Raw genomic sequence first — 57,671 nt, 5'->3', positions numbered from 1 at the left:
GATTAATTACGGTGTATTTATCGGTGCGGCAGCTATGCTGAATACGCTATGCCTTATTTTGTCTCCGGTTGCCATAGTCCTTATTACATCCTATTCCTATACCAAGCGTTTTACATGGCTCAGTCACCTGTACCTGGGTTTTGTCATTGCTTCCGCCCCTATCGGTGCATGGTTTGCCGTAACCGGTCAGTTTGCTATAACCCCTTTTGTATTGGGGACAATCGTTATGCTGTGGATAGCAGGATTTGATATTATTTACGCCACGCAGGACATTGATTTTGACCGGCAACAAGGTTTATGGTCCATTCCCAGCACATTTGGCATGAAGCAGTCGCTTTGGATTTCGCGACTTCTGCATGGAGTCATGCTGCTCCTTCTGGCGGGGCTCGGATTTATCCGAGAGGCTGGCTGGTTCTACGCTGCCGGTCTAGGATTGACGCTGATTCTTCTGCTGGTGGAGCATGGGCTTGTCAAACCCGGAAGCCCACGGCTGATGAAGATTGCATCCTATAACCTGAATCAAGTGATCAGCATCATTATTTTGACCGCAACGATGTTGGACTTCTTTCTATAATAAGTTCAACTAAATAATTTTGGCAGGGGGCTAGGCCGCCGTGAGGAAGGTTCTTCCGATCGCAGTTGTTTCCAGATATCTTGATTGTATGGATGTAATGTAGAAAGCCGGAAACACAAGCGAACGCTTGAAACGTTCTGGAAGAACGTCGCATCGTAAGCCTATGCTTTACTCCAGAACCATCCTCACCTTGGCCTGCTACTGCCGGTTTTTAGTTGAACTTATATATAACAATATTGAACTTTTTGAATAACCCCGTAAATGAAATAAAACATCTATGTTAAAGAGAGCGTTTCGTTCTGATTTCTTCAACCTCGGCATGGGTTAACCCGCTTGCCTTAACAATCATAGTAATGTCGATGCCAAGCTCCAGCATGTTTCCGGCAATTTCGGCTGCTTTTTTATACTGCCCCTCAAGTCTTCCTTGTTCAATGCTTTGTTCAATGCCTTTTTTCATGCCATTATCCGTTGCCCAATCAAGCATCGAAGCTTGATCATGCAAATATTTTTGCCGTTGCTCATACAAACGCCGCGCTTCTTTATCCTGGCTCAAAAACTGAAGCGTGTCCATTGCTTTGTCCAATTTAGGTTCATTCAACCTCAACGCCTCCCAATCATAAGAATCATCATTTTTTAAAAACAGGAGCCAATTCAGCAGCCCGCTTCCCGCCGGCATATCGCAATGATTCAGCTTGGACAGCTCCATCATATGCACTTCGATATCTTTACATAATATAATGTGGCTATTTCTCTCCTGCAAGTGAAACACATTATGATACAGATCGTTCGGGATTATTGAAAAGTTAAGCAGATTAATCGTAATACATCTTTTTAGCCCTTTATACGTCTCGCCTTCATGCAACTGGCTGCTATACCGTTTACTCCAATAGTATAAAGTCCTCTTTTCTATATCATACTTGTTAAACAACTGCATCTCAACATCAACTAAACTTCCGTCAGATGCTTTTGCCCAAATATCAAAAATGGACTGCTTGTCAGACGGCGAATCCTTCTCTGTATACGGATTTTGCACCTCAACCTCCGTTAAAAGCGGGCCATCCCCCTCCGCCAGCACAGCATTTAGGAAAGCCAATAGCACATCCCGGTTATCCTCGCTTCCGAATATACGCTTGAATACAAAATCATTACGGGGATCAAGCCGCTCCTCCATCCTGTCGTTCACCCTGTCATTCATCCTTTCAATCACTCCTTTTTCACAACAAAAAAACGCCCTTCCCATAAATGGAAAGGACGTGCTTCGTCGCATATCTGTTTGGTTTGAAAACATTTATAGCCTTATCATAACGAAAGCAAAGGCAAAAGTACAAAAGGTCTCGGCCCACAGCTACATAGCAGTTGACCTAATTAGCCTGAATCTCCAGCAGTTCGTATTCGATAATGCCTACGGGAGCGCTCACTTGGATTTTGTCGCCTTTCTTTTTGCCCATCAGTTCTTTGCCAAGCGGGCTTTCATACGAAATTTTCCCGTTGGACACATCCGCTTCTGCAGGACCAACGAGCTGGTATTCGATTTTTTCGTCGAACTCCACATCATGCAAAATAACTACGGAACCAACTCCAACTTCATCGGCTTTAATACTGCTGGCATCCACTACGCGTGCGATTTTGAGCATGCGCTCCAACTGCAATATTCTTGTTTCCATATGCGCCTGATCATCTTTTGCGGAATGATATTCGCTATTTTCCTTCAGGTCTCCGTAGCTAATAGCGACTTTTAGCCGTTCCGCCAGCTCCTTGCGCTTGACTGTTTTCAGTTCCATTAGCTCGTCTTCAATTTTATTCAGGCCTTCCTGCGTCAGCAACAACTCTTCTTTTGCCACAATGCCAGCTCCTCTATTGGTATTGTGTAACATTGTACCCTAATTCCGCCCGGAGAAAAAGCTTGGCGTCCTCCTGTCGGAAAAGTACAGTACGGCCGAGTCTCTGGAATAATACATGAAGACTGAACCTTTGCTCGCAAAATAAGAAGGACACGGGCTGACGCAGGAAACTTGGCGGGAATGCCATACTTGACGTCATCCACCTTGGAGCCTTCCAGCAAGGCGAGTTCAACCGGCTGTTCATTCGAGCCGCCGTTATCGGCGTTATTGCCGCTTCCAGGAGTGGCGGACGGATTTGTGCCGCTGCTTCCTCCGTTTCCGCCTCCGCCGCTTGAGCACGCGCCCAAGTCGAACGCCAATGTCAGCAAAGCTGATAACATCGTTGCAATCCCCGGCCGGTCTCATATGATTGGCTTAGAAATGTTGTTTTCGGCCCTCAGCATCTTTACGGATCTGATAGTGGTCGAACAACCGGCCTTCGTCGTCCATAACTCTGAATTCAAGCCTTTCGGTCGTTGCAACGGCTTGAATGAAATGCGGAACCGCCAGGGATTGAGCGGTATGCCATTCCCGCTTGGGCAGCAGCCATTCCGGCATGGCTCCAGCGCCGCCGGCAACGATGTAGACAACGCCGTCATCATAATCCACTTTGTTTTCTTTTAGCGGGAAGCTTCTTTCATAAACGATTGTATGAGAATTCAACACTACATCAACGCCGAATTTCTCCAGTACGGGACAAAGGGCGCGCATGGCCTCCACCTGATAACGTCCCGAGACATAAGGCGGATAGTGAAAAAAGACAATTTTCCACCTGGCCGCCGAAGACGCCAAATCCCGCTCAAGGAAGTCATATTGCGGATGGCCCGGTCCAATCGGCGCGCTGCTATTGGGATAGTCCTTCCATTGGACAAAATCGGTGCAATCCAGGCATGTAAAATGAACGTCGCCATAATCAAAGGCATAGTAGTTCCTTGGCTCAGGATAAGCAAAAAAACGGTAAAACCAAGAGCCGTTATCCTCATGATTGCCAAGGCAGCTGTAAAAAGGCGTTGTGCTTAACAGCTCTTTTCCCGGTTCAAAAAAATAGGTATCCCAATCCTCATAACGGTTGCCATCATCCACAATATCGCCGATAAACAGGGCCAGATCGGGCCGAAGCCGGCTCATTTGGCCAAAAATTCGTCGGTTGATCGCTCCTCCCGACTTGTCCATCCAGCTATAGCCCCCCGTTTCGCTCGTTACGGCAAACGAAAACGGCTGCCCCTCTCCCGGCGATGTCTTTAACGGGTGCAAGTCGGACTCTGCCGATACCCCGTTATGCTCCGAGAAGACTCGGTAAAAGTATACCGTCCCGGGCTCTAGTCCCGTAAAAGTCACAGAGTGAATGACTGAACTTACAGCGCCGTCTTCGCGTATTGCCATTGGATTTGATTCAGCAGCCACATCTTGCATCGGCTGCTTTTCCGCTTCCAATGGACCTGAATGCGTTCGCGACGCCGCATACAGAAATCCCTTCCCGGAAGCTGGTGCCGATGTCTCCCACATCACGGTCATAGAGTTCTGCCCCGGATTTTGCAAATAAGGCCCTTTTATAACCTCGACCATTGTCCTATCCACTCCATTCCTTTATTCCAAAAATGTTAACCCAAACGCAATAAATCCCTCTTTTATCCAGTATATCCGCTATTCGACCTGTTGTCTGTATCCTATGGCATAGTTTGGAAGAGTCCGGGAGAATCTAGAGAGGAGCAGCAAAAAAAACGAAGAACGGAGTGAGGCTATGAGTCAAGAAAACAAATCGTATCGCCCCGGCGATGTCGTATACGTGCTTTATCGCAATCCCCATGCTCAGGATGTAGCTAACGTACAGGCCGCCGCGGTCGTCAGCAGCCCCCAAAGCCCGGACGAGCTTGCATTGTTCCTGCATGATACCTTTTACGAAATGTCCGACGAGCTTGCCGTGTTCCCTTCCGAACGGGATGCGGAGCAAGCTTACCGCGAAAGCTTCGGAGGTTGGGAAGAAGAGGACGACTTCCCCGTTGCCGACGACTCCGAACCCGCTTCGGCTTTGGAGTACGATGAGCCATGAGAGGCCCCTTCATGCCCCGGCTTGTCTATTTTGAACCGGATGCCTTGAACTACCCGTTAGGCGAAGAACTGCTCAAAAAATTTACGGACATGGGGCTGGAAATCCGCTATACGACTTCCCATAACCAAATACGAAACTTGCCCGGTGAAACGACGGGACAGCAATATCGGACCGCCAAAGCCACACTCGTCGTCGGCATCCGCAAAACACTTAAATTCGACACCTCCAAGCCGTCCGCGGAGTATGCGATTCCGTTTGCTACGGGCTGTATGGGCCATTGCCATTACTGTTATCTGCAAACGACGATGGGCAGCAAGCCTTACATTCGAACTTATGTCAACGTCGAGGAAATCTTGGACGCAGCCGATCAATATATGAAGGAACGGTCGCCTGAAACAACGCGATTCGAAGCATCTTGCACCTCCGATATCGTAGGCATCGACCATCTGACGCATACGCTTAAAAAGGCCATTGAGCATTTTGGGCAAAGCGAGCATGGGAAACTCCGGTTCGTAACCAAATTTCATCATGTCGATCATCTGCTGGATGCGCGCCACAACGGCAAAACACGCTTTCGCTTCAGCGTCAACGCCGATTACGTCATCAAGCATTTTGAGCCGGGAACCTCCTCCCTCGAGCAGCGGATTCAGGCGGCAGGCAAGGTTGCCAGGGCCGGATATCCTCTTGGTTTTATCGTGGCCCCGATATACAGACATGAAGGATGGGAACGCGGATACAAGGAGCTGTTTCAGCGGCTGGACGCGGAGCTTGACCCTGAAGCCAGGGAGGACATTACGTTCGAATTTATTCAGCATCGTTTTACCAAGCCGGCCAAACGGGTCATCCAGCAAAATTACCCCATGACGAAGCTGGAATTGGACGAAGCCAAACGAAGGTACAAATGGGGGAAATACGGCATCGGCAAATACATTTACCAAAAGGAAGAGGAAGACGAATTGAAGGAAGTTTTGCATGAAAGCATGTTGACCTATTTCCCTCAAGCAAAGCTGGAATACTTTACATAGTCGGAAGCCTGGGCGGAGTACCCATTATTCAAATCAAAGAGGCCCTTGCCCGGCAAGAGCCTCCGATTCCGATTAGCGCTTTCAACCTAACAAGAGAGGATTATTCCAGCTCTTCGTTTTCAACGGCTTTGCTCGTATTAATGCTGATCGTTTTGGTGTTTCCATCCCAATCAACGCCAATATCCAATGCATCAGCTACATCTCTCAGCTTGAAATAGTTATTACCGCCAATTTTGTATGCGACAAACTCTATTTTTTCACCGTCCAAATAGATCGCTGAGGAAGCAGCAACATATTCCTTCCGAGAAGGCTTGTCCGACGCCGCCAACTCGCCGCCTACCGGCGTATATTCCGAAGAGGATGTAATTTTAATTGCATTTTTGCTGCTATCCCAATCTACAGCAAAGCTTTTTTCAGACGCGCTTAACGCCATGGCCAAATCTCGCAGCTTGAAGTAGTTATTGTCCTCAATTTTGTAAGCCTCAAACGCTACTTCCTTGCCATCAATCAGCACTTTGGAGGCCGTTGGTTGAGCTGCCGGCTTAGGTGCCTCGACTACCGGCTTTACGGAACTTCCTTTGCCATCAACGACGAGCAACAAGATGGGATCATTGTCCGACCGGTTTTCACCAACGAACGCTGGAAAAATACCATATTCCACCGGGTCAGTCAACGTCACCTTGTTGTCGACAATCTCCACATACTCCAAGCTTTCCTCGTCCTCCCATTTCGCAAACCAGGTTTCCTCCTCTTGCAGGTCGCCTTTAAACGTAACCGTAACCGGTGCTTGAGCTACATACATCGTTGTACCATAACCTACATCTTTAATTTGCCGGGTTTCAATAATGTTGCTCACCGTAACGGTAGCGCCGCTCTTCGTTTTGAACGTTTTGCTTCCGGCGGCAGATGCTGTGAGCGACACGCTCAGCGTCACCAGCAAAGCCATAATCAGTACTGAGGTCAAAAACTTACCCTTGGTTGGCATAGTTACTCTCCTTTTCAGAAATAAGACTACCTTATGAAGAACCTCTTTTATAAGGATTATTTCCCATTATAATGTAATATCCGTCCCAAATCTATCAAAAAATCATAACTTTAGAATCAGGTCAAAAGACTCGTCATCTTTGAATTCTCGCTTTTTTATTCCACTAATTTCAATGATATCCACTCCCTCATCTGGTATACTATTCCTTCTGGGGTCTGACGAGTCCGGCGTCTCCTATCGTACATACATCCAGGCACTCTCTTAATCAAAGGAGCTTGTCCGCTATGAAAAAGATGCTTTTGTCCTGCATGGCCTTTGTTTTGTTATCTGTCCTTTGGGCCACACCCGCTTTTGCCAGCTTTAAAGATGTCGATGGGAACGCCCGTTACGCCTGGGCCAAAGCATCAATTGACGAAATGAACGCACGCGGCGTTTTGACGGGATATCCCGACGGAACGTTTAAACCAGCAGATGCCGTCACAAAGGCTCAGTTTACTGTTATGATTTACCGTCTCTTCCCGCTGCTGCGACATCCTGATCCTGTAGCCATCCCGGGCGTACCCGCCAATCACTGGGCAAGCAAAGAGTTTGCCGAATTGTACAGCACCATTTGGCCGATTTATGCCGCGGACGAGCAAGACTTCAACGATGAATCCGACTATTCGTATAAACCCGACAAAAAAATGACGCGTTGGGAGGTCATGATGACACTGGACGCCCTGTTCGCCGACGTAGATGCGCCTGAGCTTTACGATCTGTCCACGCAGGATTTGATGAAGGAGCTGTCTCGCATTAAAGATGTAGCTTTTGTGAAGCATGCCAGCTATGATGCTTTCGAAGCTCAAGTGAAGGCCATTTCCCTTATGCATCCCAAACTGGAATTGGCTTACGCAGACGGGGAACTCGAATATGCCACTGATTTGGACTACGTAAAGGGCGCTGCGCTCTACCGCTATACCAAGCTTGGCATTATGACGCCTGACGCATCCGGCAAATTTTATCCCGACAGAACCGTGACGCGGGCGGAAACCGTGACTATTTTGAATCGTCTGCTGGCGATTGCCGGAGAGGATTACGCCTATGAAGAAGAGGAAGAACAACTATCCGGTTATTTTCTGACTGGAACAGGCGGGGAATTGGGCTTTGGCGGCACGCTGCAATCCGGCAATGTTTATTCAAACATCGTTCTGCAGGAGGCGCCTGAATGGTACGATAATGTTGGAGCCGTGCTAGAGCAAGTGTCCATGCGGATTAAATCTGACTATGCGATGGATGTTTACGTAACTATCAATGATCAAACAACTAAATATAATTATGAGCAATTCAGCAACAACAATCGCGTTATCATTGATGTTGCAGGCGTTAAAACCTTCTTTGTGGAAGGAAAACCTCGTTTTCCAGAGCAGCTTGACGAAGACGGCTATTATCCGGTAATGATTTATGTCGGAGATCCTGAAGCGCCCGTTTATGAAGACGATGATGAATGGTATGCGAACGAATTTTAATTATTGTCCCTCTAAATAGGAAAGGGGGCGTCCGAAAAGACAAGTGGAGCGAATAAATATTCAACAGAGAGGACCGGACGGGACCGATTTTGCTGAATATTTATTGATCGTATCAGACTTTTCGGACAACCCTTTTTTTCGATATTTCTTTATTTTGGCCCCAACAGCTCCAGTAAAGCCTCCACAACAAGCTCGGGCTGATCATTCATGACCATATGCCCGCTTTTTTCCGCAATAACCAAGCTGCTGTCTGTTGATAAGTTTAGCATTTCTTCCTGCCCCGCGCGCCAGATTCCTTCTATTCTCTTGCCTCCTGCTTCCGATATGCCAGAACCAGCATAGTCAGGGGCTACACCCCTCGCAATAATACGCACCGGCAAATCTCCAAAGTCTTGTCCGCGAATGGAATCCTCTGTTAATGGAGACAGCTTCCCTTCATTGTTCATTGCTTCGAAATAGTCTTTGGTTAAAATCACATTAAGGAAATACCCTCTATCCTCCTTGGCGACCCTTCCCTCCATCAAATCATCCTGGAATAGTCTTAACACCCCGGAGTTCTTCAACAGCAGGATATCACTGGACGACGCGTTTTCCACATCGTTTTCTTCAGCCTTCAATAGCTCTAGCTGTTCCCGTTCAAAATTTTCAGGCCGGGCATCCACTAATACTAGGCCCGCAACTTCATCACGATAGGTTTCAGCAAACAATCTCGCGTACATGCCGCCCAGTGAGCTGCCTACCATAATATAAGGTCCTTCAAGACCTTCCGCTTTCAATGCAGTGTGCAGTTCCTTCACAATGTTTTCCCCTGTGCGCTCGGTATCCGCCTTATCGCTCCAGGCATAACCCGCCCGATCATAAGAGACGACCGTCGCATGAGCTGCAAGCTGGTCCGGGATCCCCCTCCAGGTTAGATGTGTTTCCCCGCTGCCTGCCTCAAACACAATCGTTGGCGAGCCGCTGCCCTTCTTAACCATATGAAGCGAATATCCTCCCGCATCCACCAGCTCTCCCGGCGGTGGATAGTTTTTGGCAGCTACGCGGGATGCAATAGCTTCATATAGAAATCCAGAGCCGATTAATCCAACAATAAGCGCCAACAACATCAACGAAACGCGCTTCCACTTCTTCTTTCTTGATGTCCCTTTCATTTCGCCAATTTTCATGTAATGTTCTGCTCCCTCGTTTTATTTAATACAGTGAACTAAATAAAATTTAGCACATTGTGTCAAAAAAGAAAAGGGATTATAATTAATTCATGCCAAAAATCGTAAATCATGAGGAACAACGACGTCTTGTCGCGGAAGCGGCGCTGCGGGTCATCAAGCATTCAGGACTCGAGGAAGCGACCGTACGCAAAGTAGCCAAAGAAGCCGGCTTATCGGTTGGCTCCATGCGCCATTACTTCTCCACTCAGGCGGAGCTCTATATTTTTTGCATGAATCTGATTGCGGAACGGGTCGAAGAGAGACTCGGCACTTTACCTTATGGGGATAATTTGCTGTCGGATTTAAGGGGATTGTTATTGCAATTTCTGCCTATCGACGAGGAACGGGTAATGGAAATGGAGGTCTGGTTTGTTTTTCAATCCAAAATGCTTGCTTATCCGGAATTGAAAACGGTCAGCTCATCCGTTCAAAACGGCATTTATAAAGCCTCTCTTTTTGTGCTTGACGAGCTTGAGAAAAACAAGCTGCTCCGGCCGGAACTGAATATCGAACTTGAAGCGGAGAAGCTTTATGCCCTAATCGACGGGTTGGCTATCCATCGCGTGCTACATCCAAACCAGCTATCCGTCGAACAGATGGACAAACTTTTGGAGTCGCATTTATTGTCGCTTTGTTCCTGAAAGGAGATTTATTATGCGTATATCTTCATCGATTGCCCCAGGCTCGGCTGCTGCTTCTCCGGAACGAGCAAAACATGGAAGCGCTCTAGAGCGGCAAATTTCCTTTTTGCAAAAGCAAGTACAGGCGTTAAAGGAAAACAAGCAAAGCAGTTTGGATTCCGCCGAAGCAATCAAGGAGTTGGAGAAACAAATTAGCGGGCTGCAGCAGCAGCTTAACCTGGAAAAGCTGCAGGAGAACAAGCGAAAACTGGAAGAAGCGAAACAGAAGACGGTAGAGCAAACGGAACGAGAAGCTGCCAAGCAACAAGAGCCCGATCAAGCTATCATTTCACAGCAAGCACGGCATTTGTTCAGCGCAATGAGCGGCAAGGAGGAGCTAAACACGCTTCAAAGGACACAGTCCTTGCTTCCTACCCAAGAAGAACGAGATAAGTTCGCCGGAACTATAACGAATAAAGCGTTCAGAATTCAAGGGGAACTGGTGCGTAATTCCGAGATGCAAGCAGAACTGGCGAGAACTCTGATTCAAGACAAGAGTACTAACACCTTTCAGGATCCCGTCTTGCTCGCAGCAGAACTGGGAAGTATTGAGATGGAATCTATGGAACGTGTAGACAGCCCCGCCGTGATGCTTGAGAAAGCGTTAAACAACCTGCCTAGCGAAGCGTCGGAAGCGGTTCACTCTATATTGAACATTAACTTTAACCCTTCCAATTTTTCCGATTTTTCTCGGGAACAACTGTTTGACTTGCGTCAAACGGGAATGGTACAAGCCAAATATATTGCCGACAATTACATAACTGACGAAAACCAAAAAGAACAATTTATGTACTCCATGTATCAATTTTCTTTCCAGGCCAGCGTTAAAAAAGCTTTTGCCGAGGTAGAGGAGCTTGCAATTGCGGCTAGAAACGGCATACCTGCCAATCTTGCAATGCATGAAGAACAAAAGCTGGAAAACGATCGTATCGATGCAAAAAACCTGTTCAAGGGGCTTAACACTTCTACATTATCCCATTTTGTCAAAGATATGATGAGTCGCTTGGATCAACCAGAACCAACCGTTGCATCTCAATTCAATGACAATCTGCAAGACTTTGTACGCAAGTTTGGCTTGTCGTCGCCGTCACCTTCGCAGCCTTCATAGACATAGAGCTTATAGGGCTAACGGTCTCACAATTGATCGTTAGCCAATTCCATCCATACAACATAGTCGTTTAAAGCGGGCCTTCTCTGTGCAAGCGGTCTTTCCCTATCGGAGCACCAAGGCAGCGTTTCAAATTGGGTTGATGTTCTGCTTAACTGGTTGCCAAATTGCAGTATGTCCGGTCAAAACGTCTTTGTATCAAATCATCCTTATGGATTAAAAACTCAAGAAAACCGGCATCCCACCAGCACATCCCGACCTCATTCAACGATGATATCGAAAAAAGCAGACGCCACTTAGCCGCTTCCTTGATATGCTCTTCTTCATGCTCCTTATAGGACTTCAATAATGGCAATACGATATGTTCCAAACGATCACCATACGTCTCCTGACCATTACTCCTTGCATCGCTTGCTTTTTTAAGCAACTGTTGTTCCGTCTTGTGTGTTGAAAAAATCAGCTCTTCCATGCCATTAAGACACAAATAAGCATCCAATGCAGTGTTGCCGTTCCAGCTTTGAAGTCCCCCGGCCAAAGCATCGCTTTGATCGCAAACCTCCGAATATAATCTTTCATGTTGGTCTAATAATACATCTCCGTCTTCTCCCAAGTCAGGTAATGAAAGGTGGGGAAGAAGCTTAACCCGGTAAGCATCAAATTCACGGTCCTCGCCATATACTTCTTCCATTTCTTCCGGTGGATCTGCCAGTCGTAAAGAAGCCGGATCGCCATCATAATAATAAACAACATGATCCACATTATAAGCTGGCTCGTCCGCTCCCAGAAAAAAATAAAAAATACCTTGATTCGGCCATTCGTCACCGATCGCAAAGGGCATCTCCTGCACATTCACTTGAGCCAAAAACGTATAATACTCTCCATCCTCCGTGCAAGGCCACTGGATCGAAGGCGGCAGGTCCGGTCTGCCTGCGATACGGCTGTTGCCGATTGCTCGATAATCCTCCTCCCCGTCCAAATGCAGCTTCATCGCCACCTCTGCATGTTCATACAATAGCTCCACCGCTTCATCACCTTCAGAAATACGATGGTTAGCCAACAACCTCCGAATTTCCTCTTTCCTCCACTGCTCCATCAATGTCGCCCACTCCTCTTGTCATCTGTTATATCCAGTAAAAAATGCTCGACGATTAGTCAATTTCAAAATTATACCATAGGTCAATAAGCCGTAAAACAAGATTAGGGCAGCAATCGGACAGAGTTAAAATCTCATTTTAACGATCGATCGAGGATACCCCAATCCGCATGGGATGCATCAAACAGCATCAAACCATCGGTGTTTCGCAAAGCCGCCTCAAAGACCTCTTTTTGCCGTTCCTCGGTTTTCATCCCATTCAGAGCGATCCCTGCATACATGGGTATCTCCCCTCTTGTCGCGATATTGCCTATCGTCATATATTTCTCAACCTCGGCAAGCGTGTCCTGATACGTTCCGATCATAAGGAAATCCAGATGGCGAATATAACCGGTGCTTACATAGTCGTTCGTGTATATGGAGCCCTCCTGAAATTGCAGGCGGTTGTTATATTGAAAGTCGGTGCTGGCCCAATTCGCTCCATTGACATAATAGGTATCGTACCAGGAACCGACATATGCGGATAACAGAACATTGCCTCCTGTCTGCCCGTTATGCTCCGCAATCATTTTTTTGACGTCCGAAACAAATCCGGTAATAATGCCTGCACGGAATGCCCACCAGTCCAGCGCCAGCGAACCGTCGATTCTCGTATTGCCTTCATAGCGGAAAATATCCTCGGGCCAATTCAGAAGCTGCTTGCCTCTATCCGCCAAATAGGCCTCAAAGCGTCTGCGGGTTAACGGGCTGAAATCCGCTGTTTCATTGTCATATCTGCCCCGGTCCAAAATAATGCCATCCACTTCGTACCCTTCGACGACTTCCCGAAGTCCCGCCAATTGATGGGCGCGAGCTTCATCATGCGCCGGGTTTACAAAAGCAACAAAACCGGGGGCGGAGCTTTCCCTCTGGCGCAACAAGGCTCCTTCGTCATGGTGTTTGCAGACTATCTCCTCCCAGTCCGGGTGTTCATCCAGAATGGCGTATTCACTGCGGACAATGGAGCCTTCGGCAAATACGTTCATGGATGCATGAATACGCAGACCGAGGGCATGCCCCTCCTCGATAAAGGCTTGGAGCAAATCCAGTCTGGGAAATGGCGCTTCCTGGCTGCTGTTTCGCAATTCGCTGAGATGCGGACGTGAAGTCAACGGATTTTTCAAGTAGGAAACGTATCCTTCGACTCCTTTGACGTCAAGGGCAATGTCTGTAACGCCGGCATGTCCAGCCCTCTCCAACAGCTCTCTGACTGCCTCTCTCGTCCGCAGCTTTACGCTGTTGGCCCTCTGGTCCACCCACAATATAATACGTTTGCGGGGGTTCGTCTCTTGCTTTCTGGCGAATATAACCATGCTTTGCGCAACCTCGGCTCCATGTCCGGCTTTTGCTGTTACATCCGCGAAATTCAAGCCTTGCGCCAATTCCAGCCTATGCTCAAAGCTGCCTTGCTCATCAACAGCAATCGTTTCTCCGTTAATCGCAACGATTGGCCGGTCGCCATTAATGGAAGCGGCCAGAGATTCGCTCCCGCCTTTAGCCACAACGTCCAGATGGTTTTTTTTGGCTTTTGCAGCGGCTAATCCGCTTTCGCCTTCCATACCTTCAGCCCCGGTTTTGCCAGAGCCAATGCATACTCCCCCGCTTATAAAAGATGACGTTTCCGTTTCCGTATAAATGAGGGGATTGTTCAGGAATAAACGCAATTCGCCTTCTGCAACCTCGGCCAATCCGAAATGATTGGTTATGGTCCCGTTCCTGCGCAGCCTGATCCGATCCCCTTTCCTGAAGCAGGTCGCCAGAAAAAAGCGGCTGCTTTCAGAAGCATATAGACCATCGCGGGCTACAAGCACAAATCCATCGACTGGTATGCCAAGCTCCGTCGGCCCCTTCCACTCCGGAGCAATGCCAACAGGCGCTTCATTGACGACGCGCGTCACCAAATTGCCCGCTACAACCTGCACTGCAACTCCGTCCGCCGGAACAAGTACCGATTCTCCCCATGCGGCAGTAAACACAACAAGCCAATCCCCGTCTTCCGGCACGCGATTGACGGCCGTAATCGTATGCCTCTTCCCCTCCAGCGTAATCGTTATATCCTCGGGCGCCGCCTCTACCTGGAGCAGGGCGGGCTTGATTGCCCGTTCTCCAGCCACGTTTGAATTATCAAATCTCTTCATCACTATTCCTCCCGGCTTCTATTGCTTCACGTGCTTTTCCCCGGTCGGCAAAAGGGCAGCCGCGCACCACGGCTACCCTTTTCCTTCCCGTCTCTTGTCTTGCCTTTACATCCATTGTTTGGTTCCCAATGAGCCGTTATTTCGAAATCGATTTGTACCATTCGTTGGCTTGTTGGACGGATTCAGAACCGCCTTCCGCTCTCCATTGGGCGAGGAAAGCATCATATTCGTTAATGGGCTGCCCTGCGATAAACATCAGGACGGAATCATCCAGCAGCTTGGTCAGCTTTTGCTTATTTCTGGATACTGCGTCGATTGGAGGAGCAATGGACATCGGATCGACGATAATATTGCCCTTGGCCGCATTTTCCTGGAATGCCTCGTAATAGCTCTGAAGAACAGGGTCCTTGCGCACGCGAGCTTGCCAATACGTCGGATAATCGTATTCGTTAACGCCGGTCATGTAGGAGCTGGCGTTCGTCAAATCATCATTGAATTTAGGCAAAATCGGATAATATTTGCCGTCCTTCACTTCATGATGCACGCCCTCTTCGCCAATCGCCAGCTTGATAAAGTTATCTTTCTCCAGCTTCGCATCGATCAGCTTGATTGCGTCTTCCTTCAGCTTGGAATCTTTAGGCACCGCGATAAACCAGGTCGTCGCCAGATTGACGCCGATGGACGACTTGCCGTCTTTGCCTACTAAATAAGGAATAATGCCGATCTCTGCTTCCGGAAAGTTTTTCTTAAGCGCGGCTTCCGCGCTGGACGCGCTCCACCAAGCCAGCTTAAACATCGCCGCATTGCCGCTGGAAAACTTCTCGATCGCTTTGGCGCTTGTGTTAAGCGGCATTTCCGAATCCAGAAGACCTTCGCTATACAGCTTGTTCATGTAAACCAGAAATTCCTTCATTTGCGGAAGCTCCGCTTTGTGCACAAGCGTTCCGTCCACATCATTCCATTCGTTCAGCACGCCGAAGGCAGCAGCAATATCACCGTAAATGGAATCTTTTGTTCCTGTAAGCGGAATAACATTTTTGCCCGCTTTAATCGCCTTAAGCACCTCGTACAGTTCATCCGGCGTAGTCGGGTGTTGGAGGCCCAGCTCATCCATCCAGTCCTGGCGCACAACCAATTCTTCGCCTACGCTGACACCGGAGCCCGTTTCTGGAATAGCATAAATCTTACCGTCGATCGTTACGCTTTTCCAGGAATCTTCTTTAATGGCTGCTTTAATGTTGGGGCCTTGGCTTTCAATGAGCTCGTCGAGCGGCTCAAGCGCGCCGGCCGTCGCCAGCTTGTAGAATTGGGCGGCGCCCAGCTTCATCACATCGAAGTTCTGCTTGTTCGCCACCATCAGATTCAGCTTTTCGTCGGCATTTTCCGCAGGCAGCATTTCGTAGGTTACTTTGTAGCCGGTGGCATCCTCTATATTTTTCGCTACCGGGTCCGTATTGGGATCGAACAAGCTGTACTGCATCAACATCGTAAGATTGGGCTTCGCGCCTTCTGCTTCACCGTTTCCCGCTGATTTGGCAGGCTTCTCGCTTGAACCCGGGTTTTCGGAATTTCCTCCGCCGCAAGCGCTAAGCGCAAGAGCAAACGCAATAACAATAGCTAACCAAGAACCTTTTTTCATACAGAACCCTCCCGAATTTGTGTTATAAATTGCTCTGACATTGCTTGTTTTTATTGTTCATCTGTATAGCATTCACCCGTCTGTCCCGACAAGCCGACCGCATCACCGCCCTTCATGGCCATTCCCTTTATCCCTTTACGGACCCCACAAGCACACCTTTCACAAAATACTTTTGCAGAAACGGATAAACGAGCAGGATGGGCAATGTGGCAAGCAGAATGGATGCTGCCTGAATCGATTGCGGCGTCGTGTTTAGCGCGGCGTCCACATTGTCCTTCAGAAACTCGCTGCTCGACGACACCAGCAATTCCTTAAGGAACAGCTGCATTGGCTTGATGTCATGGTTGGTAATGTAGATCATCGCCGTAAAATAGTCGTTCCAGAAAGCTACCGCAAAAAACAGCGCGATCGTCGCCAACACAGGAAGAGACAGCGGCAATATGATCGAAAACAAAATGCGGATATTGCTTGCGCCATCCAGCTTGGCGGATTCCTCCAGACTGTCCGGCAGTCCTTCAAAGTAATTTTTTATAATCAGCATATTAAAAACGTTGATAGCCGCCGGCAGGAACAATACCGGGAATTGGTTGACCAGACCCAGATTGTGCATAAGCAGGTAGGTGGGAATCAGGCCGCCGCTGAACAGCATCGTAAAAATGAAGATCAGCAGAAACCACTTTCTGCCGCGCAGCTGAATGCGGGACAGGGGATAAGCGGTAATGGTGGTCAGAAACAGCCCCAGAGCCGTGCCGACAATCGCCAGTATGACGGAGTTTTTCAGGGAATTCAGAAACATGGCGTCCTTCAGAACGTACATGTACGTTCCCGTCTGAAACCCGACCGGGAGCAGATTCACCTTGCCTGAAATGACCGCCGCTTCGCTGCTAAATGATTTGGCGATCAGATTGAGAAACGGCAGCAGCGTCGTCAGACCCACCAGCACGAAAAACAAATAGTTGCAGAAGTTAAACAGCTTTTCAGAAAATGTCGTTTTTAATGGCATGCCTTCTTCTCCCTTCCGTTACCAGATACCCCGCTGCAAGTATTTCCGGCTCAGAGCGTTGCCCGTAAGCACAAGCGTAAATGAAATGACGGATTCGAATACTCCCACCGCGGTCGTAAAGCTGTAATCCTGATTGCCGAGGCCCATTCGGTACACATAGGTGCCTATGACGTCCGCCACCTTGTAGACGGTAGGGTTGTACATAACCAGAATCTGCTCCGTACCCGCCTCCAGAATGCTGCCCAGCCGCAAAATAAACATAAGCAGAATGATTGGCGCGATACCCGGCAGCGTAATATGCCAAAGCTGCTTTAATCGTCCCGCCCCGTCGATTTTCGCCGCTTCGTACAAGCCAGGATCAATCGTGGCGAAGGCGGCCAGATAAACAATGGTGCTCCAGCCGGTTTCCTTCCAGCCCGCAGAAGTAATCAGAACGCTGCGAAAAACGCTGTTGTCCATAAAAAATGCAATCGGCTCCAGCCCCATCATGACCAGCGCTTTGTTGACGAGCCCTCCATTGCTGGACAACAGATCGATGAACAGGCCGCTGACGATAACCCAGGAGAGAAAATGCGGCAAATAAATAATCGTTTGCACCGTTCGTTTAAAGACCATGCGCCGCAGTTCGTTCAGCAGCAGAGCGATAAGAATCGGCAGAGGAAACAGAATCCCGATTTTCAGAAAGCTAAGGATAACCGTATTTTTAAAAACGTGAAGAAAGTCGGGGGAGCTGAACAGCTTGGTGAAATGCTTCCAGCCAACCCACGGGCTTGCGCCGTACCCGTCAAAAATGTTGAAATCCTTAAAGGCGATGGTAATGCCGTACATAGGCGCGTATTTGAACAGCAGCAGAAACAAAATACCGGGAACAAGCAAAATGTACAAATCCCAATCCCGTCTGACATCGGCGGCAAGCCGCGAAAAATAATGGCGTTTGGCCCGGGGCGTATCCAGTGTTGCCATCGCGCTTTTCATCGTATTCCCCCTTGTTTGATGCTTTCTACACAAAATTGTAGTATCCATCGCTTGGGGTTGGTAGGGTAGAGTCATTACTATTTATGGTACTTTGATGTTTGTTTTTCTCACAAAAGAAAACACGAAAAAACGCTTCCAAAAAATGAAAGCGTTGGTCAATTTGTGCGAATATCTATGTATACGATTCACGTGTTATGTTTGTGTAACATATAGTAACACATGATTAGCGTTATTCATGAACAGTTTAACTGCTTCCGATTCACCCAAGCATCCGAGCGGCAGCCTCTGGATGCCTTTTTTAAGGCCTCATGCCAGTTCTCCCTTCAAAAAAATTCGCCGCTCTCCCCACAATGGTTCCAACTTCACAGCTTCGTTTGGGCTGTCCAAAAAATCAAGTGGATCGAATAACGATTCAGCGTAGAGGAACGGACAGGAAAGGATATCCTGAGGTCTAGTTTTTTTGTCCGCATTTTCCATTTTCCATTTTCCAACTAAAAATAGGGCTCAATCTTATCATGAGCGCCTTTCAAAATGGACCTCGACAGCTATCTTTTGCCCGTCTAGCGGTCACCGATGACCGCTAGGGCCCCAAATGGAGGCATTGGCTTCAGCTAACGGTCACCCGTTTCCTTTAGACGCTCAAAAGTCGCGTTTTGGGGACAAAAATAAGCTTTTACGGTCATGAATGACCGTTAAAAATGGGCATTGCGTCAAACCAGGGCTTTAACGGTCATGGATGTCCATAACGTTAGGAATTACCGTAACGTGGGACTGGCTTGCGGAACTTCTCGCCCTGGCATTCCCCAAAGGCACCGGGCACTCCACAAAGGCGCCGCTTAGCGTTTACAAGCCGAATTCGTCAAGCGGAAAGTCCTTGTCCCGCAGTCCGTAACCGACTTTTTGGAAAGCCCCTTGTTATTGCTATGACACACTGTTGGCTGCTCTCGTTAATGAGCGCCCCCACCAACAACTTCAGCGGCTCAAGCCTTCACCCCGCCAGGATTGACACCCCAATATTTGCGAAAAACCTTCGTAAAATAACTGACATCGCGGTAACCGACTAGGCGTGCGGCATCGTAAACTTTTCCTCCGTCCTGGAGGATGTTTTTGGCACGCTCCATCTTTCTCTCCAGCACGTACGTCGAGAACGGAACTCCCGTTTCCTGCTTGAACAGCCGACTCAGGTAAGAGGAATTGACAAAAAGCCGATCCGCCACGGTATGCAGCGTAATATCCTGCTCGATCTCCTCATTGACGATGGACAAAATAGAGCGCACCATGCCGTTGCTCGTTGTTTTTCGCTGACGCTGAAGGTACGCGCAAAACCGGCCCGTCAGGCGCGCCAGCCAAGCGTGGATTTGCTCCTTGGTGGCCAGCTGCCGGATATTCTGAAAGTAGGCCATATCCTCCTCCGCCACGCTTTTGATCCGCCAGCCCTGCTTCTGAATCATCCGGATATACAGGCTGCTCAAATAGAGCACCGCTTCGTGCACTTCATCAGCCGTATCGGCAGGCTCCAGGCTTTTATCCCACAGTCCTTGCAACGCCGCCAAAGCACTTGCTTCATCCGCTGTTTCCAGCGCGATTTCGAGCGCCTTCTCCAGCCCTTGCTGCACCTGTACGCCCTGCTCCTTTTGACTCAGCTCGCGGTAAGGAATCGCGATGTCGCTGCCATACACGATCCGCTCCTGCAAGGCGCGACATGCCTCGGCATAAAGCGAGCTCATCTCTTCAATGCCGCCAGCGGCCGCGCAAATGCCCGCGCTGGCGGTAAGGCCAAGCGCCTCCCTCGTCCGCGACAGCAGCTGCACGACGGAGGTTTGCACGCGCAATGCGCCGTCTCCCGCCGCTTCCTCCTGCGGCAGCACGAATACAAGCAGCGTGTATCCCTGATGATCCGGGCAAACCCAGCAAGAGGCCGGCAGCATTTCCTTCGCCAGACATTGCAGCGAAAAATGCCACATCGGGGCGTCCTCCGGCTTAAAGCGCCCGTTCTCCTGGGGCATGGGGTCAATGTCCAGCACGGCAACGGCGATCCGGTCCCGCTCTGTCAGCGCAATATGGTAGTCGCCGCATTTGTCCAGCACCTGGCGTCCGCTGTAGACGCCTGAAGCCCATTGCGAAATAAAGCCGCTTTGCAGATGGGGCAGATGCTCCCGCCATTTGACCCGAAGCTCCGCCTGCTCCCTCCAATCCTCCAGCTCCTTGCGGAGCTGGCTCGCCGCCTCCAGCACCGCGCCCAGGATTTCCTCCTCCGCCGCAGGCTTTAATAAATATTTGGACACGCCGTGCGCCATCGCATCTTGAGCAAAGCTGAAATTATCGTGTCCGCTCAAAATGATCAGCTTGAACAAATCGCCATTGCCCTGCCTCTCCCTGAGCAGGCGAACCAGCGTCAACCCGTCCATCTCCGGCATTTGCACATCTATCAGCATAATATCCGGGCGTTTCCGCTCCGCCAGCGCAAGCGCCTCAACCCCGTTGGCGGCAAGGCCAACCACCTCGATGCCATGCTCCTCCCAAGGGATGTTGTTGGCCAATCCCAGCCTAAGACGCAACTCGTCCTCAACAATCATTAAATTCATGCGGATCTCTCCCCTTTGACCAGCGTGTGGTTTATCGGCAGGCGAAAACTTTCCTTGCATTGATCCAGCGGCAGCGAAATCATTGCGGTGGCCCCTTCCCCTTTGACGCTTTGGATTGTCAGCCCCGCTTCCTTGCCGTAATAAAGCTTGATGCGCGTCATCACATTGCGCAGGCCGAATAAATCCCCCGTCTCTTCATCCTCCGGCAAAAAGAGATGTTCTTCCCTTTGCGCCAGACGATCCAGCTCCTGCCGTATGTAGGCAACACGTTCGGGCTCGATCCCCGGGCCGTTGTCCCGGACCGAAACACAAACCGTCTTGCCCTCGTGGATCCAACTGGAAATGGTTAATTTTCCGCCTTCTATTTTCCCCTCCATGCCATGGATGATCGCGTTCTCCACCAGCGGCTGTAGCAGCAGCTTCAGAATGGGCACGCTCCGGCTTTCCTCGTGGATGTCGTATTCCACCTCGAAGCTGTCCAGAAAGCGAATTTGCTGAATCCGGATATAATAATGCAAATGCGACAAGCTTTCATCGATGGTAAATACATCTTTGCCCTTGTTCAGGCTCAGCCTGAAAAACCGCGACAAATTAAGCACCATTTCGCTGATTTCATCCGCCTCGTAATTTTTGGCCGTCCAGTTGATAGAGTCCAGCGTGTTGTATAGGAAATGAGGGTTAATTTGAGTTTGCAGAAATTGCAGTTCCGTCTTGGCAAGCCGCAGCTGCTGCTCGTAATGCTCCTGAATCAGTCTTCGCTGATCCACCACCATCCGGTTAAACGCTTCCGTCAAATACCCCAGTTCGTCCTGTCTCTTGTTCTCCAGCTGAATGCTCATATTTCCCGTCCCGAGCCGCTTCATCCCTTTGAACAACTTGTCCACCGGCGAGACAATGCCGATGTAGACCACCCATGAAATGCCAAGCGCCAGCAGCACGCTGACAAAAATAATGCCGACCGTATACAGCTTGAGCTGATCCGTTTTGGCGTAAAGCTCCTTTTTGGGCTGGATCAGCGTCAGCCGCCACTTGGAATATTCCGAATCGATGGATACCGTCATTTCCGCGTCGCTTGAAGGAGGAAACTCTGAAATCGCCAGCCCTTCTCCAGTCGGCAACGCTCCATTATCCGGCCCGCCTGTGCCTGCGATCAGCTTGCCGGTATCGGTGTGCAGATAAATGGCCGCCGACGTGGAAGGCAGAAGCGACTTCATCAGTTTGGTCAGCCTGCTTTTGTCCAGTGTAATAATAACAACATCCGCCCTGCGGTTATTGTTATAGAGATCCATTGTTCGCAGGAGCGACACACTGTCTGTATTAATAAGGCCTCCGAAGGTTCCGCTGCCCGCGATGGTCTCTTCAGCCAGAAGGTAGGATATTTCCGTCCCGCTTGTAATTGCAGTGTTCTCCAGCCATTGCTGCTGCTCGGCATTGTTCAGCCGCCTCCCTCCGTAATGAGTTGAAATCATCATATGGGAGGGCTGATGGTAGAGTGAAATTTGCGATACGATATGATTAATGGAGTTGACATTGGACAGCTGTTTCAGCAGCTGCGAGAAATCGACGATCGATTGGGGCGACAGATCGGCTCCGTTATCCGCGAGCAATTTGATGAACAAAGGATCGGTCGCAATTAGCGTCGAAATCTCCTCCACATTTTGCAAAGTCAAATCAATATAGTCCATGGCTGAGTTCAGCACCGTCTCGGAACGCTCCACGGCCTGGTCGTGCAAGATGATTCGGGAGCGATCCACGGCAAACAAGCTTACCACAACAAGCGGCAACAGAATCAGCAGAAAATAACAGGTTAACCGAAACTGGATTTTTCGGGCAAATAGATCTCTCAGCCAAATCGCAGGATTGCTCATCGTCATCTCTCCCCTGCGTCGCGTAGGCGGGCTTCCCGCCATTGATTTACCTCCGCCGTAACCTCCGCGCCCCCTTCGTTGTACCATCGTTCCACAAAGGCGTCGAACTCGTCCAGAGGCACAATTCCCATAACCATTTGCGTAAAAATACCTTCCAGCTCCTCCAGATGTCCGGCATACTTACTCATTGCAGGTGTCGGAGTGCCATAAAACTCGTTATGGATCAAATTTTTCTCGATGATTTGCAAGTTTTCGAACAAATGAAAATCGCCTAGCGAATCCAATCTCGCCTTGTTCATGACGGGGTCCAGAACATCGACTAGCGATTGATAGATTCCCCGATACAGATGTTTGTCGTGCTCGGCGAAATCAGTAACCATCACTCCGTCCTCGATCGACCATATATCGCCCTGGAATCCAAGCTTCAACGTTTCTCGTCCTTCTCCCACAATAAAATTAAGCAGCTTCACCACTTCTGCCCCATAGTCCGTACCGACGGGAACCACATTGTAGCCGCGGATAATATCCTTGCTGTAAACACCGCTTTGGCCATCCGGCCCAACGGGATAAGGCAGAGGAATCCATTCTGCCTTGGGGTCCTTGTTTTTGTTAAGGGCGATTGGCCCACGCGTATCGTACCAGGTCGCGGAGAACATCCCGACTTGGCCACTCTCTATTTTCTCCAAAAAAACGTTGTTTCGATTCAGGGGAAATTCCGGATCAATCAATCCTTCCCGGTACAGCTTTGCCAGGAACGCCAACGCCTCCTTCGTTTCGGGCAGCGTGCTGCCGTTCGCCAGCTTGCCGTCTCGCTCCACCCAGGAATTCAACTGAACCCCGAAAGCGCCAAAAAAAGGCGCGGTCCGCCCCATATCTTCCAGAAGAATCAAACCCATCGTATCGTTCAGCCCGTTGCGGTCGGGATCATCCTTGGCAAAAGCGCGAATGACCTCATAATACTCCTCCAGCGTTTCTGGCGGCTCCAGCCCCAAATTGTCCAGCCAATCCTTCCGCACATACATCAGCTCGATGCCGGGCACATCCGTCAAGCTGGGAATGCCGTAGATTTTGCCATTGTAGCGTACCCTATCCCAGGCTTCCTCCGGAATAAGCGACAGCAGATCCTGCCCGTATCGTTCGATGTAGTCGTCCAAGGGCAAAAAGGCGCCTTTTTGGGCATATTCGTCAAACCAGACCGGGTTAAAGCTGTGAATCAAATCGGGCAGCTTGCCGGACGCCATAATGACGTTAAGCTTCTCCTCGTACACCTCTTGCGGCGGAACGCTGACCCTCAAGTCAAGACCGGTCCGCTCTTCTATATAACTCACGTAAGGATTGTCGTTTTCATCCATGCCGTCCGGGAACGTCATGCCGAGATCATTAATCACCATGGAAATCGCAATACGGCTTTGGGCAGTCGGCGCCGTACCGCCAGGCTCCTCCGCCCCGCTGCAGCCCGCCGCCAAAGGCACCATCACCAACGCAAGGAACAGCACTACCATTGTAAAAGTCCATCTGTTGCGTTCCATAGCTCCCCCTCCGTATCTCACGAAAATGTCTCAAAAACGCCATCAGCTGCGACAAGCGGCAATCCTTGCTCTTCTTTTTATCCTCGTTATTCTGGCTATCTCTGCTATCTTTGTTAATCCTGCTATTCTTGCTACCTCTGCTATCTTCGTTAATCCTGCTATTCTTGCTACCTCTGCTATCTTCGTTAATCCTGCTACTCTTGCTACCTCTGCTATCTTCGTTAATCCTGCTATTCTTGCTACCTCTGCTATCTTCGTTAATCCTGCTATTCTTGCTAAAAATGCTGCAACCATTCTTGCTACTAGCTGTTTTCCGGGGCCGATTCCAAACAGCCGCGCAGAACCGGCAGGATGCCCTCCGCCATGGAGGCGAAGCCCAGATCGGTAGGGTGAATGCCATCAACTGTGCTGTCGCCGAAGCGCGCTCCAAGCAATTCTCCTCCGTCTAAAAAGCGGATTAGCCTATCTCCTTTTTGATTCAGCTCCTCCACAAGCTTCCATTGATAGTTTCGACGCTCTCGCAGGCTTTCTGCAAGTTCTTCGTCCATATCCGCCGACGGCGGCGTTATCCGGGAAATGAGCAAGATAGGGACATGAGGATGCCTTTTGCGGTAAATGGCTATAAAAGACGGCAAAGTCGCTGCAAGCATTTCAATTCCGCCGCAATTCGCCTCATAATCCAGCACAAGCGCAGCCGGATCATGGATATCGGCGATCACTCTTGCCATCTCGGGTTCCCCCTTACCGCTGCCGGAAAACCCCAAATTGACAAACTCCAGATTGATCCCGCGCGCAAGCTGGGCAGGATAGGCCATCCCGGGGCGCGACGCGCAGCCGCCTTGCGTAATGGATGTGCCGTAAACAATAACTTTCCCATCGCTGTCGTACGGCAACGGCGGTTCAAGGCCGGCGGTGGAGCTTAATCCAACGGCAGCTTCGACAACACCCTGATACAACGGAAAATGAATGGTGACCATGTGCCGCCGACGTTCCTTATTGCGGAACAACAAAGAAGCATACTTTGATTCGCCCGGGGTAAAGGAGGCTGTTCCGACATGCAGCCGCCTCCCAGGCTCTCCTACGTAGCAATCAAAGCCGCATTGGCCGCTGGGCGCCATATGGTACATGCTTGCCCCTTCCTTCAGCTCGGCCCGGATATGGATTTCCTCGGAGTCTGTCACAAATGCGATTTGACCTCCAGCCGTGCAATCCGCCAGCCAGTCTACTGCGTCCGGAAGCCTCTCCGACGGATAACGAGGCAAACGGCGGTACAGCCGGTCATCCGAAAACCACGGAAAACCCGATAGCCGAAACGGCTCCGCGCCTGGATCATGCCAGATCAGCCCGCCTTCCTCTTTGGAGTCTTCATTCGTGCGGCGTACGGCCATGTGTCGATCATAAAGTTCCAAGCCTTCCGTTTGCTCGCCATTCATGAAAATCCCCCTATTTATATGTTACATATAATAACATAATAAGTGACTTTTGAGAGTGTTTACGTTGTTTTCATAGATTCAACACTTTAATGACACATTAAATAACATTTAATAAAGCGGTTTCATTAATAGTGAAGTGAAATCTCGTAAGTTCCTACTCACGAGATTCCTTTGTTCCGTTCGGTTGACAATAGGCAAGCATCAACTTTAAAAGAGGCTTTAAAAGAGCCCTTTAAAAGAGCCCTTAAAAAAGACAAAGTTGGCTCCCCCACTATTACGGTCATCTATGACCATTAGAAGCTACTTTTTTCGGGAAATCAATTTTTAACGGACATCGGTGTCCATTAAAAGCCATTTCCCACCCTATTTTCGCCATATTTGAGGGCTAAAGGACATGGATGACCGTTACTCAATCGGAATCCAGCCATTTGGGGCTCTAACGGTCATTCATGACCGGCAGGCTATGCAGGCTGCGTATATCCACTAGCGTAGGACACCTGCTTCCAGATCGCCTCGGACTACGAATTAGCTTTGTTCGTCTAATTTGTTTGTTTTCGAACCTGCTCTATTCTTCCAACTTGCTTTGTTCTTCAAACTTCCTCTATTCTTCCAACCTGCTTTGTTCTTCAAACCTGCTCTATTCTTCCAACTTGCTTTGTTCTTCAAACCTGCTCTATTCTTCCAACTTGCTTTGTTCTTCAAACCTGCTCTATTCTTCCAACTTGCTTTGTTCTTCAAACCTGCTCTGTTCTTCCAATTTGTCTCATACTCTATCTGTAACTCTTGATAAATCGCACTGCCTGGGCAATATCGGCTTCTGGCCGCGCTCCGACTTCGCGTTCGATCGTTAGATAGCCATTATAGCCAATTTCCTTTAACGCCGTAAAGTATTGATCAAAAGGAACGTGTCCTTCGCCAAGCGGCAACTCCCGGAAAAATTCGCCCGAGCTTACCATCTCCGCAATTTTGGCATGATCCATCGGCTCGTACCCAAGCGCCCCATATACCATCCTGGGGTCAACCCTCTTCATGCGCACGCCGTCCTTCACATGAGTATGAACCACATAATCCCCCAGCAGCTTAACGCCTACTACAGGATCATCGCCGGTCACCATAACCATATTGGCGGGATCAAAATTTACGGATACGCCCCGCCCTCCCAGTGTATCCAAAAATCCTTTTAGATGCTCTGCCTTCTCCGGCCCCGTCTCGATAGCGAAATACGCCTTCATGCTGCTTGCATATTCATTCAGCTCGCGGCAAGCCTCCTGCATGGCGGCGTATACCTCGCCGTCCTTGTCATCTGGCACAATGCCGATATGGGTCGTAACAATATTGGTTCCCATATCCAGCGCCAAATCCAATATCCGCTTGGACTTTTCTATCTTTTCTCGGTTGGCCGCCCGATCCTGGAAGCCATGTCCGCCCAAATCGCCGCATAATGCGCTGATTTCCAAACCAAGCGAGGCAATATAAGTCTTAAGCTCCCTGCGCTCGGCTGCCCCTAGAGCAGCGGGGTCCATTTCGCCGGAAACCGCATAAATTTGTACGCCATCCGCGCCGGCTTCCTTTGCCTTTTTCAAGCCTTCCCGCACGCCGACGCCATAGCTGTCCACAATGACGCCGATGGGATTTGCAATTTTCACCGACATATCGTCACAGCCCCTCTAGTCAAAATGAATTTCCTTGCCCAGCGCCGCCGATTCGTAGACGCCGCACAGTATTTTCATAATTTCTACGCCGTCTTGCACCGGGCTGATGGTTTCCTTGCGACCTTGGCACACTTCCACGAAATAATCAATTTCATCCTGAAAGCCTTGGACAAATTCAAAAGACAAATTGTCGATTTGCGGCGTGCTGTTCAAAATAGTATCATGTTTCTCCGTAATCAAGGTCAGTTCCGGCTCCAGCTCGACGCCGCCTTTTTCTCCGTATAGCTTGACGGTCAACTCGTCTTTTTTGGCATGCAGCGTAAAGCTGACATCGACCAGCAAGGATGCTCCGTTCTCGAAGCGGATCAACGCGTTGGCCATATCCTCGACCGTATTGAGCGCGGCATCGTAGTCGGCTGCCTTGTAAAACTTCAGATTTTTGACATTGGAGCGGTTGCCCAGACGGTTATACACATTTCCGCTGATGGATTTAAGCTTGGGTTTGCCCATCAGGTACCAGCACAGATCAATGACGTGCACGCCGATATCGATCAGCGGGCCGCCGCCGGAGCGCTCCACGTCGGCAAACCATCCGCCGGGATTGCCCAGCTTGCGGATGCACGAAGCTTTGGCATAATAGACTGGCCCGATTTCCCCGTTGTCCATAAATGCTTTGACAATACGCGTATTCGAGGCATAACGGCGGACAAAACCGACCTGAAGCGTTTTGCCGGATTCCTTGACCGCCCGTTCCACGGCCAGCGCTTCTTCAACTGTTTTGCTAAGCGGCTTTTCGCACAACACATGTTTGCCGGCTTTCAGCGCTACAATGCTGATCTCGGCATGGGAATTATTCCAGGTACAGATGCTGACAGCGTCGATATCCGGGTTCGCAAGCAGCTCATGATAATCGGTATATACATGGGGAATATCGTATTTTTCTGCTTTTGCTTTGGCGCGTTCTTCCTTCAGATCGCATACCGCCGCAAGCACCGCGTCCTTGTTTTTGCTGTAGGAGCCAAAATGCATTTCTGATATAGAGCCGGCCCCGATGACGCCGATTCTGATAGGTTGACTCATAACTGGTTCACCTCGTTGTTTGGAATAGATCTATCCGTTTAGGCACGTTCAACAATTTAGATACGTTCATCAATTTTAGATACGTTCAACAATTTAGATACGTTCAACTAAAGAGTTGCAGCCGCAGTCAGACAGGTAGCCGCGTGAATGGCGTTTTTATATCTGATTTACACAGGCCTTAGCGTGGGCCACTCCAGTTCGATCCCCTCGGCGGCAAGCAGCCTCTGATAATCCGCCAGCTCCGTTTCTCCGGAGCGGACCTGGCTTGGAGTCAAGCCACGGTCAACGCAAAAGCTGGCGCAATAACCGGCGGCCTCGCCGATATTCCACTCCACCGGATGAAGCCGGTAGCACCCGTTCGTAATATGGGTGACGCCGATATTTTTACAAGCCGCAAGAAGATTGTTGACCCTCACCGGAATCAAGCTGCCAAGCGGAATTTGGAACGGAAGCGAAGAGATGTCGATATAAGGACGGTTCGTAGTGCTGGGATGCAGGTCGATTCGGTAGCAGCCGATACCTACGGAATCGGCGAAAGCTTCGGCTCGTCCGTCGGGACGGCAATCCGTTGCCACATGCTGCTCCAACACTGTAAATTCCGCTTTGATGCGCCGCGACTCCCGGATATAGGGATACATGGCGAGGCCATCCTCTGTGCCAACTACATCGTGGCGCAGCCGCAAGCCTGGATACCCCTTGCCTCCATCCGGACGCGGCGCTTCGGTCTGCATCCAATACAGCAGCGACAGGCTAAGCTGCTTCGCCGCCTTCAGATGCTCCTCCCGCTTCTCCGGCTCCACGTCGATAATCGAGCCTAGCCAATAATCATTTTGCGGCCAGTTGACGAGTGAAATGGAACTGCGATAGAAGCCTTGCTGGAAATGGTCAGCCTCGGCGATCTGGCGGTATTTGAACAGCGAAAACCTTCCTTCGCCCGGAAATAGCCCATATTGCACAGGCTGCATCGTAGCCGGTTTCACTCCAGTCCAGCTAAGCAGCCGGTCCGGCCAAAACTCCGCCTTGTATTGCTTCCAGTACTCGTATTGCTCCGGTTTCGGAATGGTATGATCCTCGTTTTCCAAATAATCGATGGCAAAGCAATACGTAAAGCCCTGCATATCCTGCGGCAGCGCCTCTCCTTCCACCGCATGAGGCTCGCCGGTCTCTTGCCTGGACTCCGCTCCCGTCACGTATTCCACGCCGGCCAGCGGAAGCAGGTCGCCGCATTCGGTCGCATCCAGAAAAAAGGGAGCCTTTAGCGTCAATCTGTTTCCGCTATCCAGACTTTTGACCGTTACCGAGCTAATGCTGTCTTCCTGCGTTTTCGCGCTTACCGGAACATGGCGGCGCAGGATGGTCAACAAACCGTTATGCACGTAAGGCGCAAGCATAGACTCCAGCACGGCCAGCGCCGCGCGCGGCTCATGGCACAGCCGGCTTACCGTTCCGCCGCCCGGGTTGAGCCTTTCGTTCCCCCGTGCTTCGACGGTTAGCGGAAATCCGTCCCGGTAGAATGCCCTTATCTCCTCGCGGAATTTTCGATAGCTGCGGGTGCAGCCGAAGGATTCGATCCAGGGATGTTCATCCGGGGGAACCGCTTGGCTGGTCAACTGGCCGCCGATCCATTCCGTTTCTTCCGTCAGAATGACGCGTTTCCCCGACTTGGCGGCAGCAAGCGCCGCCGCAACGCCTCCGGTACTGCCTCCGACAACAACAATGTCGGCTTTGGCAACAGTGTCCATTTTAATCTCCTTTTACAGCCGGTTTGGCCCCCAGTATGAAAGGTTCATTCAAGTTGGTTTCTCCCAAACCTTCCACACGTTTGCCTGCTGTTGGTTTTCTTTATTAATTTATAATGGTCGCAAAATAGTCGTAGCTGCGGCGTATCCCCTCCGCCTCGCTGCCCACACCTTCGTATTCAAGAACAAACGCGCCGCGATAACCGTTGCTCGTCAGTTTGTTCACGATTTTCCCAAGCTCCACTTCCCCTTGCCCCAGGCTGACGCCTTCATAAGCTTTGCCTCCCAGAGACTTGTAGCGCCCATCGTCACAAAGCACAAAATCCTTGAAATGCACATGCGCTACATCGGGTAACAACGTATCGAGAGCAGCAGCAGGATGTTCGTCCACAAGCAGGAAATTGCCCGTATCGAAGGTGGAGCGCAGCGATGGGGAGCCCACACGGTCAATGATGGTTTTGACTTGTTCGCCGCTTCCCGCAAGCTTGCCGTGATTTTCCAGACAAAGCACCAGTCCTTCTTTTTCGGCGCCGATTGCAGCTTCCTTCAACCCATCCACAATCCAGTCCAACGCTTCCTCATAGGTAGCCACGCCGGTCAAATTGCCTGAAAATACGCGAATGATGCCTGTGCCGAGTGCTTTGGCTATAGGGTAGGCATCCGTAATTTCCTTTAACGCTCCTGCCCGTTCCTCGGCGGTTGCCTTAACGAAATCATTGGCCACCGCATAGCTGGATACCGTGATTTCATGATCCGCCGCAAACGCCAGCACCTTTGGCAGCTCATCCTGCACGTCCTTCCAGAACACGTTCAGAAGTTCAACGTCCTTAATCCCCTCATCCTTGCAAAAAGACAGAAAATCCAGCACCGACCATCCCTTTTCCCTTACGGTTCTGTGCATGCTCCACATGCTAAGCGACAGCTTCATTCTGCAAATCCCTCCATACTCTGTTATGGCCCCTCTTTGTTGCTTACCCCCATTGTAAAAGCCGGGTTCCTGCAGAGATAGGGTAGACCGATGACCATTTTTGGTAACTTGATGCGATTATCGTCCTATTTATAACATGTTAGGTTATTTATCATCACACCATTAAAAATGGAAGCGATTGCTTTTTTTCGAAATAAAAGATGAGCAAAGTTCTCGTCAGTTCCCAAGGGGCATTCATCAATTGCTTGGCAGCTTTCCTGACCTCCGGCAACAAAAAAATCGCAGGTTCAGGGTAACTTCATCCCTGGAACCTGCGATTTTCTTACCTGTAATTCCTTCAGTTCACTAATGCCTGCACAACATCGTCTATTTTCATGCCGTCCGCAATCGGACCGCTTTTCATCCAGGTTTCAAAGTTAACCTCGTAAACCTTTCCGTTTTTTACAGCGGGAAGCTCCTTCCACAAGGGACTCTCCGTCAGTTCCTTATATTGCTGGTCGGCTCCGGTATCCATTGTCAAAAAGATATGGTCTGCAGTCAATTCGGGAATGACCTCCATTGAAATGCCGGCCACGCCCTGCCCTTTGTCTAAAACGTAGTCTTTGACTGCTTGGGCAGGCTCCAGACCCAGTTCGCCATACAATACCGGGCCCGCGTATCCCGGGCCGCCGTATAAGCGGAGCGAGCTGGTATGCACTCGAAGTATAGCTACCGTCTCGTCTCCGATTGCCGCCTTGATTTTTGCGCTGGCTTCTGCCACTTTTTGATCGTAATTGACAATAACCTCTTCCGCTTTAGCGGATTTATCCAGCAATTCGCCCAATGACCGGATTGTCATTCTCCAGTTTGCCCTGGCATCTTTAAACGCGTAGAAGGGCGCTACCTTTGCCAACGTATCATACGTTTTTTCATCGTAAACATTGGTCAGGATAAGGTCGGGCTGTGCTTCTACATAGGCCTCTACATCTCCCTGTATGTCAATATCGGGCATATCTAGCTGAAGATAACCTTGGCCGCTCCAATCGCCGATTCGCGATTGTCTTAGCGGCGTTACGCCAAGCGCCGTTAACTCATCCTCCAAATAAATGCCGATAATCCGCTCGGGATTTGCCGGTATGTCCAGCTCATGACCTATCTCGTCCGTCACCTTTCGCGTTTGTCCGTCAGCACCTTCGGCGCTTTCCTGAGCCGCGTCTTCCTGAGGCTGTTGAGTCGAAGCTTCGTCAGTCGGCTTTGCCCCGTTTTTTGTCTCTTCGCCGCTTGCGCAGCCTGCCAGCACCAGCATTAACGCCAGCAAGACTAACCCCCAATAATGTCGATAATTATGCATTGTGCCAATCCACTCCTGTCTTTAATGAGAAACATTATCAATTATATCCTCTCACTCACCGACAGGCTAGGACAAAAGCGGATCTTTGCCTTGTACTTTTGTGTTTTCCTTGCACTTTTGTGACCGGCCTCCCCCGCCCCAATGTTTCAGCCCAAAAAAGCCACTAACTCGTCCACCTTCAAATTGTTCATCGTAATGCCGCAGCTCATCCAGACAAAATAACCTGCCTGATGCACGTTGCCGCTTTGCACCGCTCTCAGCTTGTTCCATTGCGGAGCGTTAAGCACATTATTAGCATGACTTTCTGCATCGGGATCGGTAACAAGCAATAGATGATCGGCATCAAGCTGCGCTAATTCATCCAGCGAAATGCCTGCCGTGCCGACGTCCCATAGCCCATCCTTAATGAAATCAGGAGCATTCAGCCCCAACTCCCCATATAAAACGGGACCTGTATAACCTCGCGCAGGACCGCCATAAAGCCTTATTTCCTTATGATGAAACCGCACCAGCGCTACCGTCTGCTCTCCCAGCTTCCTGCGCAAGCTTGCACCCGCTTCGCTGCATCGCTGCTCATATGCCGCAAGCGCACTTTTCGCCTCCCGCTGCCGCCCTAACAGCGCTGCAATTTCGCTTAGCGCCGGGCGCCAATCCTGATTCCAGACAACAGGTACTGTTGGCGCGATTCGGCTCAGCATATCTTCTTGCTGAGGATTTATGTAATTGCTGCAAAGAATCATCTCCGGCTCGGCAACGGCCAAGGTTTCCGCGGCCCGGCTACTGAATTCCGTCTCATCCTCACCCAATGTAATAGAAGATGCAACAAGCCGGGCTAACGGATGCGACCGTGGAATCATCGCTGCATAAGGCGTAATCCCCAGTGCAAGCAGATGATCGATATATGGAAAAAAGAGACATGCAACCTTGTTTTTTTGTCTGGCTGCATATTCAGTTGGAGCCATGCCAACCGTCTGCTTGAATTTCCGGCTAAAGTAATACCCCTCCTCGAAGCCAACATGCGCGGCAATATCGCTAATGGCAATATGGCCGCGCAGCAGCTCCCGCTTGGCGTTATTAATCCGGATATCAGTTAAATACGCCTTTGGCGTTTTGCCCGTTACCTTTTTGAACAGTTTGGAAAAATACTCCTTGTTCAAACCCGACATTTTTGCAAGGCGATCTCGCGTCAACGTATTCTGAAAATGCCTCTCCATGTAGCGGACCACCGACCAAATAGCTTCTTCGGCTTTGTCATTCCTCTGCAAGGAAACATGCTGCAGGAACTCGTACATCAATTCCTGAAAAACCATTTGCCCCCTGAAGCCATCCAAACCGTCGCTTGCGTCGCGTACCAAATACAGCCGCCGGGCCTTGTCGACCATCGGCATCCATTCGCTTTCAACAGCTTCACCGCAGTAAAAGGGGACTTCTCCTTCTACAGCCACGGAATCACTGACCTCTACCTGCTCAACATCCCGTGATGAATCTCTTAATAAATGAAAGGCTATATCGTAACAAGCCAGCCCTTCCCCCTCGTGGGCGGCTATTCCAAGGGGAGCACCCGCCATCCACAGAAACCAGCTTCCACGGCCAGCCAATTGCCTGCGTTCTCCGCTTTCAATAATGCCGCTCCCCGCCGCAACAAGCAGCAGGCGCATTGTATCCCTGCCGGGACTGCTCCGGCACTCTCCTGCCTCAAGCCGGCAATAGTCCATGCTGCGCAAGCGAAAAACAATATCCTCAATCGGCGTCCAGCTTGCCGGTACATGCATAGTTACGGTCTCCTCCCGCTGACTTGCTTGCTCTTGTCTGGCTCAAATTGTACCAGTCCATTATCGTGCAAGCAACTCAAGCAACTAGAGGTTCAGATAATCAGGGGATCAGCGCAGGCAGAAAATTACCACTTAAGCTGCGGTCCAAACAACAGAGAGTTGCTGAGCAGCCTGCCGGGCTGCGTAATGGTTTTTCCGTTGGCGTAAAGGCCGGAAGAAGCTCCGCCATCAAGGTTCATACCTTGCACGGCGCCCAGCTTGACCATAATGTCGGCCCATTGCTGCATGGTTGCCGAACCTATCGTCGCCAGTACGATAGAACCGTCCTTTTTGACAAAAATACCGCTTCTGGCTGCTGCGGAAGTTAAAATTTTGGCCTCTGTAAAACCTTCCTCAGCCGCTTTCAATGCTGTTTTCCCATCCAGCACCAGCCTTGGTCCCGCGCCAACCGCCGTGTGCACTCTCGTCCAGTCCACTTCTTTACCTTCCAGATTCTTCGTTTCCACCTTATAGTCGACCTTGGTTCCTACCTTGAAGCGTTTCGCCAGCCCTTCTTCGCCTCCGGTGAAAACAAGCACGTAGCCGTCGGCAGGAATAGCCGCATTTTCATTGCTCGCGACGCGCGTAACGACTCCGTTTCTTACCGTAACGGATTGGCCGAAGGAAAATCCTATTTTGCTGCCGCGTTTGGGAGTGAACATAACCGCTGCGGACGAACCCTCTGTCGGCACTCGGTTCATGAAATAGGCGTACCAGTTGTTGGGATGGGAGTACGAGCCGTCCGTGCCGCCCGATATCGTAACCCGCAAACGCTCCATCAGCACGGTTCCGTCCCATGTAAAACCAATGGTTGTCCCCGTGTTGCCGATATGCTGCAGCTTTCCGTCCGCAATCATCATGCCGTACGGGTCGGGGAAACCTCCGTATGCGGAGAAATAAGTGCCGTTTATGGCCGCGACGGCGCTGTAATTTTTGGCGATATCGCTAAGCGATGACGTAGTGCCTACCAGGCGGCTCCCGGCGCCAAGCGTTACCGGCATATTTTTGGGAACTGTCACCGTTTGAACCGTAAAGGTTCTGTTGCCCACCTTCACTTTTTGCGCGACATAAATCGCCTTCAGATTCGCAGCAGCAGCCGAAATCTCCACCGGCAGCACATATTGTCCCTTATAGCCCGGCGTAGTGACTTCGACAGTAATATTGGCCTTGCCCGCCGCGATTGGCGTAACGATGCCTTCAGGACTAATCGTTACGATTTTGCCGTTGTCGGAACGGTAACGCACATCCGCCGCGGGCGTCAGCTTCAGCTTATCCCCCAGCAGCAGCCGCGAGCCCAGCGAAAGCTTCAGCTTGCCTGAGGGATATGAAATCGCGACGGGACGATTGGGTCCCGCCGCAACCAAGGCTTGTCCGGAGGCAAAAAGCACCTTGCCTCCGCCAAGCGAAGCCGCTCCTGCCGCCACGCTTGCCGCGGCAGGCTTGAAGCTGTACGCGATCGCGCCGTCCTTCGCGGCGATCCCGTACAGTGCGCCAGAGCGCGAGGCGGCCAGCACAACGCCGCTCGCGCTCTCCGCCGCCAGCGCGCCGGGGCCAAAGCCGTCGGCCCCGGCGACGCTGCGGCGCCACAGTTCCGCCCCGTCGCTCAGGCGGAACGAAAACAGCTCATTGCCGCTTGCTTGCGCGGCAATAAACGCTCCCGCGTCCCCGCCTGGCAGCGCCAGCAGGGACGCCCAGCCGCCGGCGGGCGGCGCAGAGAGCTCGCGGCGGAAGCGCAGCTCGCCTTGCTCGTCGTAGCCCGCTAGCGCTTTGCCCGCCGCAAGAAGGACGCCGCCGCTGCCATCGGCGGCAATCTTTGCCCCCTTCGCGGCGATGCCTGCGTCGGTCTGCCACAATCGCTCGCCTCCGGCGATGCGGTACAACACCCCGTTGCTGCTCAGCGCAAACACGCCTTGCGTCGCGGGCACAATTTGCTGCACCTTAATCCCCGTTGGCAGCAGCACCATTTCCTTCTCGCCGTCCTTATCCAGCGAAAGAACGGCATGCTCATAGAAAAAGTAAGGCGTGCCTTCTCCATCCGCCACAACGGCAGACGGCAGGAGCCCCTCCGTTTTTCCCTGGAAATAAAACATCGCCGCCTGGCTGCCGCTTCCTTTGACTTCGTAACGGTACAATCGCCCGCTTTTGCCCGTCATCCAGATGTCTCCGTCCTTTCCTTGAGCAGGCGCCGACAATTCCGTATATATATTTTTGCGAAAGAGCTCCTTCCCGTTGCCGTCCACCACAATGACAAGCCCTTTTCCCGTAGTCAAAAAGGCCCCTCCTCCGGCTAAAGCCAAGGGAGCATTCAGCTTTTCGCTCGCCTGATAGGTCCAATAGACACTCTCCGCGCCTGCAATTTTTTCCACGGCTTTGCTTGAAGCAGCCGCTGCAGCGGAAACCTCAATTCCTTTTGCGCCCGGCAGCACATCTCCCCAATATCCGCAGCCCATCGCCAATGTTAGAGCAACTGCGATCACCTTCGCCGTTTTGGCTCTTTGTTTCACCTTCATAGTTCCAATTGCCTCCTGCCTATCTCTCTAGTAGTCATATGGAACTATATCGGCTATTCTCCCAACATTCAACAGCCCTGTTTTCAAAAGGGGCTTGTGTCTGGCATCCACCCCTTTGGCATATTGCGTTTAGCGGCATCCACCTGTTTGACATACTTGCGTTCGGCGGCATCCACCCCTTTGGCATACTTGCGTTCGGCGGCATCCACCTGTTTGACATACTTGTGTTTGGCATCCCTGGCTTCGGCATTTTATTACTGGCCTGAATTGCGTAACGGTCATCCATGACCGTTATGCTTCTAAAATGGCAATATTCATCGCCGTAACGGTCGCCAACGTCCGCTAGAACTCAAAAAATGGAATATACTAGGTGAAAACAAACGCGTACGGCCATAGATGTCCGTTACAATAAGAATTTCTGCAAAAAACAGCTCTAATGGCCATGGATGTCCGTTACAATCAGGATTTCTACAAAAAAACGGTAGCACCCTAGTAGTATCCGAGTGCCTCTCTTATAGCCGGTTCCGGTTCCGGTTCCGGTTCCTGTCCCTGTACCTGTCCGAGTTCCTGTTCCTGTCCCTGTCCCTGTACCTGTACCTCTACCTGTACCTCTACCTGTCCGAGTTCCTGTACTTGTACCTGTACCTGTACCTGTCCCGGTTCAAATCCCGGCTCCGATCCCATTCTCGGCCCCGTTAAAGCCACTCGCCATCGGCCGGGATATTCACCACGTCGAGCAGTGATTCTTCGGCTAATCTTGCCGACAGTTTCTCTCTCGTGACAAGGCAATGGTTAATGCTGTCCATATGAACGGCAGCAATCCGTGTATACGGAGCGTGGAGGGCGACCGCTATAACATCTTCCGCCTCCATTGTGATTGCATCGCCAGACAGGAAACGCGCTCCGCCTGCGTTTACAACCGTCACAGCCGGTCTGTGAGCGTCAAGAGCCGCCCGTACCTCGTCGCACCATATCGTGTCGCCAGCGATGTAGAGCTTTTCTTCGCCTTCCGCCTCCAGCACAAAGCCGGATACATTACCCATCATAAGTCCTATTTCGCCGGTTCCATGTTGACCGCCCGTACGGTGCAGCGTAATGCCGCGAATGCTGAAGGCATCCTCCACTTCGATTACCAATTCAAAACCCGCCGCAGCAATGACTCCCCTGTCCCCTGGCTGGCAGATAACAGGAATCGACTTATTCAACGAGCGTCTGGCGGCTTCGTCCCAATGATCGGGATGCAGATGCGTAATTATGATGATATCGGGTTGTTGCCACTGCCCGATGTCCCCGGGTAGCGGCGTCAACGGATTGCGCCGATCATTTTCCGTATTGGGTATAGGCGGCTGCTCTCCCTTGCTCCCAAACATGGGATCAACCAGAATAGTCGTTCCTCCGTATTTAATCCATAACGTCGCATGACGGACAAGCTGAATTTCCATTTGTAATTCCCCTCTTCCAATCAAAATGGCATTAGCTGCTCAAACCTTGTTACAATATAGGTTGAACAAATAAGTTCAGCAAATAAGTAGAACAAATTAAGGCGTAACAAATAAGTTGATCAAATAAATTGATCAAATAAGTTCAAATAGCTTGAACAAAAGAGTTCAGCGGAGCAGGCCGGCATGTGAAAAGTTCTCCCGCTCGCTACACTTCATTTGTTCAACTTATATACTAACAGGCTGCAGGTTCAGGCCATATGGTCCGATGAAGAAATAGAGGGCCCTTCCGTTTCATGATGAAAGGAGTTGAAGCCGGATGTTGATTCCGTTGCTGGATGATGTAGATTTGCGTATTTTGCAATGCCTTGTGGAGGACTCTCGTCGTACCAACAAGCAAATTGGCGCCCTTGTTCACTTAACCGGACAAGCCGTTGGAGCGCGAGTGAAAAAACTAAGGGATCTTGGCGTTATCGAAGGTTATACCATTCTATGGAATCCGGCAAAGCTGGGACTGCAAGTTCATGCGTTTATTACCGTTTTTATGAACTCCGCGCAAGCCCATCAACGATTCAAAACGTTTCTTCAGGCAAGCGATATCATCGTTGAAGCCCATCGGGTTGGAGGAGACGGCTGTTATTGGCTACGCGCGCAAACCCGCGACAGCGCCGAACTTAATCTGCTGCTGGAACAATTGCTGCAATTCGGCAACTACAAGCTGAGCTTGTCCATCGAACGGCTCAAATAATACGGTATTGCATAACATGTGCCATCAGCAGGCTGCAAACCATTAATCATTACCTCACCGCAAGCCGTTTTTCTGCCTTCTACAGCATCCAAGAAAGTGGCTGTGCCTTCTACAGCTTCCAAGAAAGCGGCTGTGCCATCTACAGCTTCCAAGAAAGTGGCTGTGTCATCATAGTATCCAAGAAAGGGGCCTTGCCTCCTACATACAGCCCCAAGAAAGTAGTTATGCAGAAAGGTTTGGAGCTCGCTAAACCCAACCCATTCAGTCCCCCTCCCGTTAATTCCGCCGCGACGCGGGCTTAAATCACAGTAACAACGTTCCGTATTCCTTATAATGCAGGTACAGGGCAATTCCCATTTATTCAGGGAGGGTGGCTTATGGCCTCAAAGACGACACCGGATTATCCTACGCTGCATCCCTCAAACAAGCTAAGGTTGTATGCCAGAGGACGCCCGCAGATTACCTTGCAGACTGCGGCGGCTCTGCTTATTAGCGCCATTGTTGCCGGCGTTTTGCTCATTGCGTACGGCTCCTCCAGCAATACCATGCAGAAAGAGGTGCTGGTCAATCTGGAGAACAAAGCGATGATGCTGGCTCGCACCGTCGCCTTTATGCCTGCAACAAAGGACGCATTGGCAAATGAAGACAAGGACAGCCGGGGGAGTCTGCAGGCCTACACCAGACAGCTCCTTAACGTCAATGCCGTTCGTTTTATCGTTGTTATGGATATGAATACAGTCAGGTTGACCCATCCTGATCCCGAACAAATCGGTCGTCCGTTTGCAGGCGGCGATGAAGCCGACGTTTTGAAAGGAAGAAGTTATCTTTCCAATGGCGAAGGGACGTTGGGTTATTCGCTTCGCGCGTTTGTGCCGGTCTATAACGACGTCGGCGGGCAGATCGGAGCTGTAGCCGTCGGAATCTCCATGAATGACGTCTATGCCAAAATAAAAAAAACAAAAAGCGTAATTCTGTACAGCGCGATTGCCAGCAGCATCGCGGGTCTGATCGGGGCGATCGGCCTGGCGCTTGCTCTGAAAAGAAAGCTGCATGGCTACGAGCCTATCGAAATCTCGCTTTTGGCGCATGAACGGGAAGCCATCCTTCATTCCACGAGGGAAGGCATTTTGGCCGTTAATCCAAAGCTGGAAACCATCTATTTGAACCGGCAAGCGGAAGAGCTGCTGCCAAAAGAGGAATGGATGCGCCAGCCCGAGCTTCGCGACCTGGTGCTTTATGTATTGCGCACAGCCTTGCGGTGTTATGACGAGGAGCTGGAGGTAGCCGGAATCCCGATTACCGCAAGCATCGTCCCGCTCCGTTTTCAACAAGAAACAACGGGGGCCGTCATCTCCTTTCGCGACATGAGCAAATGGCGCAGCCTGAATACCCGGTTAGCGGGATTATCGGCTTACGCCGATGCGCTGCGCTCCCAATCCCATGAGTTTATGAACAAGCTGCATGTCATTCTAGGCATGCTTCATATGAAGCGTTACGATGAATTGAGAGACTATGTCGCGGAAGCGGCCAAGCTGCATCAAAGCGAGCTTGGTTCCATCTCCAGACAAATCAAAGAACCCGTTCTGGCGGGCTTTTTGCTGGGCAAGCTGAGCCTCGCAAGAGAACATGGGATCGCGATGTCCGTAACTCCCGATAGCTACGTCCCAAAAGCGGCGGACAATTCCATCCTTCAAGATCTCGTCACCATTTTGGGCAATTTGATCGGCAACGCCATGGAAGAACTGGCTGGTTCGCCAGAGGGGATGATTGAATTGGAGCTGGATTGGCGCGACGGCGAGCTGAGAGCGGAAATTCATGATAACGGCAGAGGGCTGCCACCCCATATCGAAGCAAGCATGTACAACAAAGGCGTTTCCGGAAAGGGAGACGGTCGCGGATTAGGGCTTCATCTGGTCCAGCAAAGTCTGAGGCGGCTGCGCGGCGTTATCTCCCATCATACTTCGCCGGAGATCGGAACCTGCTTTGTGCTCGGCATCCCTTATGCCGGAGAGGAGAAAAATCATGATTAACGTTTTGATTGTGGAGGACGATCCCATGGTCGCCATGCTGAACAGTCAATATTTGAGTCAAATAAGTGGGTTTGATTGCGTTGGAAAAGCTTCCTCGCTGAACGAAGCGGATTCTCTGCTGAGGCGTTTGAACGTGGATCTTGTATTGCTGGATATTTATTTGATGGGGGACAACGGGCTTGATCTGCTCTCCGGTCTCACGTCCAAAACGCCCGGCATCGACGTCATTATGATATCCGCGGCAGCCGACGGAGCCAGCATCGGACGCGCACTGCGCCACGGCGCGATCGATTATTTGATCAAACCGTTTACCTTCGAACGGTTTCGGCAAGCGCTGGAACGATACAGCGGCGGAAAAGAACTGATGTCGCCCGAAGTCTCGTTATGCCAAGCGCAAGTGGATCAGTGGCTGGTCGGAGAAGGGCCTAACTCGCTGCAAAACCCTTCTTCCGCACCACTATTAAAATCAGCTTCTCGCCCTGAAACCTCGCCGCCTTATCAGCCGCAATCCTTTTTGCGGCAGGCGGAGCTTCCTAAAGGGCTGACTCCGGCAACTCTGCAACTGGTAGCAGAAGGCATTGCAGAAACCGGCGGCAAGTGGTTTTCTACGCGCGAGCTGGCCGATCATATCGGCATTTCCCGAATCTCGACACGCAAATATTTGGAGCATCTGCTGTCGCTGAAGCAGCTCGCAACCCGTCAGCAGTACCAAAGCACAGGACGGCCGCTTAGCCAATACCGGACTCCTTCATCCTAATCCGGAATCACACTGTCGCTTGCCTCTTCCTCGAAAAAGACAAGCCTGTTGCCAAATGGATCACCGAGCCGCAGCTCCAGCATGCCCCAGGGCGTACTTTCAAGCCCGGGCCGGGCGTATTTGTATTTTTTATCCAGAAGCCGCTGCTGCAGCTCCCTTATCCCTTGAACGCCAATGCGCAGGGCCGAGCCGGGAGTGCAGTCGCCATGATGCTCCGACAGATGAAGAACACAGGCTCCGGACGACACCTGCAAGTAGAGCGGATAACCATCCTCGAACTGATGCTCCCAATCAACCTTAAACTCCAGAAAGTCTACATAGAACATTTTGGCTGCGTCAATATCGAAGATACGAACAATCGGTATTGGCGCCTCCCACTTTGAAAATCCCATATCGTCCCCTCCTCATATACGGCTCAAATGCACTATACCATGTATGAGGCAGACTTTGCATACAGCAATGCAGCCATTCAGCTATTCAGCTTTTCAGCTATTCAGCCATTCAGCTATTCAGCCATTCAGCTATTCAGCTATTCAGCTATTCAGCTATTCAGCTATTCAGCTATTCACCTATTCAGCTATGATATTCTATCGGATCAAAAATCTTTAGTTCAACGTCCTTTCGGATTCCTGCGTATAGGGCAAAAGATCTCCAAACCGTCCTTCTTTAACCTTAAGCGCCCACTCGGGATCGGCGATTAAAGCCCGCCCTACGGCAACGAGATCGAATTCATCATTATGAAGCCGTTCCATCAACCGCTCCAGGCTTTCTAGCGCCGGGCTGCTGTCTTCCGTGCCGCGGTTGACGAAATCGCTGTCCAGCCCGACAGAACCAACTGTAATGGTTGGCAGTCCCGTTAGCTTTTTGGTCCAGCCCGCCAGGTTCAAGCCGGAATCCTGGAACTCGGGCAGCCAAAACCGTCTTGTGGAGCAATGGAACACATCAACGCCTGCCGCGGCAAGCGGCTCCAGAAATTGCGCTAGCTGCTTCGGATTATCAGCAATCCTGGCCTCGTAATTGCCCGTTTTCCATTGCGAGAAACGAAACACGATAGGAAAGTCGGGACCTGCGGCGCGGCGGCATGCCTCCACAATTTCAATGCCGAATCGCAGGCGCGCCGTGAAATCGCCGCCATAGGCATCCTTTCTTTTGTTCGTTTTTGCCCAAAAGAACTGGTCGATCAAGTAGCCATGCGCGCCGTGCAGCTCAATGCCGTCAAAGCCGAGCGCTTTGGCATCGGCAGCCGCTTTCCCAAACGCCTCAATAATATCAGCGATTTCATTTTCCTTCATCGGCTCTACAATTTTGACGCCAGCGGGAGTCAACCCCGAGGGGCCGACCGGCATCTGCTGCGGGAATGGCTTGTCGCCACGTTTGCGGGCCGTGCCTACATGCCAAAGCTGCGGAATAATTTTGCCGCCGGCCTCATGAACCTGGGATACCACCTTCTTCCAGCCTTGCTGGGCCTCCTCTCCGTAAAAACGGGGAATTGCATCGTGGCTGACCGCAGCGGCATGATCAATCGCCGTTCCCTCCGTTATAATAAGCCCGATTCCGTTTGCCGCTCTCCGCTTGTAGTAAGCCGCGACCTCGTCGCCTGGCACGCCGCCGGGCGAAAATCTGCGTGTCATCGGAGCCATGGCCAAGCGATTGCCCAGCTCCAGCTTTCCTGCTTTGTACGGCTGAAACAATGCATTCAAATCCATCTCTCGCACCTCCGTTTGTATCGTATCGCAGCAATCCGCTACACGCCGATACCCTATGCTTTTATGGTATGCCGTCCGCAGCCCCCGATACTATGACTGTAATCATAATTTACAAAAAGTGGTGCTCCAAAAGACGCCCAAATCATCATTTCCTCCTTTATCCAAGCGTCTCAGGCCCTTTTCCTTCTTCGTCTTTTTGTTACTTCTATCACTTTAGCTTTACTCCTCCAAAAAAACGGCAACCTGTCAGGCTCATGTTGCTGCGCCCGACAGATTGCCGCTAATGTATTCTTTATGATGACTTTACCGCTAATCATTTGCCCTACAGTTTAAAACGCAACACCATTTGCTGCAGCTGCTCCGCCAGCTTGCTGAGCTCTGTTGCTGAAGCAGCCACTTCCTCGATGGAAGCCAGCTGCTGCTCGGTAGCCGCAGAGACCGTATCCGTTATACTCGCGGATTGCTCGGAGATGGTGCGGATTTGATCCATTTGGCGAACAGCCGCTGAGATGGAGTCTGTCATTTCGGCAAAAGCTCTGGATACCTGCTCCAGTGTCTCGGAAGACTGCTCTACATTTCCGGATATCCGGGTAAAGGAGTTTTCCGAAATATGAACGGCCTCCATGCCTGCCACAACCTTATCACGCGCGATTTCCATCTCGCTGGCGACCTCAGCCATATCGGAGTGAACATTGTTAATCAATCCGCTAATTTGCGCGGCGGCCTGTTCAGAATTGCTCGCCAGCTTCCGAACCTCGGAAGCAACCACCGCAAAACCGCGTCCATGCTCCCCTGCCCTCGCGGCTTCAATGGATGCATTCAAAGCCAACAGATTTGTTTGCTGGGAAATATCGGTTATGACTTCAACGATTTGCCCGATTTCATTGGAGCGGCTCTCAAGCGTAACGACTACCTCGCTAAGCCGCATAACGGATTCCTGCACCGTATAAATTTGGCGAGTGGCCATATCGGCGGCTGCCGTGCCTTCATGAACGGTGGAATGCGTATCCTTCATGCCGGATGAAATATCCTCCATCCGTTGCGACAGCTGAACAATTTCCGCCGTGATCAGCTCCATGCTTTGCGAGCCTTGCTGAACGCTGTCCACCTGGCTTTCGCTTCCCGATGCAAGCTCCTCCAGCGACTCGCTGACGTGAGCGACCGCACTGCTTGTTTGCTGCGCGCCGGCCGCCAATTCTTCGGAGGAGGCCGTAAGCTGTCCGGTTGTATCCTGCACACGGTTGATCATAACCCTCAAGCTTTCGATCATAGCCCCAAAGCTTGCCGCCAGCTTTCCGATTTCATCCTTCCGGGATATCTGAATTACCTCGGTCAAATCGCCGCCTGCCGCTTTTTCCGCCACCTTCTGAAGTCTTTGCAGAGGTCGCGTAATGGAATTGACCAGCAACACGCTGATTGGAATCAGAACGATCAAGGTAATAAACACCGTCCAAACCACTACCCTGCCAATACCATCGGACACTTCGTTGATTTCATCCATGTACATAGAGCCGCCGATTTTCCATCCGCTCAAAGCGTTTGTTTCAAATACCATCTTTTTGTCCCGGCCATCTAATTGATAGTCGAAAATACCGCTGTCTTTGGCGAACATTTTCTCCGTATAGACAGGATTGCCGTCTTCAGCGGTTTCCAGCAAAGGATGCTGAATAACCTTTCCAAAATTGTCGAGCACCAGCACGTAACCCTCTTTGCCGACCGCTATATCCGTCATTTTACTCAGACTTTCCATATTCAGCGATATGCCGAGAACGCCGGATTTATCCGCCAGCTGCTTGGCCATTACGATAGCAGGATTGCCGGACGTATTGATGATGACACTGGTCATCACCGTTTCTCCGCCAGCCTCAAGCCCTAGTTTATACCAGTCTCGTTTACGGGGATCGTAATTGGAATCATCCTTGGGCACGCCGCGAATCATGAGGCCGTCCTCCGTGCCGATATAAATATCCGATACTTCGGGATGCAGCCTCAAATATTGCTCAAAACGAGAAACGATAAGCGGGCTTTTGGGGCCGTCGATCATATTGCCCGTGATCGCCGTCATGAAATAATCGGCATCCACCCTTTTCCTCAAGAGAGCATCATTGACGATTGAATTGACAATGGACACATATTGGCTTGCGCTCTCCGTAATATTGGTTTGCGTTGCCGTTTTCGAGCTTTGAATCGAAGCATAACCAATTGCGGCCGAGGGGATTGCCACTGCAAAAATCATGGCGATTATCAACTTCATTTTTACTGTTAGGTGTAGTAGCCTGCTCATGGTTGCATTCTCCTTTTATGTATGTACCGGATGATAAAAAACTTCTTCTTTTTTTATCGGTAACAGAAAAAGGAAAATGAATCCTCATTATCATAAATTTCGTTATAAACTACATCCAATTGAGCATTGACAGGATGTGTTTGCTTTGATTGCAAAAAAACAGCAGAATACCGTAAAGCGGAGATTGTTCCGCTACAAGGCAACCTGCTGATTTTCATTGTTATTGAAGTATTATGCATGGATCCTAACCCAACGCAAACTTAACCGTTCTGCTGATGGCTGCCGGCAAAACGCTGACATGGCCTTCCTCCGGAAAATGAACCAAACTACAATGGAAGCCGCTTCCGGGAATACAATCCAGCCGCGCCGCTACCTCTCTTGCATCACCGATCATATGCTCCAGTTCATCCATCCCGATTGTAATCATCAGCTTTGGCGGGTTGTCCAGTTTCGCTAGCCTGGTTTGAAATTCCGGAATATCCTCAAGCACGGCATGGCGGTTCCACCATACAGAGGGGCTTCCCGCCACATAACCATGAAACAGGCATGGACGATTAAACAACGCATGCAGGACAAACAGTCCTCCCAGCGAGTGGCCGAACAACGTTGCTTTCCGAAAACGTAGGTAGGCGCAATTATGGAATATTGCTCGTAGACGCCGCTTTCAGCATATTTGGCGGTATGCAGTATAATCAAATCCGGCTCAAAAGCCATATCTAGCTCCGGGGACGGCGGCAAAATCAACAGCGGGAACATCCTGCTGCCTGTCTTGCAAATAGCTTTGTCCCTTCCCGCCATTGCCCCATTGGGCCACAGGCAGCACATTCAGGCTCAGCAGCGAATCCTCCATATACGGGGCAAAAATACGAAGCGGATTGGCTGGAATCTCTACCTCATGCCCCAATTCATCCGTAACCTTCACTACGGCTCCCTCCTGGGGAGCTTCCTCGGACGACTCCGGCTCCGGGCTGCTTTCCGGCGTTGACGTGGCAGCAGGCACCGGAGATGACTGTACCGTTGAAACCTCTTGGGCTCCAGCGCCGCCGCATGCAGTCAGCAGAACGGCGATCAACATTGCCGTAAGGCATACCATCAGGCTGCTGCAAAAAACGCGGGTTTAGAAACATACTTGTGTTGCATAATGACCCTCCTTTTATGATAACAATTCTCATTTAAGGAGATTATAATGTAACGGTTCATGCTTCTCCATGGCATAAATCCATCCTTTCATTTGGACAAAATCCGGTTAACAGCAGCTGCAGCTCGTCCAGCATCCGGTCGATAGACGATGCCGAATACTGGCACCACGGGTCGGAAGGGATAGGATGCATACGGCCCGATGCAGCCGAATTCAGATAGCCAATAGCCCCTTGCCCATAGGTTTTGCTAAACAAATCGACAAAATAGTTGCGGCTTAATCCCGCTATTTTAGCCAGTTGGCCTACCGTGATCGGCTGGTCGTAATGCCGCTCCATATAGCTTCGGACAGCGGACAAGTCCATTGCCTTCTCCCGAACGCCAGCTCTGTCTCCGCTATCTGTACCTTTGCGGCTCTTGCTGCTACCCTCTCCCTGGTCGTTTTTGCACCTTCAGTATACCAATAGTGAGAATCATTATCTATTCAATCTAAACTTGGATACATAATAGAGAGCCTTTTCAGCCAAATTATGGACATCGGCTTGCCAAGCCTTCATTTGGGGACTTGCAGCGGCGTAAAGTGAATTCAAGGAGGGCTTCATGGTGTTTTTCGGCAAACAGAGCTCCGGAGGCAAACAACAAAAGAAAAACCCAAGCCAGGACACACACGGAAACCGCCGGGGCAATAGTAAATTCACCCCTTCGCTTAAAGACAACCTGGATGAGCTCAAAAAGAATCTGCGCAACAGCTCCGACCTTGAAATGCGTCCCTTAGGCAGTGAGCTGGCTCCCAATATCGCCATGATCGCCATCTATATCAGCGACCTGACGGACGAAGCCAAACTGAATGAATATATTTTGCGTCCCTTAATGTCCACCATCCTGCGGACGGACGCCCGAAATGAAAAGCTTGTCCATATTATTCACGAGCGGGTCGTAGAAGTTGGAGCAGCCTACATCACGACCGAAATAGACGAATGCATACAACGCCTGCTGGATGGGTACTGCCTCCTGCTTGTTGAAGGAGCAGCTTGCGGTTTGCTGATTCATATCAGCAACATGGAGGGACGCCAGGTAAGCGAACCCACCGCCGAGACGGTGCTTCGGGGACCGCAGCAGAGCTTTAACGAAAATATCGGAACCAATATCAATCTGCTTCGGCAAATTATCCGCTCGCCCAACCTGCATATTGAAAATCTGCAGGTAGGCACCGAGACACGCACTCAAGTGGCGCTTATCTATTTGGATGATGTCGCGGCGCCCGAAACGGTAGAGACAATCCGAAGCCGGATAGAAGCGCTGCAGATAAACAGCGTGCTGGAGAGCGGGTATATCGAAGCGTTAATTCAGGATCGGATTTATACGCCTTTTCCAACACTGAAAAACACGGAAAGGCCGGATGCAATCGCCGGAGGCATTCTGGAAGGCCAAATCGCCATTATGGTGGACGGATCCCCTTTTGTGCTTCTGGCTCCGGTGACGCTGTTCCAGCTGTTTCATTCCCCGGAGGACTATTACAACCGGTTCGACATCGCCACCTTTTTGCGGCTCATTCGCTTCACCGCCTTCGTCATTTCCATGTCGCTGCCAGCTCTATATATCGCCGTTACTACTTTCCATCAGGAGATGCTGCCCACCACACTGCTCATTACCCTTGCCGCCCAGCGGGAAGGCATTCCTTTTCCGGGATTGGTCGAAGCGCTCTTGATGGAGCTGACCTTCGAGGTGCTGCGGGAAGCCGGCGTCCGGATGCCTCGCGCAATCGGTCCCGCCATATCCATTGTCGGAGCGTTGGTGCTGGGACAAGCGGCAGTGGAAGCCGGAATCGTTTCCGCCGGAATGGTTATTGTTGTTTCCTTTACCGCAATCTGCAACTTTGTCATTCCCCAGTTGAATATCGCCATCTCGGCGCGGCTGATCCGATTTACGTTTATGCTTCTGGCGGGAGTGTTTGGTTTTATGGGAATTGTAGCCGGCGTTCTTACGGTACTGATCCATCTGGCGGGGCTGGAATCATTTGGCGTTCCCTACATGTCCCCTCTTGCTCCCTTCGACTGGTCCAAAATGAAGGACAACTTTATCCGCGCGCCGCTGAAGTTTCTTATTAAGCGGCAGCCCAGAAATGTCGTCAACCGAAGAAGCAAACAGGAATAAACCAGTCCGGATCAAAAGGGAGGAATTCGTATGTATAAACGGCTGTTGACGACGCTGATCTGTCTTGTCCTGCTTTTGCCCCTTGCCGGATGCTGGAACCGGGTGGAAATGAACGAAATCGGCATCGTTTCCGCAACGGCTCTGGACTGGGACAACGGCAAGTGGATCGTCTCCTATCAGCTCGTTATTCCACAGGCGATTTCTCCCCAGAGCGGCGGCTCCTCCAGAGGGGACGCGCCCGTCAATGTCTTTTCGACCGAAAGCACGAGCATGCGCAAGGCGATCGGCGATGCCAGCCGGGAGATGTCGCGCAAGCTTTATTTTGCCCATAACCAGATTATCGTTATAAGCGAAGCCGCTGCCAAAAAGGGCATCTCTACGATTCTCGAAATTTACATGCGCAATACGGATGCAAGAGAGACAGTTTCCATGTTTATCGCCAAAGGCAAAGCCCGCACCATCATCGAGCAATTGCTTCCCATCGAAAAAATTCCGGGCACCGCCATCCAACGGCTTGTTGAAAACGAAGCCAACAGCAACTCGCTTTATCCCGACATGACGATGTACCGGATCATGCTGGATTTGCTTGGTCCGGGTCAGGCGACGGGTATCCCCCAGCTGATGATCGCAGGCTCCAAGCAGGCGCTCAACTCTCTGGATTCGCTCAAAACGACGGCTACCGGGGCCAAAATCAAGCTTGGCGAGCTGGCTGTCCTGTCGGGCGACAAGCTGAAAGGATGGCTGAGCCAGGACGAAGCCGCCGGCGTCATGTGGCTCGCCAACAAGATCAAGCGCGTTACTGTGCAATTCAATTGCTCGGGAGACAGCAAAGCTCCCAAGTCCTCCTCGGTCATCGTTGCGAAAGCTTCCACCGAACGGAAACCGGAGCTGTTGGCAGACGGACGAATCAAGATGCATCTTCACGTCAAAGCGGAGGGTACGCTTCTAGAGTATACCTGCGCCGATAATTTGGAGGAACCGTCGAGCTTGAAACAAGTGGAAGAGCGGATATCCGCGGAGATCAAAAACGGGATGATGAAAAGCTGGAAGGCTGTAAGCCTTCTGGAAACCGATATCGTGGGCTTTGGGTCGGTTGTAAGCCGCACCCATCCGAAACAATGGAAAATGCTCAAGCAGGACTGGAACACGAACTTTTCCGCAATGGAGCCGGATATCGACGTGCATTTCAAGCTTGTCCGCATTGGCTTCGGCAACAAAAACTTCAAAATCATTCAGAAGGATGCCCGTAGCTAAAAATTCCGCGCCGGGTCTCAGGATTCGGCCACTACCTATTAAGGAGGCGAGTGTATCATGATGAAAGCCCAATCCAAAATCGGAAAGTTCCAGCTTGCCATCATGATTCTGCTGTTTCTGATCGGCAACACTCCCCTCTTGAAGCCGGAGGGTCAACTCGGACAGGATAGCTGGCTTGCCATATTGCTCGGCGCAGTGCTCGGCGGTATTTTTTTATGGATGCTGCTGGTCGTTCAACGGCGTTCGCCCGACGCGGATTTGGCAGAGCTGTACAGACAGCTCTTTGGCAAATGGCTCGGCTTTGTCCTCGCTTTTCCCCACGGCCTTTTTTTTGCGTATGAATCTTCGCGCAACATTAGGGATTTCAGCGATTTGACGGTGATGACCATCCTTAACCGAACTCCGGAATGGAGTATCAAATTGATGATCATTATGCTTTCTCTTTACGCCATCTGGTGCGGTACGCGGGTATTGTTCCGCTTGGCGGAATTGTTGTTTCCCATCGTTGTGCTTAGCTATCTGCTCATCATCGCTTTGTTGATTCAGGCAGGCTTGCCGGACTATCATCGTTTGCTGCCCGTCGTTAGCGATGGCATTGGCCCCGTTCTCAAAGCCGTATTTCCCGAATTCGTCGCCTTTCCATTCTCCCAGATGCTAACGATGCTGGTATTCTGGAAATATGTAAAGCCTTCTGCCGCGATACCCAAAACGACGTTTAGCGCCTATACCATAACGGCAATGTTTACTGTTTTTATGAATATGCTGATCATGTCCGTGCTAGGTCCCGCTTTGAACGATTACAGCACCATTCCTTTTCTTCAGGTCGTCCAGTTAATCCGTCTTGCTGACTTCCTGGAGCGGCTTGACGTAGTTGTCACGGTGCTGCTTATTATCGGGCTTTTCGTCAAGCTTTCCCTCCTCTTTATGGCTGCGACGCTTACCATCAGCTCGCTGCTCAAAATCCCTTACCGGGTATGCGCCGTTGTGCTTGCGCCGATCATCTACACGGTTTGCTTTCTGGAGCCCAACCACTCCGTCCATCTTTGGATCGGCTTTCATGTTGTCATCAAATATTTGATGCCGGCACAAATGTTCATTTTGGTCATTGCCTTCTTGATCGGTTTTTTCCGCAAAGGAAAACAAGGCGGCAAAGCTAGCTGAAACCACCTCTGTTACATTTGCGGCTGAACTGCTATAATGGTTGAAGCTTCTGTACAAAGGGATTACATAAGGAGGTTTACCGCATGATCGCTGCCATATTCGTGGCCTTGGTTGCCATTGAACATGTGTATATTCTGGTTCTGGAGATGTTTCTCTGGACAAAGCCTAGAGGTAGAAAAGCATTTGGCCTTACGCCGGAGCAAGCCGAGGCTACCAAATCGATGGCCGGAAACCAAGGCCTGTATAACGGCTTCCTGGCCGCTGGTCTTCTGTGGGGACTCATTCATCCCAATGACGCCTTCGGCTACCAGCTGCAATTGTTTTTCCTGGGCTGCGTGCTGGTCGCCGCCTTGTACGGCGGGTTGACGACCAAACGTTCCATCCTGGTAATGCAGGGACTTCCCGCTCTCATCGCGCTGGTACTGACATTGCTCAATGTTTAAAAAAAATCCCGGAAACTGCCGTTTAAGCAGTCTTCGGGATTTTTTCTTTTGAATTTCAGTACCAAGAAGATGGAATGAAGCTAGAAATAAAGGACCGGAGCGTAGTGGAAGCTGCGTGAGGCCCTCAAATGTTTCCGGAGGAAACATCCCTCGTAAGCATACGCTTAGTTCGGCTGAATTTCGTACTCGATGTCGGCCATGCCGCCAGGCATGCTTCGTAATGAAAAGTGAACTTTTTGAACAACCTTTAAAACCATCTGTCCAGCACGCCCGAAAGAGTGATGATGCCAAACACTCCGATAATCGCGCCGGAAACAATGTTAATGACCTGCAAGCCTTTTGTATTCAGCTTGTTTCGGAACAGGCCTACCCCGATGCATAGCAGCAGCCACCACACCGCTGATCCGATGAAAACGCCAAATATCAACGTCAATGCCGACCCGATATGATGCTGCGTCAGCCCCATTGCCGCAAAAATGCCCATAAACGCCAGAATCGTTACGGGATTAGCGAGCGTAAGCAGAAATACCGATGCAAATGCCCCCAGCATATGCTTGCCGTTACTTTGGGGCGGCGTATCCGCCGCTTTGGATAACGCGGTGCGGATGCCCATATAACAGAGGAACATGCCTCCGATCAGTTGAATCCAAAGCCTGTTTCCGGTCAAAAAAGCTGTTACCATATTTAAGCCGAAACCCGCGATCAAGCCGTAAAGGGCATCTGCGCTGGCGGCTCCCAAACCCGAGACCAGACCGTACGCTCTTCCCTGCGCAAGCGTTCTTCGTATGCACAAGATGCCGATTGGACCCACGGGTGCTGCAATCGATATTCCGACAATTAATCCTTTTGCCAATAAGATCGTATTCATGTTGTTGTGTTCCTTCCCTGAAATGCCAATCGCCTTCTCTACTTATACTATAAATGGACGAGTATGCAAAGTCATTTTCATACCGGCGGTTCATTTTGAAAGAAACAGTCCAACTACCTTGTATCGCAAAGTACCATGTGATAACATAGTATCAGAAGGAGCGATATGATGGATATGCCGGATTGGACCGCGCAGGTCAGAAGAGGAATTTTGGAATACTGCATTTTGTCGCTGATCAACGCCCGGCCTTGCTATGGCTACGAACTAATTACCCTGCTGAACCGCTGGGAATCTCTTGCCGTTACGGAAGGCACGTTGTATCCGCTGCTGCGCCGCCTGGTGAAGGAAAAACATCTGGATTCCTTCTGGCAGGAATCGGATGCCGGCCCGCCGCGCAAGTATTACAGTTTGACGGAGAGCGGAAAACAGTTGCTGCAAGCCATGTCCTTGGAATGGAAAAAAATAAACGCCGCAGTTGGCGAAATCGAAAAAGTCGGAGAGGAAGATGCAAAGTGAGTCCGCTGGGGAAAGCATATTTGGATAAGCTCTATCAAGCGTTGAAAATGATGCCGGAGGAAGAGCGGATTGACGCCGTTCGTGAAATTGAAAGTCACATTATTGAAGGGATATTGGGGGGACAGCCTGAAGCGGCCATTCTCGCCCGCCTTGGCGACCCTCGCAAGCTGGCAAAGGCCTATCGCAGCGAATATCTCTCGCAAAACGCTTCATTTTCGTTCAAGCACACCTTTGGACTTATCGGTTTTTATTGTACAACCGGCTTGTTAAGCATCATGATCGTCCCTGTGCTGGCCACAATCGCTTATGGCTTTGGCTTCTGCACCGTTCTGATTTTGCTGGGCAGTTTTATCCGCACTTTTGGCGTAACTTGGATCAGCATGGAGATCGGCAGCTATGTTGTACCCACTCAATTAAGCCTGATCTACGGGGTTGTCGTCGGCGGCATCGTTGGAGGAATTGCTTTTGTCTGCTGGAAAATGCTGAAACGCTACCTCTCCTACGTAACGGGTCGTCACAGACGTATTCTGGATGCCGAGATTCGGTCTTAATCCCTTCGGAAAGGGGTTGCGTCATTTTGATGCAGCACATTGAAATCAAACAAAAACCGGAGCTGAAGCTCGTGGGCCTCGCCCTTCGCGCCAGCTTGAACGAAGATATAGAGCAAGGGCTGGTAAAGGGCCTGCGCAAGACGCTTGCTCCCCGTAGAAACGAAATTTCCGCCGCAACCGGTGAAAGCATATATCTGGTCCAGGCTTACGATGATTGCGAATGGACGCCGGACACCCCATTCCTTCATTTTGTCGGCGTGGAAGCATCGGACTTCGCGGAGCTGCCCGAAGGAATGTCAACACATATCCTACCTGCCGGCAAGTTCCTGGAATTCAAGCATCAAGGACCCGAAGAGGAAATCGACGACACCTACTCCGCTATTAACGAATGGCTGGAGATAAACGGATATGTCGAACCAAGGGCTTTTGATTATGAACAATGGCATCCTGTTTTGCTGAATCATAGCAATCCTCCTGTTATTCCCATCTATATTCCGGTAAAATAGAGTAGGAATTCAACCATCCTATACATACAGAAGAATCGGGAGGAGAACCATGAGCAAATCACAAATCGGCGTTCCGCTGGAAGGTTTTGCGGAGTTCAGCCGTAAAGTGGCTGCGGAAGGCGCCGTGCTTCTGAGAAACGAAAACGCGGCGCTGCCGCTGGGCAACGGCGATCACGTTGCGATTTTTGGCAGAACGCAAATCAATTATTACCGAAGCGGCACCGGCTCCGGCGGAAGCGTAAACGTCACGCATACGACCAATCTGCTGGAAGGTCTGCGCGGCAAAACGGGCATCTCCGTTAATGAAGAGCTGGCGGCCGTCTATGAGAAATGGATCGGGGAAAATCCGTTCGACAACGGCGGTGGCGGCTGGGCTGCGGAGCCTTGGCACCAGAAGGAAATGCCGCTGAGCGACGAGCTGCTCTCGACTGCAAGAGAGGTGTCGGCCAAAGCAATTGTTGTGGTTGGCCGCACGGCCGGCGAGGATCAGGACAATGCCAATGCGCCGGGCAGCTATTTGCTGACTGCGGACGAGCTGGAGATGCTGAAGAAAGTAACGGCCTATTTTGAACAGGTTGTGGTGGTGCTTAATGTTTCCAACATCGTTGATATGAGCTGGCTTGACGACAGCAGTCACGTCCACCCCATCTCCTCGGTAATATATGCTTGGCAAGGCGGCATGGAGGGCGGCAACGCCATCGCGGACGTATTGACCGGCGAAGTTACGCCAAGCGGCAAGCTGACAGACACCATCGCTTACTCCATTGACGATTACCCCTCCACAAGCAATTACGGAAAAGAGCATGAAAGTCTCTACCAGGAAGATATTTATGTCGGCTATCGTTACTTTGAAACCTTCAGTCCGGAGAAAGTACAATTCCCGTTTGGATTTGGCTTGTCCTATACGCACTTCAGCTTTGAGCCCGAAGAAGTCCGGGTAGTCGCCAAGGATGGCTCCTCTGATGAGATTCAATTGCAAGTTTCCGTAACCAATGCGGGCAGCGTTTACACGGGCAAGGAGGTCATTCAGGTTTATGCGGAGGTTCCGCAAGGCGTTCTTGGGCAGCCCGTCCGGTCGCTAGCCGCTTTTGCCAAAACCGGCTTGTTGAAGCCTGGCGAAAAGCAAACATTGACCCTTTCCGTTCCGGTAAATGATCTGGCTTCCTATGACGACAATGGCGACACCGGCCATCCTCACTCCTACATATTGGAGCCGGGCATCTACCGCTTTTATATCGGTACCAGCGTTCGAAACGTCGTTCCTGTAGCTTTTGACGGTCGGGATGGTTATGTGGTGGACGAGCTTGTAGTCCTGGAGCAGCTGCAGGAAGCAATGGCGCCGGTGCAGCCTCTTTCCCGCATGAAGCCGGGAGAACGCAGGGCTGCCGGTACTTACGAACTGGAATATGTACCCGCTCCGCAGCGCTCGGTTTCGCTGGAGGATCGCATTCAGAGCAATCTTCCGCCCGAGCTCGGCGATACCGGCAACCTCGGCTACAAGCTGAAGGATGTTCGGGAAGGGAAGGTTACGCTGGAAGCTTTTGTCGCGCAGCTGTCCAATCAGGATCTGGCCGCTCTGGTACGCGGAGAAGGTATGAGCAGCCCGCTGGTTACGCCGGGAACGGCATCCGCTTTTGGCGGCGTCAGCGACAGCTTGCTTGGCTTCGGGATTCCCGTTGGCTGTACTTCCGATGGTCCTTCCGGCATTCGGATGGATTGCGGCGCCAAAGCAACCCAGGTCCCTATCGGCACGCTGCTTGCGGCAACCTGGGATATCGGGCTGGTGGAGGAGCTGTATGTTCTTGAGGGCCAGGAGCTGGTTCGCAACGAAATCGATACGCTGCTGGGACCGGGGCTGAATATTCGCCGTAGTCCGCTGAACGGGCGGAATTTTGAATACTTTTCGGAAGATCCGCTAGTGACCGGCCTGTTTGCTGCTGCTTGCACAAGAGGCATTCGTAAAGGCGGATCACATGCCACGTTGAAGCATTTTGCCTGCAATAATCAGGAAAAATACCGCTCCAAGGTTAACGCCGTTGTTTCGGAGCGCGCGCTTCGCGAAATTTATCTCAAAGGTTTTGAAATTGCCGTCAAGGATGGCGGAGCAACCTCCATCATGACCTCCTACAATCCGATCAACGGTCATTGGGCGGCTTCCAATTATGATCTGAATACGACCATTCTTCGCGGCGAATGGGGTTTCACGGGCATCGTTATGACCGACTGGTGGGCCGTTATGAACCATGTAACGGAAGGCGGCGAGCCGGACCGTAAATTTACAAACTGGATGGTTCGCGCGCAAAATGACTTGTATATGGTCGTGCCAAACTACGGAGCGGAAATCAACGCCTTTGAAGACAACACCATAGAATCGCTGGAGAATGGCACGTTGACCCGCGGCGAGCTTCAGCGTTCCGCTCTTAATATTTTGCGGTTCCTGCTGAACGCACCCGTGTCCTCCAGAAATCAAGTAATTGAAGAAACGATAGCTGCAATAGCGGCAAGTGCAGCGTTGGAGCCTGCTTCGCAAGCACTCGCGCTGTCTTCGGAAACTCCGGTGGCCGTTGGGGAAAACGGTTCGGCGCTGTTCCGCGTCGAACGTCCCGGCCAATACCGGATGGTGGCCAGCATCCAAGCAGAGGGTACGGAGCTGGCCCAAAGCGCAAGCAATCTTCTGCTTAACGGCCAGATTGCGGCTACGGTGCAAAGCAACGGTACAGATGGCAAATGGGTGCTTCAAAGACTTGTGAAAGCGGAGCTTGAGAGCGGCCTATACGAGCTGACACTGGAACATACCAAACCCGGCTTGCAGCTGAGATGGGTTGAATTCAAGCCGATCGAGCAATAAGCGAACCGCGCTGCTAAAGTCAACCTACTAAAGTAAACCTACTAAAGTAAACCTACTAAAGTAAACCTACTAAAGTAAACCTGCTAAAGTAAACCTGCTAATGAAGCAATAAGCGCCGCCCGGTTTCTCATACCTGGCGGCGGTTGCTTCTCAGACCTTGCGTCGCTTGCTTCTCAGACCTTGCGTCGCTTGCTTCTCAGACCTCGCGTTGCTAGTTTCTCAGACCTCGCGTTGCTAGTTTCTCAGACCTCGCGTTGCTAGTTTCTCAGACCTCGCGTTGCTAGTTTCTCTCGCTCAAATGCTTCGCGTGATCTCTCTCCACGTAACGGACACTTATGACCATTACAGACGATTTTTGCGGATTTTGGAGCTGTAATGGTCATCTGTGTCCATTAAACCCGACTTTACACGGTTTTGAGCTGCTTTTGACGCGCTAACGGTCATGCATGACCGCCAGAAAGTGACTTACCCCATTTTTTGACGTTTAACGGCCACGCGTGACCGTTAGAATTTGCCTGCTGCAGATCAAACTGTCACGTCCAGTAAGCGCCGCCGGGTTACTCATACCTGGCGGCGGTTGTTTCTCATACCTCGCAGCGCTTGCTAGTTGCTCTCGCTCAAATTGCTCAGCTTGATCTCTCTCCAACGTAACGGACATTTATGGCCGTTACAGACATTTTTTGCGGATTTTGGAGCTGTAATGGTCATCTGTGTCCATTAAACCACTAGCCATGCGTAAAACCTAACATCGAAAATTGTGATCCTAAAAACACGGTAAGTGGTATCTTTATCCTGTTCAAACAAAAAAAATTCTCCTAATGTGGAAGTGTGGCCATACGTTATCCATCACTCTCACAAAAGGAGAACACCCATGGATAACTTACCGAATTTACCGACCATTT

The 57,671-nt window shown here is 50.8% G+C and carries 48 protein-coding genes (1 of these 48 running past the window's edge); 17 read left to right on the top strand and 31 right to left on the bottom strand.

The window, feature by feature from the left end:
• On the top strand, positions 1 to 574 hold the 3' portion of the coding sequence (locus tag ACX93W_RS22360) for a UbiA-like polyprenyltransferase (RefSeq protein ID WP_459394593.1). 296 nt of this gene lie to the left of the window's left edge; 574 of the gene's 870 nt are visible here — the last part of the coding sequence; its start codon lies beyond the left edge, outside the window; the stop codon is at positions 572 to 574.
• Positions 575 to 854: 280 nt separating this feature from the next.
• On the opposite strand, the gene ACX93W_RS22355 is transcribed toward ACX93W_RS22360, so the two are convergent.
• The 3 genes from ACX93W_RS22355 to ACX93W_RS22345 all read right to left on the bottom strand — a co-directional run bounded on the left by ACX93W_RS22355 (position 855) and on the right by ACX93W_RS22345 (position 4,020).
• Entirely contained in the window at positions 855 to 1,745 is an 891-nt protein-coding gene (locus ACX93W_RS22355; protein ID WP_459394632.1) for an Rpn family recombination-promoting nuclease/putative transposase, read from the bottom strand.
• A gap of 190 nt (positions 1,746 to 1,935) precedes the next feature.
• Positions 1,936 to 2,415: a transcription elongation factor GreA gene (gene greA, locus ACX93W_RS22350; RefSeq protein ID WP_459394592.1), complete on the bottom strand. Its 480-nt coding sequence runs from the start codon at positions 2,413 to 2,415 to the stop codon at positions 1,936 to 1,938.
• 414 nt (positions 2,416 to 2,829) lie between these two features.
• A complete protein-coding gene (locus ACX93W_RS22345; protein ID WP_459394591.1) occupies positions 2,830 to 4,020 on the bottom strand; it encodes a purple acid phosphatase family protein in 1,191 nt (396 codons plus the stop codon).
• Between the two features lie 175 nt (positions 4,021 to 4,195).
• Here ACX93W_RS22345 and ACX93W_RS22340 point away from each other — a divergent pair, with 175 nt between their 5' ends.
• Together ACX93W_RS22340 and splB are read left to right on the top strand one after the other, a co-directional pair.
• Positions 4,196 to 4,504: a transcriptional regulator SplA domain-containing protein gene (locus tag ACX93W_RS22340; protein ID WP_459394590.1), complete on the top strand. Its 309-nt coding sequence runs from the start codon at positions 4,196 to 4,198 to the stop codon at positions 4,502 to 4,504.
• Positions 4,501 to 5,529: a spore photoproduct lyase gene (gene splB / locus ACX93W_RS22335; RefSeq protein WP_459394589.1), complete on the top strand. Its 1,029-nt coding sequence runs from the start codon at positions 4,501 to 4,503 to the stop codon at positions 5,527 to 5,529. Before ACX93W_RS22340 ends, splB begins: the two co-directional genes overlap by 4 nt.
• A 100-nt stretch (positions 5,530 to 5,629) precedes the next feature.
• Here the strand turns inward: splB and ACX93W_RS22330 are convergent, their stop codons facing one another.
• Positions 5,630 to 6,514: a hypothetical protein gene (locus ACX93W_RS22330; RefSeq protein WP_459394588.1), complete on the bottom strand. Its 885-nt coding sequence runs from the start codon at positions 6,512 to 6,514 to the stop codon at positions 5,630 to 5,632.
• 284 nt (positions 6,515 to 6,798) lie between these two features.
• On the opposite strand from ACX93W_RS22330, the gene ACX93W_RS22325 reads away from it, so the two are divergent.
• The gene (locus ACX93W_RS22325) at positions 6,799 to 8,019 is read left to right on the top strand and encodes an S-layer homology domain-containing protein (RefSeq protein ID WP_459394587.1); all 1,221 of its coding nucleotides are present in this window, start codon (positions 6,799 to 6,801) and stop codon (positions 8,017 to 8,019) included.
• A gap of 149 nt (positions 8,020 to 8,168) precedes the next feature.
• Here ACX93W_RS22325 and ACX93W_RS22320 read toward each other — a convergent pair whose 3' ends face one another.
• Complete coding sequence (locus ACX93W_RS22320; RefSeq protein ID WP_459394586.1) at positions 8,169 to 9,185, bottom strand: alpha/beta fold hydrolase; 1,017 nt, start codon at positions 9,183 to 9,185, stop codon at positions 8,169 to 8,171.
• 92 nt (positions 9,186 to 9,277) lie between these two features.
• Between ACX93W_RS22320 and ACX93W_RS22315 the strand changes: the two genes are divergently transcribed.
• Together ACX93W_RS22315 and ACX93W_RS22310 are read left to right on the top strand one after the other, a co-directional pair.
• Complete coding sequence (locus ACX93W_RS22315; protein ID WP_459394585.1) at positions 9,278 to 9,868, top strand: TetR/AcrR family transcriptional regulator; 591 nt, start codon at positions 9,278 to 9,280, stop codon at positions 9,866 to 9,868.
• Between the two features lie 13 nt (positions 9,869 to 9,881).
• Entirely contained in the window at positions 9,882 to 11,015 is a 1,134-nt protein-coding gene (locus tag ACX93W_RS22310; RefSeq protein ID WP_459394584.1) for a hypothetical protein, read from the top strand.
• Between the two features lie 151 nt (positions 11,016 to 11,166).
• Here ACX93W_RS22310 and ACX93W_RS22305 read toward each other — a convergent pair whose 3' ends face one another.
• The 19 genes from ACX93W_RS22305 to ACX93W_RS22215 form a co-directional block, all read right to left on the bottom strand.
• Positions 11,167 to 12,108 (bottom strand): DUF1963 domain-containing protein, encoded by a 942-nt coding sequence (locus ACX93W_RS22305; RefSeq protein WP_459394583.1) that lies wholly within the window; start codon positions 12,106 to 12,108, stop codon positions 11,167 to 11,169.
• 134 nt (positions 12,109 to 12,242) lie between these two features.
• Positions 12,243 to 14,285, bottom strand: coding sequence for a family 10 glycosylhydrolase (locus ACX93W_RS22300; protein ID WP_459394582.1), 2,043 nt, complete (start codon positions 14,283 to 14,285; stop codon positions 12,243 to 12,245).
• Between the two features lie 136 nt (positions 14,286 to 14,421).
• Positions 14,422 to 15,924 carry an extracellular solute-binding protein gene (locus ACX93W_RS22295; RefSeq protein ID WP_459394581.1) on the bottom strand — a complete coding sequence of 501 codons (1,503 nt, stop codon included), beginning with the start codon at positions 15,922 to 15,924 and terminating at the stop codon, positions 14,422 to 14,424.
• A 127-nt stretch (positions 15,925 to 16,051) separates the two neighbouring features.
• Entirely contained in the window at positions 16,052 to 16,927 is an 876-nt protein-coding gene (locus ACX93W_RS22290) for a carbohydrate ABC transporter permease (protein ID WP_459394580.1), read from the bottom strand.
• 18 nt (positions 16,928 to 16,945) lie between these two features.
• On the bottom strand, positions 16,946 to 17,902 hold the full coding sequence (locus ACX93W_RS22285) for an ABC transporter permease (protein WP_459394579.1): 957 nt from the start codon (positions 17,900 to 17,902) through the stop codon (positions 16,946 to 16,948).
• A gap of 980 nt (positions 17,903 to 18,882) precedes the next feature.
• Entirely contained in the window at positions 18,883 to 20,487 is a 1,605-nt protein-coding gene (locus ACX93W_RS22280; RefSeq protein ID WP_459394578.1) for a response regulator, read from the bottom strand.
• On the bottom strand, positions 20,484 to 22,397 hold the full coding sequence (locus ACX93W_RS22275) for a cache domain-containing sensor histidine kinase (protein WP_459394577.1): 1,914 nt from the start codon (positions 22,395 to 22,397) through the stop codon (positions 20,484 to 20,486). Before ACX93W_RS22275 ends, ACX93W_RS22280 begins: the two co-directional genes overlap by 4 nt.
• Positions 22,358 to 23,884: an extracellular solute-binding protein gene (locus tag ACX93W_RS22270; RefSeq protein ID WP_459394576.1), complete on the bottom strand. Its 1,527-nt coding sequence runs from the start codon at positions 23,882 to 23,884 to the stop codon at positions 22,358 to 22,360. The genes ACX93W_RS22275 and ACX93W_RS22270 overlap by 40 nt, the downstream gene beginning before the upstream one ends.
• A gap of 42 nt (positions 23,885 to 23,926) precedes the next feature.
• Complete coding sequence (locus ACX93W_RS22265; RefSeq protein WP_459394575.1) at positions 23,927 to 24,178, bottom strand: hypothetical protein; 252 nt, start codon at positions 24,176 to 24,178, stop codon at positions 23,927 to 23,929.
• An 8-nt stretch (positions 24,179 to 24,186) separates the two neighbouring features.
• Positions 24,187 to 25,317, bottom strand: a complete 1,131-nt coding sequence (locus ACX93W_RS22260; protein WP_459394574.1) for an SGNH/GDSL hydrolase family protein — start codon at positions 25,315 to 25,317, stop codon at positions 24,187 to 24,189.
• A gap of 525 nt (positions 25,318 to 25,842) precedes the next feature.
• Positions 25,843 to 26,055 carry a hypothetical protein gene (locus ACX93W_RS22255; protein WP_459394573.1) on the bottom strand — a complete coding sequence of 71 codons (213 nt, stop codon included), beginning with the start codon at positions 26,053 to 26,055 and terminating at the stop codon, positions 25,843 to 25,845.
• A gap of 32 nt (positions 26,056 to 26,087) precedes the next feature.
• Complete coding sequence (locus ACX93W_RS22250; RefSeq protein WP_459394572.1) at positions 26,088 to 26,969, bottom strand: sugar phosphate isomerase/epimerase family protein; 882 nt, start codon at positions 26,967 to 26,969, stop codon at positions 26,088 to 26,090.
• A gap of 15 nt (positions 26,970 to 26,984) precedes the next feature.
• Positions 26,985 to 28,049, bottom strand: a complete 1,065-nt coding sequence (locus tag ACX93W_RS22245; protein ID WP_459394571.1) for a Gfo/Idh/MocA family protein — start codon at positions 28,047 to 28,049, stop codon at positions 26,985 to 26,987.
• 167 nt (positions 28,050 to 28,216) lie between these two features.
• The gene (locus ACX93W_RS22240) at positions 28,217 to 29,791 is read right to left on the bottom strand and encodes an FAD-dependent oxidoreductase (RefSeq protein ID WP_459394570.1); all 1,575 of its coding nucleotides are present in this window, start codon (positions 29,789 to 29,791) and stop codon (positions 28,217 to 28,219) included.
• Positions 29,792 to 29,894: 103 nt separating this feature from the next.
• Entirely contained in the window at positions 29,895 to 30,716 is an 822-nt protein-coding gene (locus ACX93W_RS22235; protein WP_459394569.1) for a sugar phosphate isomerase/epimerase family protein, read from the bottom strand.
• A gap of 337 nt (positions 30,717 to 31,053) precedes the next feature.
• On the bottom strand, positions 31,054 to 32,046 hold the full coding sequence (locus ACX93W_RS22230) for an ABC transporter substrate-binding protein (RefSeq protein ID WP_459394568.1): 993 nt from the start codon (positions 32,044 to 32,046) through the stop codon (positions 31,054 to 31,056).
• Between the two features lie 146 nt (positions 32,047 to 32,192).
• Positions 32,193 to 33,818: a helix-turn-helix domain-containing protein gene (locus ACX93W_RS22225; protein ID WP_459394567.1), complete on the bottom strand. Its 1,626-nt coding sequence runs from the start codon at positions 33,816 to 33,818 to the stop codon at positions 32,193 to 32,195.
• Between the two features lie 125 nt (positions 33,819 to 33,943).
• Entirely contained in the window at positions 33,944 to 36,367 is a 2,424-nt protein-coding gene (locus tag ACX93W_RS22220; protein WP_459394566.1) for a phosphodiester glycosidase family protein, read from the bottom strand.
• 695 nt (positions 36,368 to 37,062) lie between these two features.
• Positions 37,063 to 37,809 carry an MBL fold metallo-hydrolase gene (locus ACX93W_RS22215; RefSeq protein WP_459394565.1) on the bottom strand — a complete coding sequence of 249 codons (747 nt, stop codon included), beginning with the start codon at positions 37,807 to 37,809 and terminating at the stop codon, positions 37,063 to 37,065.
• Between the two features lie 316 nt (positions 37,810 to 38,125).
• On the opposite strand from ACX93W_RS22215, the gene ACX93W_RS22210 reads away from it, so the two are divergent.
• The 3 genes from ACX93W_RS22210 (at position 38,126) to ACX93W_RS22200 (ending at position 41,341) form a co-directional block, all read left to right on the top strand.
• The gene (locus tag ACX93W_RS22210; RefSeq protein WP_459394564.1) at positions 38,126 to 38,554 is read left to right on the top strand and encodes an Lrp/AsnC family transcriptional regulator; all 429 of its coding nucleotides are present in this window, start codon (positions 38,126 to 38,128) and stop codon (positions 38,552 to 38,554) included.
• 377 nt (positions 38,555 to 38,931) lie between these two features.
• Entirely contained in the window at positions 38,932 to 40,584 is a 1,653-nt protein-coding gene (dcuS, locus tag ACX93W_RS22205; protein ID WP_459394563.1) for a DcuS/MalK family sensor histidine kinase, read from the top strand.
• Positions 40,577 to 41,341 (top strand): response regulator, encoded by a 765-nt coding sequence (locus ACX93W_RS22200; RefSeq protein ID WP_459394562.1) that lies wholly within the window; start codon positions 40,577 to 40,579, stop codon positions 41,339 to 41,341. The genes dcuS and ACX93W_RS22200 overlap by 8 nt, the downstream gene beginning before the upstream one ends.
• Here the strand turns inward: ACX93W_RS22200 and ACX93W_RS22195 are convergent.
• From ACX93W_RS22195 to ACX93W_RS22170, 6 genes are all read right to left on the bottom strand, one after another.
• Positions 41,338 to 41,733, bottom strand: a complete 396-nt coding sequence (locus ACX93W_RS22195) for a glyoxalase superfamily protein (RefSeq protein ID WP_459394561.1) — start codon at positions 41,731 to 41,733, stop codon at positions 41,338 to 41,340. The genes ACX93W_RS22200 and ACX93W_RS22195 overlap by 4 nt on opposite strands.
• Before the next feature lie 213 nt (positions 41,734 to 41,946).
• The gene (locus tag ACX93W_RS22190) at positions 41,947 to 43,047 is read right to left on the bottom strand and encodes an NADH:flavin oxidoreductase (protein ID WP_459394560.1); all 1,101 of its coding nucleotides are present in this window, start codon (positions 43,045 to 43,047) and stop codon (positions 41,947 to 41,949) included.
• 322 nt (positions 43,048 to 43,369) lie between these two features.
• Positions 43,370 to 45,331 carry a methyl-accepting chemotaxis protein gene (locus ACX93W_RS22185; protein WP_459394559.1) on the bottom strand — a complete coding sequence of 654 codons (1,962 nt, stop codon included), beginning with the start codon at positions 45,329 to 45,331 and terminating at the stop codon, positions 43,370 to 43,372.
• 244 nt (positions 45,332 to 45,575) lie between these two features.
• Positions 45,576 to 45,935 (bottom strand): alpha/beta hydrolase, encoded by a 360-nt coding sequence (locus ACX93W_RS22180; protein WP_459394558.1) that lies wholly within the window; start codon positions 45,933 to 45,935, stop codon positions 45,576 to 45,578.
• 99 nt (positions 45,936 to 46,034) lie between these two features.
• A complete protein-coding gene (locus tag ACX93W_RS22175; protein ID WP_459394557.1) occupies positions 46,035 to 46,424 on the bottom strand; it encodes a hypothetical protein in 390 nt (129 codons plus the stop codon).
• 103 nt (positions 46,425 to 46,527) lie between these two features.
• Complete coding sequence (locus tag ACX93W_RS22170; RefSeq protein WP_459394556.1) at positions 46,528 to 46,833, bottom strand: helix-turn-helix transcriptional regulator; 306 nt, start codon at positions 46,831 to 46,833, stop codon at positions 46,528 to 46,530.
• A gap of 235 nt (positions 46,834 to 47,068) precedes the next feature.
• On the opposite strand from ACX93W_RS22170, the gene ACX93W_RS22165 reads away from it, so the two are divergent.
• The 4 genes from ACX93W_RS22165 (at position 47,069) to ACX93W_RS22150 (ending at position 51,480) form a co-directional block, all read left to right on the top strand.
• Positions 47,069 to 48,622 (top strand): spore germination protein, encoded by a 1,554-nt coding sequence (locus ACX93W_RS22165; RefSeq protein WP_459394555.1) that lies wholly within the window; start codon positions 47,069 to 47,071, stop codon positions 48,620 to 48,622.
• 30 nt (positions 48,623 to 48,652) lie between these two features.
• Positions 48,653 to 49,876 (top strand): Ger(x)C family spore germination protein, encoded by a 1,224-nt coding sequence (locus tag ACX93W_RS22160; protein ID WP_459394554.1) that lies wholly within the window; start codon positions 48,653 to 48,655, stop codon positions 49,874 to 49,876.
• A gap of 57 nt (positions 49,877 to 49,933) precedes the next feature.
• Complete coding sequence (locus ACX93W_RS22155) at positions 49,934 to 51,037, top strand: GerAB/ArcD/ProY family transporter (protein ID WP_459394553.1); 1,104 nt, start codon at positions 49,934 to 49,936, stop codon at positions 51,035 to 51,037.
• Between the two features lie 83 nt (positions 51,038 to 51,120).
• A complete protein-coding gene (locus ACX93W_RS22150; protein ID WP_459394552.1) occupies positions 51,121 to 51,480 on the top strand; it encodes a DUF1304 domain-containing protein in 360 nt (119 codons plus the stop codon).
• Between the two features lie 247 nt (positions 51,481 to 51,727).
• Here ACX93W_RS22150 and ACX93W_RS22145 read toward each other — a convergent pair whose 3' ends face one another.
• Positions 51,728 to 52,348 carry a LysE family translocator gene (locus tag ACX93W_RS22145; RefSeq protein ID WP_459394551.1) on the bottom strand — a complete coding sequence of 207 codons (621 nt, stop codon included), beginning with the start codon at positions 52,346 to 52,348 and terminating at the stop codon, positions 51,728 to 51,730.
• A gap of 165 nt (positions 52,349 to 52,513) precedes the next feature.
• Between ACX93W_RS22145 and ACX93W_RS22140 the strand changes: the two genes are divergently transcribed.
• From ACX93W_RS22140 to ACX93W_RS22125, 4 genes are read left to right on the top strand one after another with little or no spacing between them, the layout of a single operon-like run.
• Positions 52,514 to 52,864: a PadR family transcriptional regulator gene (locus tag ACX93W_RS22140; RefSeq protein WP_459394550.1), complete on the top strand. Its 351-nt coding sequence runs from the start codon at positions 52,514 to 52,516 to the stop codon at positions 52,862 to 52,864.
• Entirely contained in the window at positions 52,861 to 53,415 is a 555-nt protein-coding gene (locus tag ACX93W_RS22135; RefSeq protein WP_459394549.1) for a DUF1700 domain-containing protein, read from the top strand. The genes ACX93W_RS22140 and ACX93W_RS22135 overlap by 4 nt, the downstream gene beginning before the upstream one ends.
• Positions 53,416 to 53,444: 29 nt before the next feature.
• On the top strand, positions 53,445 to 53,921 hold the full coding sequence (locus ACX93W_RS22130; RefSeq protein WP_459394631.1) for a GyrI-like domain-containing protein: 477 nt from the start codon (positions 53,445 to 53,447) through the stop codon (positions 53,919 to 53,921).
• A 49-nt stretch (positions 53,922 to 53,970) separates the two neighbouring features.
• The gene (locus tag ACX93W_RS22125) at positions 53,971 to 56,769 is read left to right on the top strand and encodes a glycoside hydrolase family 3 protein (RefSeq protein ID WP_459394548.1); all 2,799 of its coding nucleotides are present in this window, start codon (positions 53,971 to 53,973) and stop codon (positions 56,767 to 56,769) included.
• Positions 56,770 to 57,671 lie beyond the last annotated feature (902 nt).

The sequence above is a fragment of the Paenibacillus sp. CAU 1782 genome (genome assembly GCF_054551715.1).
The sequence above is the reverse complement of the archived record's forward strand: the minus strand, read 5'-3'. Positions and strand labels throughout refer to the sequence as shown.

Coding starts and splice junctions, on each gene's coding strand:
- ACX93W_RS22355 (WP_459394632.1), bottom strand. CDS start 1,745: ATGGAGGAGCGGCTTGATCCCCGTAATGATTTTGTATTCAAGCGTATA.
- ACX93W_RS22345 (WP_459394591.1), bottom strand. CDS start 4,020: ATGGTCGAGGTTATAAAAGGGCCTTATTTGCAAAATCCGGGGCAGAAC.
- ACX93W_RS22340 (WP_459394590.1), top strand. CDS start 4,196: ATGAGTCAAGAAAACAAATCGTATCGCCCCGGCGATGTCGTATACGTG.
- splB (WP_459394589.1), top strand. CDS start 4,501: ATGAGAGGCCCCTTCATGCCCCGGCTTGTCTATTTTGAACCGGATGCC.
- ACX93W_RS22330 (WP_459394588.1), bottom strand. CDS start 6,514: ATGCCAACCAAGGGTAAGTTTTTGACCTCAGTACTGATTATGGCTTTG.
- ACX93W_RS22325 (WP_459394587.1), top strand. CDS start 6,799: ATGAAAAAGATGCTTTTGTCCTGCATGGCCTTTGTTTTGTTATCTGTC.
- ACX93W_RS22320 (WP_459394586.1), bottom strand. CDS start 9,185: ATGAAAATTGGCGAAATGAAAGGGACATCAAGAAAGAAGAAGTGGAAG.
- ACX93W_RS22315 (WP_459394585.1), top strand. CDS start 9,278: ATGCCAAAAATCGTAAATCATGAGGAACAACGACGTCTTGTCGCGGAA.
- ACX93W_RS22310 (WP_459394584.1), top strand. CDS start 9,882: ATGCGTATATCTTCATCGATTGCCCCAGGCTCGGCTGCTGCTTCTCCG.
- ACX93W_RS22305 (WP_459394583.1), bottom strand. CDS start 12,108: ATGGAGCAGTGGAGGAAAGAGGAAATTCGGAGGTTGTTGGCTAACCAT.
- ACX93W_RS22300 (WP_459394582.1), bottom strand. CDS start 14,285: ATGAAGAGATTTGATAATTCAAACGTGGCTGGAGAACGGGCAATCAAG.
- ACX93W_RS22295 (WP_459394581.1), bottom strand. CDS start 15,924: ATGAAAAAAGGTTCTTGGTTAGCTATTGTTATTGCGTTTGCTCTTGCG.
- ACX93W_RS22290 (WP_459394580.1), bottom strand. CDS start 16,927: ATGCCATTAAAAACGACATTTTCTGAAAAGCTGTTTAACTTCTGCAAC.
- ACX93W_RS22285 (WP_459394579.1), bottom strand. CDS start 17,902: ATGAAAAGCGCGATGGCAACACTGGATACGCCCCGGGCCAAACGCCAT.
- ACX93W_RS22280 (WP_459394578.1), bottom strand. CDS start 20,487: ATGAATTTAATGATTGTTGAGGACGAGTTGCGTCTTAGGCTGGGATTG.
- ACX93W_RS22275 (WP_459394577.1), bottom strand. CDS start 22,397: ATGGCGGGAAGCCCGCCTACGCGACGCAGGGGAGAGATGACGATGAGC.
- ACX93W_RS22270 (WP_459394576.1), bottom strand. CDS start 23,884: ATGGAACGCAACAGATGGACTTTTACAATGGTAGTGCTGTTCCTTGCG.
- ACX93W_RS22265 (WP_459394575.1), bottom strand. CDS start 24,178: ATGGTTGCAGCATTTTTAGCAAGAATAGCAGGATTAACGAAGATAGCA.
- ACX93W_RS22260 (WP_459394574.1), bottom strand. CDS start 25,317: ATGAATGGCGAGCAAACGGAAGGCTTGGAACTTTATGATCGACACATG.
- ACX93W_RS22250 (WP_459394572.1), bottom strand. CDS start 26,969: ATGTCGGTGAAAATTGCAAATCCCATCGGCGTCATTGTGGACAGCTAT.
- ACX93W_RS22245 (WP_459394571.1), bottom strand. CDS start 28,049: ATGAGTCAACCTATCAGAATCGGCGTCATCGGGGCCGGCTCTATATCA.
- ACX93W_RS22240 (WP_459394570.1), bottom strand. CDS start 29,791: ATGGACACTGTTGCCAAAGCCGACATTGTTGTTGTCGGAGGCAGTACC.
- ACX93W_RS22235 (WP_459394569.1), bottom strand. CDS start 30,716: ATGAAGCTGTCGCTTAGCATGTGGAGCATGCACAGAACCGTAAGGGAA.
- ACX93W_RS22230 (WP_459394568.1), bottom strand. CDS start 32,046: ATGCATAATTATCGACATTATTGGGGGTTAGTCTTGCTGGCGTTAATG.
- ACX93W_RS22225 (WP_459394567.1), bottom strand. CDS start 33,818: ATGCATGTACCGGCAAGCTGGACGCCGATTGAGGATATTGTTTTTCGC.
- ACX93W_RS22220 (WP_459394566.1), bottom strand. CDS start 36,367: ATGAAGGTGAAACAAAGAGCCAAAACGGCGAAGGTGATCGCAGTTGCT.
- ACX93W_RS22215 (WP_459394565.1), bottom strand. CDS start 37,809: ATGGAAATTCAGCTTGTCCGTCATGCGACGTTATGGATTAAATACGGA.
- ACX93W_RS22210 (WP_459394564.1), top strand. CDS start 38,126: ATGTTGATTCCGTTGCTGGATGATGTAGATTTGCGTATTTTGCAATGC.
- dcuS (WP_459394563.1), top strand. CDS start 38,932: ATGGCCTCAAAGACGACACCGGATTATCCTACGCTGCATCCCTCAAAC.
- ACX93W_RS22200 (WP_459394562.1), top strand. CDS start 40,577: ATGATTAACGTTTTGATTGTGGAGGACGATCCCATGGTCGCCATGCTG.
- ACX93W_RS22195 (WP_459394561.1), bottom strand. CDS start 41,733: ATGGGATTTTCAAAGTGGGAGGCGCCAATACCGATTGTTCGTATCTTC.
- ACX93W_RS22190 (WP_459394560.1), bottom strand. CDS start 43,047: ATGGATTTGAATGCATTGTTTCAGCCGTACAAAGCAGGAAAGCTGGAG.
- ACX93W_RS22185 (WP_459394559.1), bottom strand. CDS start 45,331: ATGAGCAGGCTACTACACCTAACAGTAAAAATGAAGTTGATAATCGCC.
- ACX93W_RS22175 (WP_459394557.1), bottom strand. CDS start 46,424: ATGGTATGCCTTACGGCAATGTTGATCGCCGTTCTGCTGACTGCATGC.
- ACX93W_RS22170 (WP_459394556.1), bottom strand. CDS start 46,833: ATGGACTTGTCCGCTGTCCGAAGCTATATGGAGCGGCATTACGACCAG.
- ACX93W_RS22165 (WP_459394555.1), top strand. CDS start 47,069: ATGGTGTTTTTCGGCAAACAGAGCTCCGGAGGCAAACAACAAAAGAAA.
- ACX93W_RS22160 (WP_459394554.1), top strand. CDS start 48,653: ATGTATAAACGGCTGTTGACGACGCTGATCTGTCTTGTCCTGCTTTTG.
- ACX93W_RS22155 (WP_459394553.1), top strand. CDS start 49,934: ATGATGAAAGCCCAATCCAAAATCGGAAAGTTCCAGCTTGCCATCATG.
- ACX93W_RS22150 (WP_459394552.1), top strand. CDS start 51,121: ATGATCGCTGCCATATTCGTGGCCTTGGTTGCCATTGAACATGTGTAT.
- ACX93W_RS22145 (WP_459394551.1), bottom strand. CDS start 52,348: ATGAATACGATCTTATTGGCAAAAGGATTAATTGTCGGAATATCGATT.
- ACX93W_RS22140 (WP_459394550.1), top strand. CDS start 52,514: ATGATGGATATGCCGGATTGGACCGCGCAGGTCAGAAGAGGAATTTTG.
- ACX93W_RS22130 (WP_459394631.1), top strand. CDS start 53,445: ATGCAGCACATTGAAATCAAACAAAAACCGGAGCTGAAGCTCGTGGGC.
- ACX93W_RS22125 (WP_459394548.1), top strand. CDS start 53,971: ATGAGCAAATCACAAATCGGCGTTCCGCTGGAAGGTTTTGCGGAGTTC.